The sequence below is a fragment of the Serratia bockelmannii genome (assembly GCF_051803255.1).
GTDB classification, from domain to species: domain Bacteria; phylum Pseudomonadota; class Gammaproteobacteria; order Enterobacterales; family Enterobacteriaceae; genus Serratia; species Serratia bockelmannii.
This window is the reverse complement of the sequence record NZ_CP196512.1, coordinates 286,487-344,157: the sequence shown is the minus strand read 5'-3', so window position 1 is coordinate 344,157 and position 57,671 is coordinate 286,487. Positions and strand designations below refer to the sequence as shown.

39 protein-coding genes, 6 tRNA genes, 5 rRNA genes, 1 other RNA gene and 1 riboswitch (1 of these 52 cut by a window edge) are annotated in these 57,671 nt (G+C 56.7%); of the genes, 17 read left to right on the top strand and 34 right to left on the bottom strand.

What is annotated here, in order from left to right; all coding sequences use genetic code 11:
- The first annotated feature begins 131 nt into the window (after positions 1–131).
- Both ACSJLU_RS01585 and ACSJLU_RS01580 read left to right on the top strand, forming a co-directional pair.
- The gene (locus ACSJLU_RS01585; protein WP_342094065.1) at positions 132–1,742 is read left to right on the top strand and encodes a condensation domain-containing protein; all 1,611 of its coding nucleotides are present in this window, start codon (positions 132–134) and stop codon (positions 1,740–1,742) included.
- A 33-nt stretch (positions 1,743–1,775) separates the two neighbouring features.
- Entirely contained in the window at positions 1,776–4,871 is a 3,096-nt protein-coding gene (locus ACSJLU_RS01580) for an amino acid adenylation domain-containing protein (protein ID WP_380828042.1), read from the top strand.
- Between the two features lie 42 nt (positions 4,872–4,913).
- On the opposite strand, the gene ACSJLU_RS01575 is transcribed toward ACSJLU_RS01580, so the two are convergent.
- Together ACSJLU_RS01575 and gltP are read right to left on the bottom strand one after the other, a co-directional pair.
- The gene (locus tag ACSJLU_RS01575; RefSeq protein WP_164066309.1) at positions 4,914–6,257 is read right to left on the bottom strand and encodes a condensation domain-containing protein; all 1,344 of its coding nucleotides are present in this window, start codon (positions 6,255–6,257) and stop codon (positions 4,914–4,916) included.
- Positions 6,258–6,531: 274 nt separating this feature from the next.
- Complete coding sequence (gene gltP, locus ACSJLU_RS01570) at positions 6,532–7,848, bottom strand: glutamate/aspartate:proton symporter GltP (RefSeq protein ID WP_043142347.1); 1,317 nt, start codon at positions 7,846–7,848, stop codon at positions 6,532–6,534.
- A 901-nt stretch (positions 7,849–8,749) separates the two neighbouring features.
- Here gltP and acs point away from each other — a divergent pair.
- The 3 genes from acs to actP all read left to right on the top strand — a co-directional run bounded on the left by acs (position 8,750) and on the right by actP (position 12,761).
- A complete protein-coding gene (acs, locus tag ACSJLU_RS01565; RefSeq protein ID WP_025304955.1) occupies positions 8,750–10,708 on the top strand; it encodes an acetate--CoA ligase in 1,959 nt (652 codons plus the stop codon).
- Between the two features lie 92 nt (positions 10,709–10,800).
- Positions 10,801–11,112 carry a DUF485 domain-containing protein gene (locus tag ACSJLU_RS01560; RefSeq protein WP_004930047.1) on the top strand — a complete coding sequence of 104 codons (312 nt, stop codon included), beginning with the start codon at positions 10,801–10,803 and terminating at the stop codon, positions 11,110–11,112.
- Positions 11,109–12,761: a cation/acetate symporter ActP gene (gene actP / locus ACSJLU_RS01555; RefSeq protein WP_025304954.1), complete on the top strand. Its 1,653-nt coding sequence runs from the start codon at positions 11,109–11,111 to the stop codon at positions 12,759–12,761. The genes ACSJLU_RS01560 and actP overlap by 4 nt, the downstream gene beginning before the upstream one ends.
- 178 nt (positions 12,762–12,939) lie before the next feature.
- Here actP and rrf (ACSJLU_RS01550) read toward each other — a convergent pair.
- From rrf (ACSJLU_RS01550) to ACSJLU_RS01530, 5 genes are all read right to left on the bottom strand, one after another.
- Positions 12,940–13,055 (bottom strand): 5S ribosomal RNA (gene rrf / locus ACSJLU_RS01550).
- Between the two features lie 99 nt (positions 13,056–13,154).
- A 23S ribosomal RNA gene (locus ACSJLU_RS01545) occupies positions 13,155–16,062 on the bottom strand.
- A 207-nt stretch (positions 16,063–16,269) separates the two neighbouring features.
- A tRNA-Ala gene (locus ACSJLU_RS01540) sits at positions 16,270–16,345 on the bottom strand.
- A 38-nt stretch (positions 16,346–16,383) separates the two neighbouring features.
- A tRNA-Ile gene (locus ACSJLU_RS01535) sits at positions 16,384–16,460 on the bottom strand.
- A gap of 74 nt (positions 16,461–16,534) precedes the next feature.
- Positions 16,535–18,076: ribosomal RNA gene (locus ACSJLU_RS01530) — 16S ribosomal RNA — on the bottom strand.
- The 16S, 23S and 5S rRNA genes sit together here with 2 tRNA genes alongside, the layout of an rRNA operon.
- A gap of 637 nt (positions 18,077–18,713) precedes the next feature.
- Here ACSJLU_RS01530 and purH point away from each other — a divergent pair.
- Together purH and purD are read left to right on the top strand one after the other, a co-directional pair.
- Positions 18,714–20,303, top strand: coding sequence for a bifunctional phosphoribosylaminoimidazolecarboxamide formyltransferase/IMP cyclohydrolase (gene purH, locus ACSJLU_RS01525; protein ID WP_089180508.1), 1,590 nt, complete (start codon positions 18,714–18,716; stop codon positions 20,301–20,303).
- A 48-nt stretch (positions 20,304–20,351) separates the two neighbouring features.
- Positions 20,352–21,635 (top strand): phosphoribosylamine--glycine ligase, encoded by a 1,284-nt coding sequence (purD, locus tag ACSJLU_RS01520; protein ID WP_015376331.1) that lies wholly within the window; start codon positions 20,352–20,354, stop codon positions 21,633–21,635.
- 49 nt (positions 21,636–21,684) lie between these two features.
- Here purD and ACSJLU_RS01515 read toward each other — a convergent pair whose 3' ends face one another.
- The 6 genes from ACSJLU_RS01515 to nudC form a co-directional block, all read right to left on the bottom strand.
- A complete protein-coding gene (locus ACSJLU_RS01515) occupies positions 21,685–22,356 on the bottom strand; it encodes a DUF1481 domain-containing protein (protein ID WP_080271274.1) in 672 nt (223 codons plus the stop codon).
- A 36-nt stretch (positions 22,357–22,392) separates the two neighbouring features.
- Positions 22,393–22,665, bottom strand: a complete 273-nt coding sequence (hupA, locus tag ACSJLU_RS01510; protein WP_004929874.1) for a nucleoid-associated protein HU-alpha — start codon at positions 22,663–22,665, stop codon at positions 22,393–22,395.
- A gap of 189 nt (positions 22,666–22,854) precedes the next feature.
- A complete protein-coding gene (locus ACSJLU_RS01505; RefSeq protein WP_025304951.1) occupies positions 22,855–23,445 on the bottom strand; it encodes a YjaG family protein in 591 nt (196 codons plus the stop codon).
- 48 nt (positions 23,446–23,493) lie between these two features.
- Complete coding sequence (nfi, locus tag ACSJLU_RS01500; RefSeq protein WP_167324726.1) at positions 23,494–24,180, bottom strand: deoxyribonuclease V; 687 nt, start codon at positions 24,178–24,180, stop codon at positions 23,494–23,496.
- 9 nt (positions 24,181–24,189) lie between these two features.
- A complete protein-coding gene (hemE, locus tag ACSJLU_RS01495; RefSeq protein ID WP_025304949.1) occupies positions 24,190–25,254 on the bottom strand; it encodes a uroporphyrinogen decarboxylase in 1,065 nt (354 codons plus the stop codon).
- A gap of 38 nt (positions 25,255–25,292) precedes the next feature.
- Positions 25,293–26,060, bottom strand: a complete 768-nt coding sequence (gene nudC / locus ACSJLU_RS01490; protein ID WP_025304948.1) for an NAD(+) diphosphatase — start codon at positions 26,058–26,060, stop codon at positions 25,293–25,295.
- Between the two features lie 101 nt (positions 26,061–26,161).
- On the opposite strand from nudC, the gene ACSJLU_RS01485 reads away from it, so the two are divergent.
- From ACSJLU_RS01485 to ACSJLU_RS01450, 8 genes are all read left to right on the top strand, one after another.
- On the top strand, positions 26,162–26,665 hold the full coding sequence (locus ACSJLU_RS01485) for an Rsd/AlgQ family anti-sigma factor (RefSeq protein ID WP_016929420.1): 504 nt from the start codon (positions 26,162–26,164) through the stop codon (positions 26,663–26,665).
- 39 nt (positions 26,666–26,704) lie between these two features.
- A riboswitch (TPP riboswitch) is annotated at positions 26,705–26,829 on the top strand.
- 114 nt (positions 26,830–26,943) lie between these two features.
- Positions 26,944–28,887 (top strand): phosphomethylpyrimidine synthase ThiC, encoded by a 1,944-nt coding sequence (thiC, locus tag ACSJLU_RS01480; protein ID WP_049206079.1) that lies wholly within the window; start codon positions 26,944–26,946, stop codon positions 28,885–28,887.
- Positions 28,880–29,530, top strand: coding sequence for a thiamine phosphate synthase (thiE, locus tag ACSJLU_RS01475; RefSeq protein WP_149570721.1), 651 nt, complete (start codon positions 28,880–28,882; stop codon positions 29,528–29,530). The genes thiC and thiE overlap by 8 nt, the downstream gene beginning before the upstream one ends.
- Positions 29,523–30,272 (top strand): HesA/MoeB/ThiF family protein, encoded by a 750-nt coding sequence (locus ACSJLU_RS01470; RefSeq protein ID WP_380828092.1) that lies wholly within the window; start codon positions 29,523–29,525, stop codon positions 30,270–30,272. The genes thiE and ACSJLU_RS01470 overlap by 8 nt, the downstream gene beginning before the upstream one ends.
- Positions 30,269–30,469, top strand: coding sequence for a sulfur carrier protein ThiS (gene thiS, locus ACSJLU_RS01465; protein ID WP_060448523.1), 201 nt, complete (start codon positions 30,269–30,271; stop codon positions 30,467–30,469). The genes ACSJLU_RS01470 and thiS overlap by 4 nt, the downstream gene beginning before the upstream one ends.
- 1 nt (position 30,470) lies before the next feature.
- A complete protein-coding gene (locus ACSJLU_RS01460) occupies positions 30,471–31,250 on the top strand; it encodes a thiazole synthase (RefSeq protein ID WP_033652706.1) in 780 nt (259 codons plus the stop codon).
- Positions 31,250–32,383: a 2-iminoacetate synthase ThiH gene (gene thiH, locus ACSJLU_RS01455; protein ID WP_060435310.1), complete on the top strand. Its 1,134-nt coding sequence runs from the start codon at positions 31,250–31,252 to the stop codon at positions 32,381–32,383. The genes ACSJLU_RS01460 and thiH overlap by 1 nt, the downstream gene beginning before the upstream one ends.
- An 823-nt stretch (positions 32,384–33,206) precedes the next feature.
- Positions 33,207–33,902: a response regulator gene (locus ACSJLU_RS01450; protein ID WP_235211391.1), complete on the top strand. Its 696-nt coding sequence runs from the start codon at positions 33,207–33,209 to the stop codon at positions 33,900–33,902.
- On the opposite strand, the gene ACSJLU_RS01445 is transcribed toward ACSJLU_RS01450, so the two are convergent.
- From ACSJLU_RS01445 to ACSJLU_RS01365, 17 genes are all read right to left on the bottom strand, one after another.
- Entirely contained in the window at positions 33,888–35,162 is a 1,275-nt protein-coding gene (locus ACSJLU_RS01445) for a sensor histidine kinase (RefSeq protein WP_089196417.1), read from the bottom strand. The genes ACSJLU_RS01450 and ACSJLU_RS01445 overlap by 15 nt on opposite strands.
- Position 35,163: 1 nt before the next feature.
- Positions 35,164–35,628 carry an oxidoreductase gene (locus ACSJLU_RS01440; protein WP_167325050.1) on the bottom strand — a complete coding sequence of 155 codons (465 nt, stop codon included), beginning with the start codon at positions 35,626–35,628 and terminating at the stop codon, positions 35,164–35,166.
- Positions 35,628–36,074, bottom strand: coding sequence for a GNAT family N-acetyltransferase (locus tag ACSJLU_RS01435; RefSeq protein ID WP_025304940.1), 447 nt, complete (start codon positions 36,072–36,074; stop codon positions 35,628–35,630). Before ACSJLU_RS01435 ends, ACSJLU_RS01440 begins: the two co-directional genes overlap by 1 nt.
- Before the next feature lie 168 nt (positions 36,075–36,242).
- Positions 36,243–40,466: a DNA-directed RNA polymerase subunit beta' gene (rpoC, locus tag ACSJLU_RS01430; protein ID WP_025304939.1), complete on the bottom strand. Its 4,224-nt coding sequence runs from the start codon at positions 40,464–40,466 to the stop codon at positions 36,243–36,245.
- Positions 40,467–40,584: 118 nt separating this feature from the next.
- Positions 40,585–44,613: a DNA-directed RNA polymerase subunit beta gene (gene rpoB, locus ACSJLU_RS01425; protein ID WP_025304938.1), complete on the bottom strand. Its 4,029-nt coding sequence runs from the start codon at positions 44,611–44,613 to the stop codon at positions 40,585–40,587.
- Between the two features lie 332 nt (positions 44,614–44,945).
- On the bottom strand, positions 44,946–45,311 hold the full coding sequence (gene rplL, locus ACSJLU_RS01420) for a 50S ribosomal protein L7/L12 (RefSeq protein ID WP_004929903.1): 366 nt from the start codon (positions 45,309–45,311) through the stop codon (positions 44,946–44,948).
- 63 nt (positions 45,312–45,374) lie between these two features.
- Positions 45,375–45,872 carry a 50S ribosomal protein L10 gene (gene rplJ, locus ACSJLU_RS01415; protein ID WP_004929905.1) on the bottom strand — a complete coding sequence of 166 codons (498 nt, stop codon included), beginning with the start codon at positions 45,870–45,872 and terminating at the stop codon, positions 45,375–45,377.
- A gap of 338 nt (positions 45,873–46,210) precedes the next feature.
- Entirely contained in the window at positions 46,211–46,915 is a 705-nt protein-coding gene (gene rplA, locus ACSJLU_RS01410; RefSeq protein WP_019456443.1) for a 50S ribosomal protein L1, read from the bottom strand.
- 3 nt (positions 46,916–46,918) lie between these two features.
- Positions 46,919–47,347 (bottom strand): 50S ribosomal protein L11, encoded by a 429-nt coding sequence (rplK, locus tag ACSJLU_RS01405; RefSeq protein ID WP_015376316.1) that lies wholly within the window; start codon positions 47,345–47,347, stop codon positions 46,919–46,921.
- A gap of 165 nt (positions 47,348–47,512) precedes the next feature.
- On the bottom strand, positions 47,513–48,058 hold the full coding sequence (gene nusG / locus ACSJLU_RS01400) for a transcription termination/antitermination protein NusG (RefSeq protein ID WP_004929914.1): 546 nt from the start codon (positions 48,056–48,058) through the stop codon (positions 47,513–47,515).
- 1 nt (position 48,059) lies between these two features.
- A complete protein-coding gene (gene secE / locus ACSJLU_RS01395; RefSeq protein ID WP_004929916.1) occupies positions 48,060–48,443 on the bottom strand; it encodes a preprotein translocase subunit SecE in 384 nt (127 codons plus the stop codon).
- A gap of 259 nt (positions 48,444–48,702) precedes the next feature.
- Positions 48,703–49,887, bottom strand: a complete 1,185-nt coding sequence (gene tuf / locus ACSJLU_RS01390) for an elongation factor Tu (RefSeq protein ID WP_015376315.1) — start codon at positions 49,885–49,887, stop codon at positions 48,703–48,705.
- 109 nt (positions 49,888–49,996) lie between these two features.
- Positions 49,997–50,072: transfer RNA gene (locus tag ACSJLU_RS01385), tRNA-Thr, on the bottom strand.
- A gap of 6 nt (positions 50,073–50,078) precedes the next feature.
- Positions 50,079–50,153, bottom strand: a tRNA-Gly gene (locus ACSJLU_RS01380).
- Between the two features lie 36 nt (positions 50,154–50,189).
- Positions 50,190–50,305, bottom strand: a non-coding RNA gene (locus ACSJLU_RS01375) — RtT sRNA.
- A 46-nt stretch (positions 50,306–50,351) separates the two neighbouring features.
- Positions 50,352–50,436: transfer RNA gene (locus tag ACSJLU_RS01370), tRNA-Tyr, on the bottom strand.
- A 25-nt stretch (positions 50,437–50,461) separates the two neighbouring features.
- Positions 50,462–50,537 (bottom strand) — tRNA-Thr (locus tag ACSJLU_RS01365).
- A 396-nt stretch (positions 50,538–50,933) separates the two neighbouring features.
- Here ACSJLU_RS01365 and ACSJLU_RS01360 point away from each other — a divergent pair.
- Both ACSJLU_RS01360 and coaA read left to right on the top strand, forming a co-directional pair.
- Positions 50,934–51,482, top strand: coding sequence for a GNAT family N-acetyltransferase (locus ACSJLU_RS01360; protein WP_025304937.1), 549 nt, complete (start codon positions 50,934–50,936; stop codon positions 51,480–51,482).
- Positions 51,483–51,701: 219 nt separating this feature from the next.
- Complete coding sequence (gene coaA, locus ACSJLU_RS01355; protein WP_025304936.1) at positions 51,702–52,652, top strand: type I pantothenate kinase; 951 nt, start codon at positions 51,702–51,704, stop codon at positions 52,650–52,652.
- A 48-nt stretch (positions 52,653–52,700) separates the two neighbouring features.
- Here the strand turns inward: coaA and birA are convergent, their stop codons facing one another.
- The 4 genes from birA to ACSJLU_RS01335 all read right to left on the bottom strand — a co-directional run.
- Positions 52,701–53,663 carry a bifunctional biotin--[acetyl-CoA-carboxylase] ligase/biotin operon repressor BirA gene (gene birA, locus ACSJLU_RS01350; RefSeq protein WP_025304935.1) on the bottom strand — a complete coding sequence of 321 codons (963 nt, stop codon included), beginning with the start codon at positions 53,661–53,663 and terminating at the stop codon, positions 52,701–52,703.
- The gene (gene murB, locus ACSJLU_RS01345; RefSeq protein ID WP_025304934.1) at positions 53,660–54,697 is read right to left on the bottom strand and encodes a UDP-N-acetylmuramate dehydrogenase; all 1,038 of its coding nucleotides are present in this window, start codon (positions 54,695–54,697) and stop codon (positions 53,660–53,662) included. Before murB ends, birA begins: the two co-directional genes overlap by 4 nt.
- Before the next feature lie 376 nt (positions 54,698–55,073).
- Positions 55,074–55,189, bottom strand: a 5S ribosomal RNA gene (rrf, locus tag ACSJLU_RS01340).
- Between the two features lie 99 nt (positions 55,190–55,288).
- Positions 55,289–57,671 (bottom strand): 23S ribosomal RNA (locus tag ACSJLU_RS01335) (it continues 525 nt past the right edge of the window).

The following is a 57,671-nucleotide window of genomic DNA, read 5'->3' as shown; positions in this document are numbered from 1 at the left end:
GCCCGGCGTCGCTAAAACGCCTTATAGATAGCACCCGATCGCCAAATGGATCAAATAATAATAATTTTCATTCCTATTAACATTTGTATATATTCTTGCAGTCTCGTTGGCTGAATCAAAATGGATACCCGATGAAAGCTTTGACCACGATGCAGGCCGCCTATTGGGTAGGCCGACAGTCCGCTCCTCCCCTCGGCGGCATGGCCGCCCACCTGTATGCGGAATTCGACGGCGGCGAGCTGGATACCGCTCGGCTGCGCCAGGCCGTCGAGGCGCTGTACCTGCACCATCCGCTGTTACGCCTGCGCATTACCGACGATGGCCGGCAGACGATCGCGCCTCCCGGCCCTCGGCACGCCTTGCATCTCGACGATTGGCAGCACGCCGATGAAGCAACGCTGGCAGCCGCGCTCGCCGCCAAACGCCAGGCAAAAAGCACCCAGCTGCTGCCGCTGGAACAGGGCGTGCCCTGCGATATCAGCCTGAGCCTGTTGCCGGAAGGGCGCAGCCGCCTGCATGTCGATCTCGACATGATCGCCGGCGATGCCATGAGCTTTCGCCTGTTGATGGAGGATCTGACGGCGTTTTATCACCAGTGCCCACCGGCCCCCTCCGATGACGCACCAGCGGCCTACTTTGATCACCTCGAACGACGCGACGCCGACGAGGCGCTACGCCAGCGGCGCGAACGCGGCCAGCGTTGGTGGCGTGAACGCCTGGCGCAGGTGCCCCCGGCGCCGCGCCTGCTGCGCACGCCGGACCGCTGCCGCAGCGATCGCCTGGCCGTACAGCTGAATGCAGAAGAAAGCCGCGCGCTGGAGAATGTCGCCAAGCGGCACCACACCTCCCTCTCTACGCTGTTTTTAGCGCTGTTCGCACTGGCCGTCGGCCAGGGTTGGAATATGACGCGCTTCCGGCTCAACGTGCCGCTGTTCCACCGCGAAAGCGAACGGGAGGACGCGCATCGTCTTATCGGCGATTTCTCTAACCTGGTGCTGCTCGGCGTGGAGCTGAACCCGACGGAAAACCTGAGCGCTTTCTGCCGGCGCCTGATGGCACAGCTGGCAGAGCTTATCGAACATGCGGATTACCCCGGCGTGAGCGTGATGCGCGATCTGTCGCGCCTGCACGGCAGCCTGCAGCCTTCTCCGGTGGTGTTTACCGCCGGTTTCGGCATCCACGGCAAGACGCTGTTTTCCGAACGGGTCACCGACACCTTCGGCCGTCTCGGCTGGGTCATCTCTCAAGGACCGCAGGTTGCGCTGGATGCGCAGGTCGCCCACGTCGACGACGGCATTCTGATTAACTGGGACGTGCGGCTGGACGCATTCCCCGAGCACGCGCTGCCGCGCCTGCTGGCCTGTTATCGTGCGCTGCTGCACCTGGCCGCACGGCAAACGGAGGCGTTCGATCGCCCGCTGGCACAGCTGTTGGCGCAATGCACACCCGACGCGCTGGCGCAGCAGGCACCGGTGCGCCAGGTGCTGCACCGGCTGCTGGCGCGGGTGGCTCCCGAGGCCAGCTTGCACGACCACGACGATATCCACCGCTTGGCCCTGCCGGATGCTGGGGTGAACGCGCTGCTGACGGTGCTCAACAAATATCTGGCGGCGGCGCTGACGGCGCAGGATCTGGCGGCGCATCCCTCTCCGGCGGCGCTGGCGGCATTGATCTGCCAACGCTCGCCCGAGGCAGGACGGAATGCGAAAACGCTGCTCGCCGCGCTGGCGCCGCAGCACTGAGATTTAATCGGTTAGCGACTATAGGGAAGTACCATGGAGACACCATTAACCGCACTGCAGCAGGCCTATCTTCTGGGCCGCAGCGATCGATGGCCGCTGGGCGGCGTGGCGATGCACGACTTTCGCGAATATCGCGCCCGGCAGCTGGACGTACCGCGCCTTGAAGCGCGCCTGACCGAGCTGGTTCAACACTACCCGGCACTGCGCACCTGCATCGATGTGCCGCGCGGCACGCAGCACGTACGCCCGGAAACCACGCTGCATCTGGATCGCCACGATCTGCGCGCCCTTGATGGCGAAGCGGCGCAGCGCCAGGTCGAACAGCTGCGCGCGCGTTACTCCCACCAGCGCCACGATCCGAGCCAGCCGCTGTGGCGCATCGCCGTGATCCAACTAGCCGAACGGCAGGATCCGACGGGATCGCCGTACGATACGCTGATCTTTACCAGCTTCGATGCCTTGATCCTCGACGGCCAGGGGATCTCCACCGTGATCGCGCGCCTGTTCGACGATCGCCCTCTGACGCCGACCACCGCCACGCTGCCGCCCCCCGCCGCATCGGCGGCGCAGCGCCAGACCGATGCGGCCTACTGGCGCGAAAAGCTGCAGGATGTCACCACCCCGTCGGCGTTGCCGTGGCGCGCCCCGCTCGCCAATCTCACCTCATCACGCTATCGCCGCGCCACCCTGACGTTGCCGCACGACACGGTCAAACAACTCGGCCGTCTGGGATCGCCGCATGCGCTGCTGCGCAACAGCCTGCTCTCGGCGCTGATCCTCGATACGCTGACCCACTGGACCACCGACGGCGAGCTGTGCGTCGGGGTGCCGGTGGCGTTCCCCGCCGCCGACGGCGCCCTGGGCAACGCCTCCAGCTTCGTGGCGGTGCACTATTCGCGCTACGGCGAAGACTTTATCAAGCGCGCGCAAGCCTTGCAGGACGACGTGCTCGGCGCGCTCGATCACCTGGCATTTTCTGGCGTCGATCTGGCGCGGCAATTGCTCGGCCAAAGCCAAGGCGGCCCGGCGCTGCCGGTGATCCTGACCAACTGCCTGGGCTGGGAGACGCTGCCGGCCGAGGCGCCGGTGCGCTTCCACGACGGCCTGACCCAAACGCCGCAGGTCGCCATCGATATCCGCCTGACGCTGGACAGCGAAAAAAACCTGCAGCTGTGCGTAGACTACGCCGAGCAGGCGCTGCAGGGCGAACAGGTAGAAGCGATGCTGGCCGCGTTGCAGCGACGCATCCTGCACAGTTGCCAACGGGCCGACCTGGCGATCGCGCCGCGCGACTTCATCGATCTGGCGCATTACCGCCACAACGACAGCGAAGCGAATTACGCGCCTTATCCTTATCTGGCGCAGCTGGCCGAGCGGCTGTTCGGCGCGCAAGACGGCGGCAATGCGCTGATCTGCGGCGAACAGACGCTGACCTATCGTGAGCTGGGCCAGCGGATCACCACGGCGATCGCCAACCTGCAGAGCCGCGGCGTGCAGCCGGGCAACGTGGTGGCACTGTATCTGCCGCGCAGCCCGGAACAGATCATCTTCAGCCTCGCCTGTGCCCTGCAGGGCGTGATCTGGGTGCCTATCGATATCAACTCGCCGCCGGAACGCACCGCCTACCTGCTGGAGAATTGCCGGCCGACGCTGGTAGTGCACGGCGGCGATCTCGAAACGCCGATCGGCGTGACGCCGGCGACCCTGCTGGCGCAGGCGGATCGCGCACCCGCGCTGCCGGATGAACGGACGCTGGTTGAACGCAGCGCCAGCCAGGCCGCGAGCTACTACCTGTATACCTCCGGCACCACCGGTAAGCCTAAATGCGTGGTGCTTAACAACCGCGCCACCGCCAACGTCGTGCACCAAACCCAACAGCGCTGGAGAGTCACCGCCGACGATGTCTTCATTTCCGTCACGCCGCCGCACCATGACATGTCGATGTTCGATCTGTTCGGTTCGCTGTGCGCCGGCGCCACGCTGGTGCTGCCGGCGCCACATCAGGAAAAGGATGCCATCAGCTGGAACCAACTGGTGGAAAAACATCGGGTCACCCTGTGGTGTTCGGTACCCGCCATTCTGGAGATGCTGCTCACCTGCAAAACGGCCGACAGCCTGCGCTCGCTGCGCCTGGTGGCGCAAGGCGGCGACTATATCAAGCCGGCGACGGTACAAACCCTGCGTACCCTGCACCAGGATCTCGCGCTGTTCTCACTCGGCGGGCCGACCGAAACCACCATCTGGAGCATCTGGCACCCGATCGCCCCACAGGAGAGCGGCACCGTGCCTTACGGCCGCCCGCTGCCGGCTAACCGCTACTTCATCTGCCATGACGACGGCAGCCACTGCCCGGCCGGCGTGGTCGGCCGCATTCACACCGCCGGGGTGAACCTGGCGTTAGGCTATCTGGAGCAGGGGGAGCTGAAGCAGCACGATTTCGTTACCCTCGAAGGACCGGACGGGCAACCGCTGCGCGCTTTCCGCACCGGCGATCAGGGCTATTACCGTGCGGACGGCAACATCATGTTCGCCACCCGGGTGAACGGCTATGTGAAAATCCGCGGCGTGCGCGTCTCGCTGCCGGAAATCGAAGACGTGCTGCGCCGCCATCCGGCGATCCTGGATATGGTAGTGGTGGATTATCCCAGCGGAGAGAACAACGAGGCAGCGCTCGGCGCCCTGTATCTGACCCGCGACGGCAAGCCGCTGCCGCTGTCCGAGATCCGCGCCTTCGCCACCGGCTATCTGCCCTGTACCCATATCCCCACGCGCTTTATCCATGCCGAGGCGCTGCCGCTGTCCGCCAACGGTAAAACCGATCGCCATCGCATCCGCGCCGACCTGAGCCACCAGCAAACCGCGCCGGCGTTGAACGCCTGCGCGGCCCCGCCGCCGAACGCACCGGTGGCGCGCAGCGCCGAGATCCTGACCATTTACTGGCAGGCGATTGGCGTAACGCCGCGCCCGGAATGGGGGGAAGAGACGGCGTTTATCGCCATGGGACTGAAGCTGCCGCATATCAAACAGGTGGCGGCACGCCTCAATGACGCTTTCGGCACCCGTCTGGTAAGCAGTGCGCTCTTGCCATGCAAGAACGCACGCGAAGTGGCGGCTTTGCTGGTCAGCTGAAACCATACCACTCGGGCGGGGACATCCCCCGCCCGCATTTTCTCAGGCGGGTAACGCCGTCAGGGCCGCCAGCGGTTGCTCCCAGGCTTCCTGCTGCAGCGCACGCAACAGAAATTCTTGCAGCGCCTCGCCATAGTCCAACGCATCCTCCGTCGGGAACTGTTCCAGATAAATATCGATATCCACCTGCAGATCGCGGGCGTCGGTGCGGCCGCGATACGTCAGGTTAAAACCGTCGCCCGAGCCGCCGGCCAATACGCTGCGGGTACCGCGACAGCCAGTAAAACGAGGCGCATCGAAGGGTTGCACGTTGATGAAGGGGGAAATAAAGAAGCGCGAGCCCGGATCCACACCGCGATCGGCGGCCAATTGGCGCAGACGGTAGCCGGCGTGGCTGCGCAGCTCCCGCAGCTGTTGCGTCAGCGTGGTGAGAAAGCTCCCCAGCGTCTCCGCTTGCGGCGGTGACACCAGCAGCGGCAGAGTGTTGACCGCCAGCGAAGGCACGTTAGTGGCTGCCTGCCCACGGCGATTCATCGCCGGCATCCACATCGGCAGCGTATCGCCTTGCCGGGCACAGCGCGGCATCACCTGAAACAGCCAGGCCGCCGACAGCGCCACCAGCAAGTCGGGCCAATTGATGCCGCTACGCTCCGCCAACTGCGCAAGAGAGTGCGACACCGCCGCTGGCAGCCGGTGGTGGGTGCTCAGACGCCGTACGCCATAGGCCTCACCGCCCTTGCGCACCGTCGGCAGCACCTGCGACGGCGGCAGATAGGTCTGCCAAAAGCGCCGATCGCGCTCGCATCGCTCAGAATCAGCGTAGGCCAGCTCGGCCTGTTGAAAGACGTCGAAGGCGCCCAGAGGCATACCTGCGCTGCCCTCACCCAGATAGTGCGCATATAACGCGGCGCAGCGGTGTTCGATCAGGGCCATGCCGAAGCCATCAACCAGAATATGGTGCGCACGCACGTACCAGAGGTAGCGCTCCGGCCCCAGCTTGAGCAGCCAGGCTGCGGCTAACGGTTCGCTGTGCAGCGCCCGGCGCTGCGCGATATCTTCGCGCATCAGGTTTTGCGCCGCCTGCCAGGGATCGTCGTGCGTTTGCAGATCGATGCGTTGCAATGGCGGTGTGCGCTGTGGATCGTAACGTAACAGCGGGGGAGAGTCGCCATGCCGCTCACCAAAGCGCAAGGCAAACGCCTGCGTCTCGGCGAGAGTGGTGGCGATCGCCCGGCAGAGCGTCGCTTCCTCTACCGCGCCGCACAGTTCGGTGCAATGTGCGACGGTGGACAGAGTCTGCCCAGGGTGCAAGGTGTGTTCTTCCCAGAAATCAAGCTGCGCTGGCGCCAGCGGCAACCATTCAGAGGCCAAAGCGGTGTCCGACATGTTACCTACCTTTGATAAGCCCGAATAAAGACGCCGAACGGGCGTAACCCCACTGTTCAACGGCTTTTGCGTGTCTCCATACATCATCAAATGAAAATGATAATAACATCTATTATCATTTCTATTAATTTGGTAACACTTTAGATTTTGTTAAGCGGGGATGCAAGTCGCGCTGTAGAGCAGAGAAAAGAAAGTGGCGGGTTGGAGGGCCATAAAAACAAAACGCCCCGGCACAACTGCCTGGGGCGTTTTTAACGTCGGCGATACTCGGTGATTAGGCCTGGTTGGCCGGCTTCACCTTCTGTGCCAGGAACTCCGTTTCGTAGGCCAGCGCCTTCTTGCGATCGAACTGGTGCTCCCACTTGGCGATCACCAGTACCGCCAGTGCGTTGCCCACCACGTTCAGCGCGGTACGCGCCATATCCAGGATACGGTCCACGCCGGCGATGAACGCCAGGCCTTCCAGCGGGATGCCGACGCTGCCCAACGTCGCCAGCAGCACCACGAACGAGACCCCCGGCACGCCGGCGATCCCTTTCGAGGTCACCATCAGCGTCAGCACCAGCACGATCTCCTGCCCCAACGACAGTTCGATGCCGTACAGCTGGGCGATAAAGATAGCGGCGATGCTCTGGTACAGCGTCGAACCATCCAGGTTAAAGGAGTAGCCGGTCGGCACCACGAAGCTAGTGATCGACTTGGGCGCGCCGTAAGCCTCCATCTTTTCGATGATGCGCGGCAGCACCGTTTCCGAGCTGGCGGTGGAATAAGCCAGGATCAGTTCGTCTTTCAGGATGCGGATCAGCGTCCAGATGCGCAGGTTGCACAGCCGGGCGACCGCCCCCAGCACCACCAGGGCGAAGAACGCGATGGCGAAGTATACCAGCAGCACCAGCTTGGCCAGCGGCAGCAGCGAAGCGAAACCGAAGTTGGCTACCGTGACCGAAATCAGACCGAATACCCCGATCGGCGCATAGCGCATGATCATGTGGGTGACTTTGAACATGCTCTCGGACACCGCCTTGAACACCTTCAGCAACGGTTCTTTGGTCTCTTTCGGCAACGACGACAGCCCCAGACCGAACAGCACCGAGAAGAAGATAATCGGCAGCATGTCGCCCTTGGCCATCGACGAGAAGACGTTCGATGGGATCAGCGACAGAATGGTCGCCACCAGACTGTGCGAACCGCTTTGCACCTGTTCGGTGGTTTTCTCATACTGCGAAATGTCCACCGTGGTCAACGTCGACATGTCGATGCCGTGGCCGGGTTGGAATACGTTGGCCAGCGTCAACCCCACCACGATGGCGATGGTGGTGATCACTTCGAAGTAAATAATGGTTTTCAATCCGATGCGGCCCAGCTTTTTCGCATCGCCTACGCCGGCAATACCGACGATCAGCGTGGAAATAACAATCGGCACCACAATCATCTTGATCAGACGAATAAAGATATCACCCGCCGGGCTGAGAATATTGCTGACCAGCCACTCACGAGATTCTGTCTGGTTGTGCAATACCGCGCCAACAATAATACCCAGTACCAACGCGATCAGGATTTGCCAAGCCAGGCTAATTTTTACACTTTTCATACCCAAAAAGTCCTCAAAGACTCTTTGCGCCGTACAAAGTCGCAACACGGCGAAAAGAATACTTAATCATTTATTACAGGCTTATGTTAATTCAGTGGAAGCGTTCACCTGCCCTGGGTGCGACGCAGTATAAATCTGTATCATCCGGGCGGCATGCTCTGCAAGCCTTGATTTGTCAGGGTTGAGCGCTGAATCGAATCACAAAAATTTCGCGTAACTATTTCAAATGGCATAATTGCTTGTTATTAAAAACATAATTTTTCAGATAATGAAGCACATAACCGCGCCGGTGACGTTTTTTTGAACGCGATTAAAATGCGTTATTTTTCGTCCATTCTGCATATTTAGTCCGCACCGAATGTTTATATTTTGTTACTCAAAAGTCAAATAAATGGGAATTGGCCGAGTGACATTTTCACCCATAAATGCAGCGCCATTTTATATTTAGATTAAAAATCGAACGATACCGCAGGATGAATGCCATAGGGTATTTCCCGAGTTTTCATCAGGTATGAAGCATTCATAGAACGTTATTTCACGATGTGCCGTCCATCGTTATATCGCGTTAATACCAACTTCGAATATTAATAGCGAAAAATAATCAAAAAAGATTTATAGCGCGAAATAATGCTGGTCTCTCCCATCCTTATTAAGCGCGAGGCAAATACCCTCGCCTTTTTTTATTCTTTTTTGTTCTTTAGGTAAGTGTTTTTGGTTAAAAACGTGGGTTTATGAGGATTTAAGCGCCAAATAGATAGATATGTCCTGCAAATGCGACAGAACGATTACAAATCAATATCTTTGTTGCGTGATCTGCCGCGCAAAAAAGAAACAAAGAATCGTAGCAAACTATACTTAACCTTCAGTTGACATATCATTAACAACTTCAAGGAGAAAAGCTATGAGCCAACTGCATAAACACGCTATTCCTTCTGCAATTGCAGAACGCGCCCTGATTAATCCGGCACAATACCAACAGTATTATCAACAGTCGGTTCAAGACCCAGAGGCTTTCTGGGGTGAGCATGGCAAAATCCTGGACTGGATCAAACCCTATACCAAAGTCAAAAACACCTCGTTCGATCCGGGCCACGTCAGCATCCGTTGGTTTGAAGACGGCACGTTGAACCTGGCGGCCAACTGTCTGGATCGTCATTTGGCCGAGCGCGGCGACCAGACCGCCATTATCTGGGAAGGCGACGACCCGACCCAATCCAAAAAGGTGACTTACAAACAGCTGCACCATGACGTCTGCCAGTTCGCCAACGTGCTGAAAAAGCTCGGCGTGAAAAAAGGTGACGTGGTGGCTATCTATATGCCGATGGTGCCGGAAGCGGCGGTCGCGATGCTGGCCTGCGCGCGTATCGGCGCCGTACATTCGGTGATCTTCGGCGGCTTCTCACCGGAAGCGGTCGCCGGACGCATTATCGACTCCAACGCCAGGCTGGTGATCACCGCCGATGAAGGCCTGCGCGCCGGCCGTGCCGTGCCGCTGAAAAAGAACGTCGACGATGCGCTGAAAAATCCCGGCGTAGTCAGCGTGGCCAACGTCGTGGTGTTCCAACGCACCGGGAAACCGGGCTACTGGCAGGAAGGGCGCGATCTGTGGTGGCATGAGCTGACCCAGGGCGTCTCCGCCGACTGCCCGCCGGCAGAAGTGAACGCCGAAGATCCGCTGTTTATCCTGTATACCTCCGGTTCGACCGGCAAGCCGAAAGGCGTGCTGCACACCACCGGCGGCTACCTGGTCTACGCCGCGATGACCTTTAAGTATGTGTTCGACTACCACGACGGCGACATCTATTGGTGCACCGCCGACGTGGGCTGGGTCACCGGCCACAGCTATCTGCTGTACGGCCCGCTGGCCTGCGGCGCCACCACGCTGATGTTCGAAGGCGTGCCTAACTATCCGGGCGTTAATCGCCTGTCGCAAGTGATCGACAAGCACCAGGTCAACATTCTGTATACCGCACCGACCGCCATTCGCGCCCTGATGGCCGAAGGCGACAAGGCGATCGAGGGCACACGACGCGATTCGCTGCGTATCATGGGCTCGGTCGGCGAGCCGATCAACCCGGAAGCCTGGGAGTGGTACTACAACAAGATAGGCAATGCAAAGTGCCCGATCGTCGACACCTGGTGGCAAACCGAAACCGGCGGCTTCATGATTACCCCGCTGCCTGGCGCCACCGAGCTGAAAGCCGGGTCTGCTACGCGGCCTTTCTTCGGCGTACAGCCGGCATTGGTCGATAACGTCGGCACACCGCAGGAAGGCGCCTGCGAAGGCAACCTGGTGATCGTCGATTCCTGGCCGGGCCAGGCGCGTACCCTGTTCGGCGATCATGACCGCTTCGAGCAAACCTACTTCTCGACTTTCAAAGGCATGTACTTCAGCGGTGACGGCGCACGCCGCGACGAAGACGGTTACTACTGGATCACCGGCCGCGTCGATGACGTGCTGAACGTCTCCGGCCACCGTCTGGGCACCGCCGAGATTGAGTCCGCGCTGGTATCGCACCCGAAAATCGCCGAAGCGGCAGTGGTCGGCATTCCTCATAACATCAAAGGCCAGGCGATCTACGCCTACATCACGCTGAACCACGGCGAAGAACCGACGCCGGAGCTCTATACCGAAGTGCGCAACTGGGTGCGCAAAGAGATAGGGCCGATCGCCACGCCGGACGTACTGCACTGGACAGATTCGCTGCCCAAAACGCGCTCCGGCAAGATCATGCGGCGTATCCTGCGCAAAATTGCCGCCGGCGACACCAGCAACCTGGGGGATACCTCTACGCTGGCGGATCCGGCCGTCGTCGACAAGCTGTTGGAAGAAAAACAATCAATGAAAGTGCCGTCATAATTTATGCCGCTTCAGGCCGCTCAATCCGGATCACGCACCGTTGAGCGGCCCTGGCGCGGCGTACTCTCTCAATACCGACTGGAGACACTCTGATGAATGACACCATTTATCAAGGGATTGAAGAAAACCCGCGCTTTAAAGAGCTGGTGAGAAAACGCGGCCGGTTCGCCTGGCTGCTTTCACTGATTACGCTGGCGCTGTACGTCGGCTTTATTCTGTTGATCGCCTTCGATCCGCAATGGCTCGGCACGCCGATCGCCGCCGGATCGACCATCACCCGCGGGATCCCGGTCGGCGTCGGGCTGATCGTGATCTCTTTCGTCTTGACCGGGATCTACGTGTTTCGCGCCAACGGCGAATTCGATCGCCTCACCGCAGAGATTCTGCGCGAGGTGAAACAATGAAGCGCTTATTGTCCGCCGCCGCGCTGCTGTTGCTGCCCGGTCTGGCCTGCGCCGACGCCATTGGCGGCGAGGTGCATCGCCAGCCGCTGAACATCCAGGCGATCGTGATGTTTATCCTGTTTGTCGGCGCCACCCTGTACATCACCTACTGGGCTTCCAAACGCACCCGTTCCCGTCAGGATTACTACACCGCGGGCGGGCGCATCACCGGTCTGCAAAACGGGCTGGCGATCGCCGGTGACTTCATGTCCGCCGCCTCGTTCCTCGGTATCTCCGCCCTGGTCTACACCTCGGGCTATGACGGACTGATTTACTCCATCGGCTTCCTCATCGGCTGGCCGATCATTCTGTTCCTGATCGCGGAGCGCTTGCGCAACCTCGGCCGTTATACCTTTGCCGATGTCGCCTCTTACCGTCTGCAGCAGAAACCGATCCGCACCCTCTCGGCCTGCGGCTCGTTGGTGGTGGTGGCGCTGTATCTGATCGCGCAGATGGTCGGCGCCGGCAAGCTGATCCAGCTGCTGTTCGGGCTCAACTACCATGTGGCGGTGATCCTGGTCGGCATCCTGATGGTGCTGTACGTGCTGTTCGGCGGCATGCTGGCCACCACCTGGGTGCAGATCATCAAGGCGGTGCTGCTGCTGGCCGGCGCCAGTTTTATGGCGCTGATGGTGATGAAGTCGGTTAACTTCGACTTCAATACCCTGTTCGCCGAAGCGGTGAAGGTGCATCCGAAAGGCATCGCCATCATGAGCCCCGGTGGTCTGGTGTCCGATCCGATTTCCGCGTTGTCGCTCGGTCTCGCGCTGATGTTCGGCACCGCCGGTCTGCCGCACATCCTGATGCGTTTCTTCACCGTCAGTGACGCCAAGGAAGCGCGCAAGAGCGTGTTCTACGCCACCGGCTTTATCGGTTACTTCTATATTCTGACCTTTATCATCGGCTTCGGCGCCATCTTGCTGGTCAGCGCCAATCCGGCGTTCAAAGACGCCACCGGCGCGCTGCTGGGCGGCACCAATATGGCGGCGGTGCACCTGGCCAATGCCGTTGGCGGCAACTTCTTCCTCGGCTTTATCTCGGCGGTAGCCTTTGCCACCATTCTGGCGGTCGTCGCGGGCCTGACGCTGGCCGGCGCCTCAGCGGTTTCCCACGATCTGTACGCCAGCGTGATGAAAAACGGCAAGGCGACCGAGCGTGACGAGCTGAAGGTCTCCAAGATCACCGTCGTGGTATTGGGCCTGGTTGCTATTGCCCTGGGGATTTTGTTCGAGAAGCAGAATATCGCCTTTATGGTCGGGCTGGCGTTCTCTATCGCTGCCAGCTGTAACTTCCCTATCATCATCCTGTCGATGTACTGGTCGCGTTTGACGACCCGCGGCGCGATGATTGGCGGCTGGCTGGGTCTGTTAACGGCGGTGATTCTGATGATCCTCGGCCCGACGATCTGGGTGCAGATCCTCGGCCATGAAAAACCGATTTACCCGTATGAATACCCGGCGCTGTTCTCGATGATCGTGGCCTTTGTCGGCACCTGGCTGTTCTCGATCACCGACAGCTCGCTGGCCGGGCAGCAGGAGCGGGAACGCTTCCGGGCTCAGTTTGTCCGTTCGCAAACCGGGCTGGGTATCTCTCAGGGCAGCTCGCATTAATCGAATAATAAGTGAAAAAAAGCAAACACACCCTAATCAAAGGCCCTTCGGGGCCTTTTCTCTGGCTGTCTGTCGGAGATAAGCTGGGGAGAGCAGCGCAGCGTAGCTGCGCTTTTTTACGTTTTACGCACAGCAAAAAGCCCTGAACGTCAGTTCAGGGCTTTCGGCTTTATTTGATGCCTGGCAGTGTCCTACTCTCGCATGGGGAGACCCCACACTACCATCGGCGCTACGGCGTTTCACTTCTGAGTTCGGCATGGGGTCAGGTGGGACCACCGCGCTATTGCCGCCAGGCAAATTCTGTTTCATTCCAACCGCCTCACTCCCGTGAAGCCATCAGAACCAATCTCGGAACTTCGCTGAAAATCTCTCTAAAAACACCTTCGGTGTTGTAAGGTTAAGCCTCACGGATCATTAGTACTGGTTAGCTCAATGCATCGCTGCACTTACACACCCAGCCTATCAACGTCTTAGTCTTAAACGTTCCTTCAGGGGCCTTAAAGGCCCAGGGAAGACTCATCTTGAGGCAAGTTTCGCGCTTAGATGCTTTCAGCGCTTATCTTTTCCGCACTTAGCTACCGGGCAATGCCATTGGCATGACAACCCGAACACCAGTGGTGCGTTCACTCCGGTCCTCTCGTACTAGGAGCAACCCCTCTCAATCTTCCAACGCCCACGGCAGATAGGGACCGAACTGTCTCACGACGTTCTAAACCCAGCTCGCGTACCACTTTAAATGGCGAACAGCCATACCCTTGGGACCTACTTCAGCCCCAGGATGTGATGAGCCGACATCGAGGTGCCAAACACCGCCGTCGATATGAACTCTTGGGCGGTATCAGCCTGTTATCCCCGGAGTACCTTTTATCCGTTGAGCGATGGCCCTTCCATTCAGAACCACCGGATCACTAAGACCTACTTTCGTACCTGCTCGAGCCGTCACTCTCGCAGTCAAGCTAGCTTATGCCTTTGCACTAACCTCACGATGTCCGACCGTGATTAGCTAACCTTCGTGCTCCTCCGTTACTCTTTGGGAGGAGACCGCCCCAGTCAAACTACCCACCAGACACTGTCCTCACCCCAGATTATGGGGCCGAGTTAGAACATCAAACATTAAAGGGTGGTATTTCAAGGATGGCTCCACGCAGACTGGCGTCCACGCTTCAAAGCCTCCCACCTATCCTACACATCAAGGCTCAATGTTCAGTGTCAAGCTATAGTAAAGGTTCACGGGGTCTTTCCGTCTTGCCGCGGGTACACTGCATCTTCACAGCGAGTTCAATTTCACTGAGTCTCGGGTGGAGACAGCCTGGCCATCATTACGCCATTCGTGCAGGTCGGAACTTACCCGACAAGGAATTTCGCTACCTTAGGACCGTTATAGTTACGGCCGCCGTTTACTGGGGCTTCGATCAAGAGCTTCGCCTTGCGGCTGACCCCATCAATTAACCTTCCAGCACCGGGCAGGCGTCACACCGTATACGTCCACTTTCGTGTTTGCACAGTGCTGTGTTTTTATTAAACAGTTGCAGCCAGCTGGTATCTTCGACTGGCTTCAGCTCCATCCGCGAGGGACTTCACCTACATGCCAGCGTGCCTTCTCCCGAAGTTACGGCACCATTTTGCCTAGTTCCTTCACCCGAGTTCTCTCAAGCGCCTTGGTATTCTCTACCTGACCACCTGTGTCGGTTTGGGGTACGATTTAATGTTACCTGATGCTTAGAGGATTTTCCTGGAAGCAGGGCATCAACTACTTCTGCACCGTAGTGCATCGTCATCACGCCTCAGGGTTAATATGCAACCGGATTTACCAGGTCACACCCCCTACACGCTTAAACCGGGACAACCGTCGCCCGGCTAGCCTAGCCTTCTCCGTCCCCCCTTCGCAGTAACACCAAGTACAGGAATATTAACCTGTTTCCCATCGACTACGCTTTTCAGCCTCGCCTTAGGGGTCGACTCACCCTGCCCCGATTAACGTTGGACAGGAACCCTTGGTCTTCCGGCGAGCGGGCTTTTCACCCGCTTTATCGTTACTTATGTCAGCATTCGCACTTCTGATACCTCCAGCAACCCTCACAGGCCACCTTCAACGGCTTACAGAACGCTCCCCTACCCAACAACGCCTAAGCGTCGCTGCCGCAGCTTCGGTGCATGGTTTAGCCCCGTTACATCTTCCGCGCAGGCCGACTCGACCAGTGAGCTATTACGCTTTCTTTAAATGATGGCTGCTTCTAAGCCAACATCCTGGCTGTCTATGCCTTCCCACATCGTTTCCCACTTAACCATGACTTTGGGACCTTAGCTGGCGGTCTGGGTTGTTTCCCTCTTCACGACGGACGTTAGCACCCGCCGTGTGTCTCCCGTGATAACATTCTTCGGTATTCGGAGTTTGCATCGGTTTGGTAAGCCGGGATGGCCCCCTAGCCGAAACAGTGCTCTACCCCCGAAGATGAGTTCACGAGGCGCTACCTAAATAGCTTTCGGGGAGAACCAGCTATCTCCCGGTTTGATTGGCCTTTCACCCCCAGCCACAAGTCATCCGCTAATTTTTCAACATTAGTCGGTTCGGTCCTCCAGTTAGTGTTACCCAACCTTCAACCTGCCCATGGCTAGATCACCGGGTTTCGGGTCTATACCTTGCAACTAATCGCCCAGTTAAGACTCGGTTTCCCTACGGCTCCCCTATACGGTTAACCTTGCTACAAAATATAAGTCGCTGACCCATTATACAAAAGGTACGCAGTCACACCACGAAGGTGCTCCCACTGCTTGTACGTACACGGTTTCAGGTTCTATTTCACTCCCCTCGCCGGGGTTCTTTTCGCCTTTCCCTCACGGTACTGGTTCACTATCGGTCAGTCAGGAGTATTTAGCCTTGGAGGATGGTCCCCCCATATTCAGACAGGATGTCACGTGTCCCGCCCTACTCATCGAACTCACGACCTGTGCATTTTAGTGTACGGGGCTATCACCCTTTGCTGCGCGACTTTCCAGACGCTTCCACTAACACACAAGCCGATTCAGGTTCTGGGCTCCTCCCCGTTCGCTCGCCGCTACTGGGGGAATCTCGGTTGATTTCTTTTCCTCGGGGTACTTAGATGTTTCAGTTCCCCCGGTTCGCCTCATGCCACTATGTATTCATGACATGATAGTGTGTCGAAACACACTGGGTTTCCCCATTCGGGTATCGCCGGTTATAACGGTTCATATCACCTTACCGACGCTTTTCGCAGATTAGCACGCCCTTCATCGCCTCTGACTGCCTAGGCATCCACCGTGTACGCTTAGTCACTTAACCTCACAACCCGAAGATGTTTCCATCGTTCGTGCTGCAAACATTTGAGAGACTCTATGACAGGTTACTCTTCATCCCAATACGTCTACGGAGGGATAAATTTCAGCCGTCATGTTTCAATTTTCAGCTTGTTCCAGATTGTTAAAGAGCAAAATACTTCGCAGCATACTGTCGCCAATATACTCTGAAGTATTGAAATACCGGACTATATGGTGGAGCTAAGCGGGATCGAACCGCTGACCTCCTGCGTGCAAGGCAGGCGCTCTCCCAGCTGAGCTATAGCCCCATACAGTCACGTGCAGTACCTTTTCCACTTCGAAGAAGTGGTAGGCCTGAGTGGACTTGAACCACCGACCTCACCCTTATCAGGGGTGCGCTCTAACCACCTGAGCTACAAGCCTATAAAGGTATTTCTGCTCGTTACTTTCTATCAGACAATCTGTGTGAGCACGCCACTCGAACTAATATCTTTAGGTAAGGAGGTGATCCAACCGCAGGTTCCCCTACGGTTACCTTGTTACGACTTCACCCCAGTCATGAATCACAAAGTGGTAAGCGCCCTCCCGAAGGTTAAGCTACCTACTTCTTTTGCAACCCACTCCCATGGTGTGACGGGCGGTGTGTACAAGGCCCGGGAACGTATTCACCGTAGCATTCTGATCTACGATTACTAGCGATTCCGACTTCATGGAGTCGAGTTGCAGACTCCAATCCGGACTACGACATACTTTATGAGGTCCGCTTGCTCTCGCGAGGTCGCTTCTCTTTGTATATGCCATTGTAGCACGTGTGTAGCCCTACTCGTAAGGGCCATGATGACTTGACGTCATCCCCACCTTCCTCCAGTTTATCACTGGCAGTCTCCTTTGAGTTCCCGGCCGAACCGCTGGCAACAAAGGATAAGGGTTGCGCTCGTTGCGGGACTTAACCCAACATTTCACAACACGAGCTGACGACAGCCATGCAGCACCTGTCTCAGAGTTCCCGAAGGCACCAATCCATCTCTGGAAAGTTCTCTGGATGTCAAGAGTAGGTAAGGTTCTTCGCGTTGCATCGAATTAAACCACATGCTCCACCGCTTGTGCGGGCCCCCGTCAATTCATTTGAGTTTTAACCTTGCGGCCGTACTCCCCAGGCGGTCGATTTAACGCGTTAGCTCCGGAAGCCACGCCTCAAGGGCACAACCTCCAAATCGACATCGTTTACAGCGTGGACTACCAGGGTATCTAATCCTGTTTGCTCCCCACGCTTTCGCACCTGAGCGTCAGTCTTCGTCCAGGGGGCCGCCTTCGCCACCGGTATTCCTCCAGATCTCTACGCATTTCACCGCTACACCTGGAATTCTACCCCCCTCTACGAGACTCTAGCTTGCCAGTTTCAAATGCAGTTCCCAGGTTGAGCCCGGGGATTTCACATCTGACTTAACAAACCGCCTGCGTGCGCTTTACGCCCAGTAATTCCGATTAACGCTTGCACCCTCCGTATTACCGCGGCTGCTGGCACGGAGTTAGCCGGTGCTTCTTCTGCGAGTAACGTCAATTGATGAACGTATTAAGTTCACCACCTTCCTCCTCGCTGAAAGTGCTTTACAACCCGAAGGCCTTCTTCACACACGCGGCATGGCTGCATCAGGCTTGCGCCCATTGTGCAATATTCCCCACTGCTGCCTCCCGTAGGAGTCTGGACCGTGTCTCAGTTCCAGTGTGGCTGGTCATCCTCTCAGACCAGCTAGGGATCGTCGCCTAGGTGAGCCATTACCCCACCTACTAGCTAATCCCATCTGGGCACATCTGATGGCAAGAGGCCCGAAGGTCCCCCTCTTTGGTCTTGCGACGTTATGCGGTATTAGCTACCGTTTCCAGTAGTTATCCCCCTCCATCAGGCAGTTTCCCAGACATTACTCACCCGTCCGCCGCTCGTCACCCAGAGAGCAAGCTCTCCTGTGCTACCGCTCGACTTGCATGTGTTAAGCCTGCCGCCAGCGTTCAATCTGAGCCATGATCAAACTCTTCAATTAAAAGCTTGATTTGCTTCCACTCGAGAAGCGATGCTCAAAGATTTACTGCATGAATTTTACTTCAGTTAGTCACTCTTCAAGACTTGATATTTTTTTGCATCCGAAGATGCTGGATATCGTCTTGTGGAGTGCCCACACAGATTGTCTGATAAATTGTTAAAGAGCAGTGAGTTAGGTGCTTTCGCTTGCTAACTCGAGGTGGCGTATATTACGCTTTCCTCTTTCAGAGTCAACCCTAATTTTCAGGATTTTTTCTCTGCGACCCCCGGATACTCTGTGAAGTTGTTCACATGTTCCGTGTCGATGGAGGCGCATTATAGGGAGTTCCTCGCAGGCCGCAACAGGTATTTTCAGCAAAAACGATCGTTCGCTGCATTCCACAGCAAAACCCCGCCTTATACCCACTTGCGCACAGTGTTATCCACAGATGCGATTTGCACGGAAAATTTACGAGCGCCACGCAAACGTTTTCGCTACAATTCCCCGCGACGAAACGATCCCCCTTTTTATGGGGGCGCTACCTGAATATGTGCCTGACCCTCCCTTTATAAGGCAAAAAACCCTTCCTTATAGAGAGAACGAGGTGGACATTCACGTAACGCTCTTTAATTGCGACTCAAAGCCAAGGGATAAAACCATGCAACAACCTCGTCCAATCCGCCGGGCCCTGCTCAGCGTGTCTGACAAAGCCGGTATCGTTGAATTCGCCGAAGCGCTTTCCCAGCGCGGCGTTGAACTGCTCTCCACCGGCGGCACCGCCCGCCTGCTGGCAGACGCCGGTCTGCCCGTTACCGAAGTTTCCGACTACACCGGCTTCCCGGAGATGATGGACGGACGAGTTAAGACCCTGCACCCGAAAGTTCACGGCGGTATCCTCGGCCGCCGCGGCCAGGACGACGCGGTCATGAATCAGCATGACATCCAGCCTATCGACATGGTGGTCGTCAATCTGTACCCGTTCGCCCAAACCGTGGCGCGCCCAGATTGCTCGCTGGAAGACGCGGTCGAAAATATCGATATCGGCGGCCCGACCATGGTGCGCTCCGCCGCCAAGAACCATAAAGACGTCGCCATCGTCGTGAAGAGCAGCGACTACGCCGCCATCATTACCGAGATGGACAACAACGACGGCTCGCTGCGCTATGCCACCCGCTTCGATCTCGCCATCAAAGCCTTCGAACACACCGCCGCCTACGACAGCATGATCGCCAACTACTTCGGCGCGCTGGTGCCGGCGTACCACGGCGAGACCGAACAGCCGTCCGGCCACTTCCCGCGAACCCTGAACCTCAACTACATCAAGAAGCAGGATATGCGTTACGGTGAGAACAGCCACCAGCAGGCCGCCTTCTATATAGAAGAAGAGGTAAAGGAAGCGTCCGTCGCGACCGCCGAGCAGCTGCAGGGCAAAGCGCTGTCCTATAACAACATCGCCGATACCGACGCCGCGCTGGAATGCGTGAAAGAGTTCGCCGAACCGGCCTGCGTGATCGTCAAGCACGCCAACCCTTGCGGCGTGGCGATCGGCGACGACATCCTGGCCGCCTACGAGCGCGCTTACCAAACCGACCCGACTTCCGCCTTCGGCGGCATCATCGCCTTTAACCGCGAGCTGGACGCCGCCACCGCGCAGGCGATCATCAGCCGCCAGTTCGTGGAAGTGATCATCGCGCCAAACGTCACCCAGGAAGCGCGCTCCCTGCTGGCCGCCAAACAGAACGTGCGCGTGCTGGCCTGCGGCCAGTGGCAGCAACGCGTGGCGGGGCTGGACTTCAAGCGCGTCAACGGCGGGCTGCTGGTGCAGGATCGCGATCTCGGCATGGTGACCGCCGCCGATCTGCGCGTGGTATCCGAGCGCCAGCCGACCGAGCAGGAACTGCGTGACGCGCTGTTCTGCTGGAAAGTGGCCAAGTTCGTGAAATCCAACGCCATCGTTTATGCACGTGACAATATGACCATCGGCATAGGCGCCGGCCAGATGAGCCGCGTTTATTCCGCCAAGATCGCCGGCATCAAAGCGAGCGACGAAGGGCTGGAAGTGAAAGGATCCGCCATGGCCTCCGACGCCTTCTTCCCATTCCGCGACGGCATCGATGCCGCAGCGGCAGTCGGCATCACCTGCGTGATCCAGCCGGGCGGCTCAATCCGCGACGACGAAGTGATCGCCGCCGCCAATGAACACGGCATCGCGATGATCTTCACCGACATGCGTCACTTCCGCCATTAATTCCTTTTGCCGCGTGCGCTCCGGCGCACGCCATTCGTGGAGCCCCTGATGAACATTTTGATTATCGGCAACGGCGGGCGCGAGCACGCGCTGGCCTGGAAAGCCGCCCAGTCTCCGCTGGCGGACAAAGTCTACGTTGCGCCGGGCAACGCCGGCACCGCGCTGGAAGCCAATCTGGAGAACGTGGCGATCGCCGCCACCGACATCCCTGCCCTGGTCGCGTTCGCCCAGAGCCATGACATCGGTCTGACCATCGTCGGGCCGGAAGCGCCGCTGGTGATCGGCGTAGTCGACGCCTTCCAGGCCGCCGGTCTGAAAATCTTCGGCCCGTCGCAGGCCGCCGCGCAGCTCGAAGGCTCTAAAGCCTTCACCAAGGATTTCCTGGCGCGCCACCGCATCCCGACCGCCGAATATGAAAACTTTACCGAGGTGGAGCCGGCACTCGCCTATGTGCGCCGCAAAGGCGCACCGATCGTCATCAAAGCCGATGGCCTGGCCGCCGGTAAAGGCGTGATCGTCGCGATGACGCTGCAGGAGGCGGAAGAAGCCGTGCGTGACATGCTGGCCGGCAACGCCTTCGGCGACGCCGGTCATCGCATCGTAGTGGAAGAGTTCCTCGACGGCGAAGAAGCCAGCTTCATCGTGATGGTCGATGGCGAGAACGTGGTGCCGATGGCCACCAGCCAGGACCACAAACGCGTCGGCGACGGCGACACCGGCCCGAACACCGGCGGTATGGGCGCCTACTCTCCGGCGCCAGTTGTAACCGACGAAATCCACCAGCGCGCCATGGACCAGGTGATCTGGCCGACGGTGCGCGGCATGGCGGCGGAAGGCAATACCTACGTCGGCTTCCTGTATGCCGGCCTGATGATCTCCGCCGACGGCCAGCCGAAGGTGATCGAATTCAACTGCCGTTTTGGCGATCCGGAAACTCAGCCGATCATGCTGCGCCTGCGCTCCGATCTGGTGGAGCTGTGCCTGGCGGGTGCCGAAGGCCGCCTGAACGAGAAAAGTTCTGACTGGGACGAACGCCCTGCGCTCGGCGTGGTGCTGGCGGCCGGCGGTTATCCGGGTGATTATCGCAACGGCGAGGTGATCCAGGGGTTACCGCAGCAGGAAAGCGCCGACGGTAAGGTCTTCCACGCCGGTACGCGCCTGCAGGGCGATGACGTCGTCACCAGCGGCGGCCGCGTGCTGTGCGTGACGGCACTGGGCGACACCGTGGCGCAGGCGCAGCAACGCGCCTATCAGCTGGCGGAAGGCATTCAGTGGCCGGGCAGCTTCTGCCGCAAAGATATCGGTTATCGCGCGATTGCGCGCGGCAAGTGATTTGACCTGATAAGGTCATGACAAGAGGCTCCGCGGTGCGGGGCCTTTTTTATAGCTGGTCTTCTTTCGGTTCCCAGCTGCAGAAGTCGTCGTTCGCCACCAGCAGCAGTTCACTGCCTTCCGGCGCTTCCAACCAGGCGACGCTCACCGGCCGGCTGCTGCTGCGGGCGCGTTTTTCGATCCAGCCGATGGCGGTGGCATCCAACCCGGGTTTTAAGCGCTGGCCGTCGCAGGTTTGCACCTCGCCCTGCATCCAACGCCCCTGCAATAATTTGACCTTGCCGGCGCGCAGCGCATTGCTGACCTCGAGGATACGTCGCGCCTGGTATTGGTACAGTGCTATCTCATCGCTGGTCAGCGGTTCGCGGCGTGTCGCCAGCTGGCGCTGCATAAAGCTCACCGTGCCGTCGTCGGCAAAGCGCAGTTGAATGGAGTCTCGATCGCCGTCGGCGTCGTTGCGTTTGATTTGGCGCAGCACGTCGCCCTGATAGGTGTACAACGTAGTGATGGTGCCTGGCCCCCGGTAGGGACTATAGACACTGACCAGCACCTGCGGACGATGTTGCTCATCGTCTTTACGCCACAGGCGTATCACGCCCTGATCGGCCACAAAGCCGCTGGCGGTAAAGCTGGGAATATCGGAATGGAAACTGCAGGCGCTCAGACCGAGGGCGATGCCGGCGGCCATGAGCACCCGACGAGTAAACAAAAGGGGCGCCATCGCCCCTCTGTTTAATCTTTTCACCGAGGCGCGGTCTTATTTAACAGCGTCTTTCAGTGCTTTGCCAGAAACGAACGCAGGCACGTTGGCTGCTGCGATTTTGATTTCTTTGCCAGTCTGTGGGTTGCGGCCAGTGCGCTCGCTACGATGGTTTACTTTGAAAGTACCGAAGCCAACCAATTGTACTGCATCACCTTCTTTCAGAGACTCAGTAATAGCAGCCAGGGTGGATTCCAGAGCCAGTTTAGCTTGTGCTTTGGAAAGGTCAGCCTTGTCCGCGATTACATCAATCAGTTGAGTCTTGTTCATAAGTTATCCTTACAGTGTGTTTATCGTTTGCAAAGCATCGAGTGCGACGGATATGCCGATTGACAGCACTCTCCTGCATACACGCACCGATAGCCACTTTTTTTACGCCCCCCAAATGTAGACCAGACAGGGTGCGGATGTGAAGCCTTAAGGCATGACAAATCAGGCGTTAAATCACGTTTTGCTGCCTTATTGCGCTAAATTTATCCCGATGTTGCTGACACCGGCCTCTCGCAGGTCGGATCGCAGCCCCTTGATCAGGTCTATATCGCGCTCTTCACAGGCGTCCAACAGGCGGAAAATTTCCCATTGAATGTCCCATTCTTCCTCTACCGCAGGCAAACTGCCCAACTCTTCGTCGGTCATTTCCTTACCGGCTTGAGTCATTTCCAACATCGCCACGGTGCGAATCGATGTTTCGCTGATGGCGATGGCGTGCTCCAGCGTCTCCCCGCCGAGCCGCGAATGGATCAGTTCCCCTAATGCGATACAGGCATCTATTGCCGGGTAAACGCCGTAAAGATCGTAATCTTCCGCCGACGGAATCGCCTCTTCCAACTTCTCGAGCTGGCTGTCGAAGTTGACCTTGGCGTCCTTCACCACCAGCGTTTCCCACACCAAATCCAGAATGCGGCGATAAACCGCCGGATCGCCGAACTCGGTCTGTTTGCAGAACATCTGGTAATTCGGGTACATACGCTCGCACAAACTGGCCATAAAGGTCAAATGTTGCCAAGCCTCGTGCCGTTCCAGACGTAAATGAATCGGGTTACGTAGCATGCTTTACTCTCTTACGCGTTATCTGCGGCGCAGTGTACCCGAAATCGCTCATGGCGACACCTCCGGATGCTGCTGCAACCAACGCTGAAACGCCGGGCGCCGCGATGCGATGGCATCAGCCCAACGGGTCGGCTCCGGCAAACGGTAGCCCGCCATACAGCGCTGCACCCACGCCAGCGCGCTGTCGGCGCCCACGCGGTGACCGGTAGAGATGAACAGCGGGTTGCAGCGCGCCTTGCTGCGCCATACCCAGCCCAGCTGTTCACCCTTATCTTCCAACAGTGCCAGCGCGCCGACGGCGGCGTCCAGCGGCGCAAATTTGCCGCACAGGCGCTTCTTGGCCACGCCGATGGTCGGTACATCGACCAGCAGGCCGAAATGGCTGGCGACGCCGAGACGCCGCGGATGCGAAATGCCATGTCCATCGACGAAGATCAACCCCGGCTTTTGCCGCAGCTGAGCCCAGGCGGCCAGCAGCGCCGGGTATTCGCGAAATGACAGGAAACCCGGGATATAAGGCATGACGGTGGCGATACGCGCCACCTGATACTCCACCAGCTCCAGCGACGGATAGCGCAGGATGGCGATGGCGGCGCGCGTCACCGCTCCCTCCTGCTCGAAGCCCACGTCGGCGCCGGCGATGAAGGCCGGCGGTTCGGCCGGCAGATCGTCGTAGCGAATGACTTCAGCCGCGCGCCGCAGCTGTTCGGCGCGCAGGGCCTGCATATCGGTCACATCGAATCCTTAACGGTGGTATTTCGCCGACTGCGCGTGCACCGCCTCGACGAAGGCGCCGGCGTGCTCAGGCGGCACATCCTGATGGATGCCGTGGCCCAGGTTGAACACATGGCCGTTGCCGTGGCCGAAACCGGCCAGAATGGTCTCCACTTCTTCCGCGATGCGCGCCGGGGAAGCATAAAGCATCGACGGATCCATGTTGCCCTGCAGCGCCACTTTATCGCCCACGCGCCGACGCGCGTCGGCGATGTCGGTGGTCCAATCCAGCCCCAGTGCATCGCAGCCGGTGGCAGCCATCGCCTCCAGCCACTGCCCGCCGCCTTTGGTAAACAGCGTCACCGGCACGCGGCGGCCGTCATTCTCACGCAGCAGGCCATCGACGATCTTGTGCATGTAGTGCAACGAGAACTCGCGGTAATCGCGCCCGGTCAACACGCCGCCCCAGGTGTCGAACACCATCACCGACTGCGCGCCGGCCTTGATCTGGGCGTTGAGGTACAGGATCACGCTGTCCGCCAGCTTGTCCAGCAACAGGTGCAGCGTGGCCGGTTCGGCATACATCATCTTCTTCAGCTTGGTGAAGGCCTTGCTGCTGCCGCCCTCAACCATATAGGTAGCCAATGTCCATGGGCTGCCGGAGAAGCCGATCAGCGGCACTTCGCCCTTCAGCTCGCGGCGGATGGTACGCACCGCGTTCATCACATAGCCCAACTCCACTTCTGGATCGAACACCGGCAGTTTGTCGACGTCAGCACGGCAGGTGATGGGTGAGCTGAAACGCGGGCCTTCGCCGGCTTCAAAGTACAGGCCAAGCCCCATGGCGTCGGGAATGGTGAGAATGTCGGAGAACAGAATGGCGGCGTCCAGCGCATAGCGGCGCAGCGGCTGCAGCGTAACCTCACAGGCCAGCTCCGCGTTCTTGCACAGCGACATGAAATCACCGGCCTGGGCGCGGGTCGCCTTGTACTCCGGTAAATAACGACCGGCCTGGCGCATCATCCATACGGGGGTCACATCCACCGGCTGGCGCAACAGCGCGCGCAGGTAGCGATCGTTCTTCAACTCAGTCATTTATGGGGCTCCCTTAATAATCTGCCGGCCATTGTACATTATTCTGCCCGGCACAGCGCCACGGTGTCCTCAATCAACCGGCGCGCCACGGTGCCGGGCGGCGGTAACAGTGGCAGTTGGTCGTAGCGATACCAGCCGGCGTTGAGCAGCTCCTTGGGGTCGTGTCGAAGGTCACCCTGATGGTAATCGGCCATAAAGGCCATCATCAGCGAGTGCGGGAACGGCCAGGGTTGTGAGGTGACGTAACGCAGGTTCTTGATTTCGATATTGCTCTCTTCCATCACTTCGCGCGCTACCGCCTGTTCCAGCGTTTCGCCCACCTCGACGAAGCCGGCCAGCACCGTGTGGATGCCGCCGCGATGGCGCACGTGTTGCGCCAGCAGGATCTGATCGTCGCGCCGAATGGCGACGATCACGCAGGGCGCAATCTGCGGGTAGTACCGCTCTTTGCAGTGGCCGCACAGGCAGGCGCTTTCGGAGCGGCTGAGGTGCATCTCATGGCCGCAGTAGCCGCAATAGCGATGAGAGCGGTAGAAATCCGCCAACTGAACGCCGCGCCCGGCAAGCTGGAACAGACCGCGATCCTGATCCAACAGCTGACGCACCGATCCCATCTCCCGCGGCATCGCCTGGCGCACCAGCCAAACCGGCGCGCCCTCCCATTCACCGATGGTGCGCGCCATGTGGCCCTGCAGCCCGAGGGCGGCGGCCGTCCCCGACGGCAATTCACCGTTCGGTAACCAAAGTTTGCTTTCATGGCTGACAATCCACCAGCCGTTTTCATTGCCCGTTAATGCAAGTTCCATATCGTTGTTGCACAACCTCAGCTTCACTGGCACTCTACAAATCGGCTTTGTTACATTTTAATAACTTACCGGTTACTTTTGTTACTTACACGGAGTCAAACATGCTCAACCGTTTGGAAAGGCTGACTCAGCGCGTTGGCGGTAGTAATGAATTAGTTGATCAATGGCTTCAGGCCCGCAAACAGTTGCTGGTCGCCTACTGCACGCTGGTAGGCCTCAAACCGAATAAAGAAAAGCATACGCCGCTGAATGAAAAAGCGCTGGAGAACTTTTGCCACAACCTGGTGGATTACCTCTCCGCAGGGCATTTTCATATCTATGACAGAATTATCAAACAAGTGGAAGGCGCAGCCAGTCCGAAAATGTCGCTGGCGGTGAACATCTATCCCAAGCTGTGGGCCAATACTGAACAGATCATGGCGTTCCACGATCGCTATACCGAAGTGGATATCGATCAGGAGGTTTGTCTGGAATTCCACCAGGCCTTGTCGGATATCGGCGAAACGCTGGCGGCGCGCTTTGCGCTGGAAGATAAGCTGATCCAGTTGGAAGCAGAAGCCGCGCAGCAACCGCTGCCGGACCAGACGCTGGATCCGGCGCGTTAAAATTTTATAGTTTTTTTTCTTATCCCTCCTATACTGGGGGGCATCTTGTCGGAGTGCCTAGCGCCTGATTTGTTCATCGAATCAGCCAGGCTGAGACCGTTAATTCGGGATCCGCGGAACCTGATCGGGTTAATACCCGCGAAGGGAACAAGAGTAATCTATCGCCACAGGCACGGCCTCCCCCTTGCGGGCGCCCTGCCTTATCGGCCACCATCATTACTCCCTCCGAGCTCCAGACAAGCAACTTTCCCAACCCAACACACTGGTAGGAACTTGCTATGTCTAACATTAATCCACCGCGCGCCCGTAAAGCGCAACGCGAAGCCGCCCAGCAGTTTATCGACACGCTGCAAGGCATGGCTTTCCCAAACTCACGCCGCATCTACCTGCAGGGCTCGCGCCGCGATATCCAGGTGCCGATGCGCGAAATTGAGCTCAGTCCGACCCTGGTCGGCGGCAGCAAAGATAGCCCGCAGTATGAACAGAACGAGGCGATCCCGGTATATGACACCGCGGGCCCCTACGGCGATCCGCAGGCCGAGCTCGATGTGCACGCCGGCCTGGCCAAGCTGCGCGCCGGCTGGATCGACGCGCGCGGCGATACTGCGACCCTGAACGGCGCCAGTTCCGGCTTCACCCAACAGCGGCTGGCGGACGAGGGGCTGGATCACCTGCGCTTCGAACATCTGCCGCTGCCGCGCAAGGCGTTGCCGGGCAAGTGCGTGACCCAGCTGCACTATGCCCGCGCCGGCATCGTCACCCCGGAGATGGAGTTCATCGCCATCCGTGAAAACATGGGGCGCGAACGCATTCGCGGCGAGGTGCTGCGCCACCAGCATCCGGGCCAGGGCTGGGGCGCCAACCTGCCGGACAACATCACGCCGGAGTTCGTGCGCCAGGAAGTGGCCGCCGGCCGCGCCATCATTCCTGCCAACATCAATCACCCGGAGGCGGAGCCGATGATCATCGGCCGCAATTTCCTGGTGAAGGTGAACGCCAATATCGGCAACTCGGCGGTCACGTCGTCGATCGAAGAAGAGGTGGAGAAGCTGGTGTGGGCCACCCGCTGGGGCGCAGACACCGTGATGGATCTCTCCACCGGCCGCTATATTCACGAAACCCGCGAGTGGATCCTGCGCAACAGCCCGGTTCCCATCGGCACCGTGCCTATCTACCAGGCGCTGGAGAAGGTCAACGGCGTGGCGGAAAACCTCACCTGGGCGATGTTCCGCGATACGCTGCTGGAACAGGCGGAACAAGGGGTCGATTACTTCACCATCCACGCCGGCGTGCTGCTGCGCTATGTGCCGATGACCGCCAAACGCCTGACCGGCATCGTGTCGCGCGGTGGCTCGATCATGGCCAAATGGTGCCTGTCGCACCATCAGGAAAACTTCCTCTATCAGCACTTCCGTGAAATCTGCGAGATCTGCGCCGCCTACGACGTTTCGCTGTCGCTCGGCGACGGCCTGCGCCCCGGCTCGATTCAGGACGCCAACGACGAAGCCCAGTTCGCCGAGCTGCATACGCTGGGCGAGCTGACCAAAATCGCCTGGGAATACGACGTGCAGGTGATGATCGAAGGCCCGGGCCATGTGCCGATGCAGATGATCCGCCGCAATATGACCGAAGAGCTGGAACACTGCCACGAAGCGCCGTTCTACACCCTCGGCCCGCTGACCACCGATATCGCCCCGGGCTATGACCATTTCACCTCCGGCATCGGCGCGGCGATGATCGGCTGGTTCGGCTGCGCCATGCTGTGTTACGTCACGCCGAAAGAGCACCTCGGCCTGCCGAACAAAGAAGACGTCAAACAGGGCCTGATCACCTACAAGATCGCCGCCCACGCCGCCGATCTGGCCAAGGGCCATCCGGGCGCGCAGATCCGCGATAACGCCATGTCCAAGGCGCGTTTCGAATTTCGCTGGGAAGATCAGTTCAATCTGGCGCTCGATCCGGCCACCGCGCGCGCCTATCACGACGAAACCCTGCCGCAGGAATCCGGCAAGGTCGCCCACTTCTGCTCAATGTGCGGGCCGAAATTCTGCTCGATGAAGATTTCGCAGGAGGTGCGCGACTACGCCGCCGCCCAGGAGGCCGCCAAGCCGATCGAAGTGCAGCTGACCGGCATGGAGAAAATGTCCGCCGAATTCCGTGCCCGCGGCAGCGAGCTGTATCACAGCGCCGGCACCCTGCAAGAGGAGACAAACAATGACTGATATCACGACCCCCTTCCCGGCAACGCCCCACAAGCTGGGACTCTACCCGGTCGTCAACAGCGTGGAATGGATCGCTCGCCTGCTGGAAGCCGGCGTTACCACGATCCAGCTGCGCATCAAGGATTTGCCTGACGAGCAGGTCGAAGAGGATATCGCCGCCGCCATCGCGCTGGGCCAGCGTTATCAGGCACGGCTGTTCATCAACGACTACTGGCGGCTGGCGATCAAGCATGGCGCCTACGGCGTGCATCTGGGCCAGGAAGATCTCGATACCACCGATCTGGCTGCCATTCACCGCGCCGGGTTGCGGCTCGGCGTGTCCACCCATGACGACGCCGAACTGGCGCGCGCGCTGGCGGTGAAACCGTCCTACATCGCGCTGGGGCACATCTTCCCCACCCAAACCAAAGACATGCCTTCGGCGCCGCAGGGGCTGACGGAGTTGAAACGCCACATCGCCGGCCTGGCGGATTACCCGACGGTGGCGATCGGCGGGATCAGTATCGATCGCGTACCGGCAGTGCTGGCGTGCGGCGTCGGCAGCGTGGCGGTGGTCAGCGCCATCACCCAGGCGCCGGATTGGCGCGCGGCGACGGCCGAGCTGCTGCGGCTGATCGAAGGCGAGGGGTCGAGCGATGCTTAACGATCAGGAATTCCTGCGCTACAGCCGCCAGCTGCTGCTGGAGGACGTCGGCCCGGAAGGCCAGGAGAAACTCAAGCGCGCCACGGTGTTGATCGTCGGTTTGGGCGGGCTCGGTTCCCCGGCTTCGTTGTACCTGGCCGCCGCCGGCGTCGGCACGCTGCTGCTGGCCGACGACGACCAGCTGCACGTTACCAACCTGCAGCGGCAAATCCTCTACCGCAGCGCCGATACCGCCACCGGTAAGGCGGCGCTGGCGCAACGCCACCTGCAGGCGCTGAACCCGTTGGTGGAATCCATCCCGCTGGCGCAACGGCTACAGGGGCAAGCGCTGCGCGACGCGGTCGCCCGCGCCGATCTGGTGCTGGACTGCTGCGACAATATGGCGACCCGTCATGAGGTCAATGCCGCCTGCATCGCCGCCGCCAAGCCGCTGCTCAGCGGCAGCGCGGTCGGTTTCAGCGGCCAGCTGCTGGTGCTCGAGCCGCCCTATGCGCACGGCTGCTACGCCTGCCTGTATCCGGAGCAGGAAGAACCGCAGCGCAACTGCCGCACTGCCGGGGTACTCGGCCCGGTGGTCGGCGTAATCGGCACCCTGCAAGCGCTGGAGGCCATCAAGATGCTGGCCGGCATGCCTTCCTCCCTCAGCGGGAAACTGCGGCTGTTCGACGGTAAGCAGCAGAGCTGGAGCACGCTGCAACTGAGCCAGGCCCGCGCCTGCCCGGTATGCGGAGGCGCAGCATGAAAATCCGGCTGAACGACCAACCGCTTGAGCTGGCGCAGCCGCTCAGCGTCGCCGCCCTGCTGACCCAGTTGGAACGCCACCAGCCGGGCACCGCGCTGGCGATCAACCAAACCATCATCCCACGCGCCGACTGGGCCGACCATCAGGTGCATGACGGTGACGACATTTTGCTGTTTCAAGCGATCGCCGGAGGCTGACATGCTGAAAATCGCCGATACCACTTTTACCTCGCGCCTGTTCACCGGCACCGGCAAGTTCGCCACCCCGGCGTTGATGCTGGAGGCACTGGCGGCCTCCGGCTCACAGCTGGTGACCATGGCCATGAAGCGCGTCGATCTGCGCGGCGGCAACGACGCCATTTTGGCGCCGCTGCAGCAGTTGGGCGTCAGGCTGTTGCCCAACACCTCCGGCGCCAAAACCGCCGCCGAGGCGGTGTTCGCCGCCCGGCTGGCGCGTGAAGCGCTCGGCACCCACTGGGTGAAGCTGGAGATCCATCCCGATGTGAAATACCTGCTGCCTGATCCGATAGAAACGCTGAAAGCGGCGGAAACGCTGGTGAAAGACGGTTTTGTGGTGCTGCCCTACTGCGGCGCCGATCCGGTGCTGTGCAAACGGCTGGAAGAGGTGGGCTGTGCGGCGGTGATGCCGCTCGGTGCGCCTATCGGCTCCAACCGCGGTCTGCGCACCCGTGACTTCCTCGAAATCATCATCGAGCAAGCCAAGGTGCCGGTGGTGGTAGACGCCGGCATCGGCGCGCCAAGCCACGCGCTGGAGGCGATGGAGCTGGGTGCCGACGCGGTGCTGGTGAATACCGCCATTGCCGTGGCGCGCGATCCGGTGCAGATGGCACGGGCGTTTCGCCTGGCGCTGGAGGCCGGCGAGCTGGCACGCAGCGCCGGATTAGGCTCCAGCCAGCGCGGCGCGGTCGCGTCCAGCCCGCTGACCGCTTTTCTCAGCCAGCCAGAGGAGGCGCAATGATGGCCGACGATTTCAGTAGCCGCTGGCAACAGCTGGACTGGGACGACATTACGCTGCGCATCAACGGCAAAACTACGCGCGACGTGGAGCACGCGTTGAACGCCGACAAGCTGACGCGCGACGACTTTATGGCGCTGATCTCCCCCGCGGCCGCGCCGTATCTGGAACCGCTGGCGCAGCGCGCACAGCAGCTGACCCGCCAGCGGTTCGGTAACGTCGTCGGCTTCTATGTGCCGCTGTATCTCTCTAACCTGTGCGCCAACGACTGCACCTACTGCGGCTTTTCGATGAGCAACCGCATCAAGCGCAAAACGCTGGATGCGGCGGAGATCGCACGCGAGTGCGAAGCCATCAAGGCGCTGGGGTTCGAACATCTGTTGCTGGTCACCGGCGAACATCAGACCAAGGTTGGCATGGACTATTTCCGCCAGCACATCCCGGCGATCCGCCGGCACTTCAGCTCGCTGATGATGGAAGTGCAGCCGCTGGCGCAGGAGGAATACGCCGAACTGAAAACGCTGGGCCTGGACGGCGTGCTGGTGTACCAGGAAACCTACCATCCGGCCACCTATCTGCAGCACCACCTGCGCGGCCAGAAGCAGGATTTCCATTGGCGCCTGGCCACGCCGGATCGCCTGGGGCGCGCCGGGATCGACAAGATCGGCCTCGGCGCATTGATCGGTCTGTCCAACAGTTGGCGCACCGACTGCTACCTGCTGGCGGAACATCTGTTCTACCTGCAGCAAACCTACTGGCAGAGCCGCTACTCGATCTCGTTCCCGCGTCTGCGCCCCTGCGCCGGTGGCATTGAACCGGCGTCGATCATGAGCGAGCCTCAACTGGTGCAGCTGATCTGCGCCTTCCGGCTGTTCGCGCCAGACGTTGAGCTGTCGCTGTCTACCCGGGAGTCGCCTTACTTCCGCGATCATATGATCCCGGTGGCGATCAACAGCGTCAGCGCCGGATCCAAGACGCAGCCCGGCGGCTATGCCGATGACGTACCGCCGGAGCTGGAACAGTTCGAACCGCACGACGACCGCACGCCGCAGCAGGTCGCCGAGGCCATCAGCCACGCCGGGCTGCAGCCGGTGTGGAAAGACTGGGACGGTTATCTGGGACGCGGCGCGCAATAAACAGCAACGTTTGCCGCCGTGTGAAGAAAACGCTGGAGCGGCCGCGCAATGCCGAACGGCAGCGCTGGCGCCGGCAAACGCGCCGACTATAGTGGCCTTGCCGACCGCCAAACCCGGCGTCGGCCGGGGCCGTCACCCTCTCGATGGCCCCGCCTTATCCCATCCCGGATCGCGCCGGAGATCCTCTTGCGCGACTCCGGCCCTCGTCCGCGGCAACGCGCATATGCCGTATCGCGGCCTGTAAGGGCGTACGGATAGGTTGTCTTGTCGGTTAATGGGCTGTCAGAAAGATGCGATATCTGCGTTCGGTATTCACTTAGGAGTGATATTCATAGGGCGCTATTGCGGCAGAACAGTGAGGAACGAGGAAAAAAGAAGATACAGCGACGAAGAGAGGTTCGAATGGTCATCCCCGATGCAGCCAATAGCCCTGGTGTTGACCGCAGATTTTTTTGCCGCCTGCTCCCTGCTTACGGACAAGAGCAGGCGGTTTATTTTGTGAGACTGGCACCCCCCCAGGACGCGAATCACACAGTATGTGCGCTAATTAACCACATAAACGATTAAATGTGAATGTCTTTTGAGTGTTTTTTTATTTAGTATCGAGTGTGTTTTGAGTTTGCCAAAGGAAATCAAGCTGATATCACCGCAACCACCGGGGCATCATCTATAATCCAGCACGGGTTCTCGCGCAGGTTTTTCAGCGCTCGCGGTCAACATCAAAAAAGCCAAGGTTGTCATGAAGAAAACGCCAAATTATATCGATGCAATCAGCGCGTTGCTCACTCTGAAAGGAGTTGGCGACAGAAAACATGCCTCCACGATGGCCAACATACTGAACCTTCAGTACAACAGCGCCAAACAAAAACTGGATGGCAAAAGGGGCATCACCCTCGATGAAATCAAAAAGGTTTTTCAGTATTTCAACGAACCGTTTGCCGGCCAAAGGACGCATAACGGCGTCTTTATCATGAACAGCATTCACAAGCGCTGCAACATTGAGGTCGACGAGCGCCCGGCCACGCAAGCAGACAGCGACGAAACCTACGCCTACAAAAAAGACGATCTTTTCATCATCAACACCAACCGGGAACATGCCGCCGATGCCCCACTGTACAAAGTCAACAAGATAGACTTTCTGCCGGCTCCGCGTATCGCGATCCTGGACAATGACAGTGATATTCTCGAATTGTTGAAGAAGATCGCCTGCCGCTACGGCATCGAGACCGAGACCTTTCAAACGGCGGACGCCATGCTGGCCGCACTGGAGCACCAGTCTTTTGAGGCGTTTATTTTGGACTGGCTGTTGGACTTCGGCGAGACTTCCGAACGCGTCGTGAAGAAAATAAAGGACACCCTCGATCCGCATGCCCGCATCATCATTTTGACCGGCCAGCTGAATCACTACGAGAAAAACATCGGCGATATGATTCTGCACTATGACGTGCATCTGGTGGAAAAACCGACCAAACCGCTGATTATCTCTTCGCTGCTGCTGTCGAACTTATTCTTTAATTAGTTTGACCGGGATGCGGATCAAAAACGACGAGCCAACCCCTTCGACGGATTTGACCTTGATGGCGCCTTTCATCGTCGTGACGTAATTTTTGATAATGGTCAGCCCCAGCCCCAATCCCTGTCGCGTTTCCCTTTCCACCCCCTGATTGAACGCCTTATATAATCGTTCCAGATTATCGACGTTAAACCCGATGCCGGTGTCTTTTACCCATAAATACAGATTGCCGTGGTACACCTTCACATTGAGGATAATCGCACCGTGGTGAGTAAATTTGTCCGCGTTGCTGAGCAGATTGGCCAATATTCGGTAGAGCTTATATTTGTCGGAGCAAATCAAACCAACATAGGATGAACGACGCACCACGATGCGATTACCGCGCCCGGCGCTGATACTGGTCATGGCATCGTCCACCACCTCATTCAGACGGAAGGTGGATATATTCACTTTCACCCCCCCCATCTCTAGCCGCGAATAATCCATCACCTCGCGCGTTTGTTCGGTGATCTTATTGCCGTGATAGGAGATCAGGCGAGCTTCTTTTTTCAACTCTTCCTGCGCTAGCTCGTGCTCCATGATATCCGCAGCAATGACGATGGCCTGAGTCGAGCCGGCGATCTCGTGGTAGATGGAAGAGATAAAGATGTTCTTATTCTTGATGATCTCTTTTAACGAGAAGGCATTTCTCAGCACCAGGAACATCATCAGGAACACCAACATCAGCGAAAAGAGGGCAAACATCTCGGCTTTACTCGAGTTGTCCTGGATGATGCCTTTCACTTCGGTAAAGTTTTTAATCTGTATCCGATAAATAATTTCCTGGATATCGACCAGCGTGCCCTCGATATCATCCATATAAGAGAGAATATCCGCCTTGTTTTTCTGCCCCACCAGCAAGCCGGCGGAGAGATCGTCCAACGTGCGGTACTGCTGCTTCAGCAGCGCAACATTCTTGATGAACTCGTCGTCGTAATAAAAAGAGTCGCTGAAGGTCGAACGGCTCTCCAGGATCTGAATCTTCGAGTAAAAGATTTTCTTCTTGATCAGGAAAGCGTCGTAGTCGTTATTTTCACTGAGCAGCAGCGCGGTTTTGGTCCTTTCAAACGCCAGAAAGAGGATCTCGGCCACCGAGTAGTTGTCCAGATTGGGCTCGATCTGCTTATAGCGCTCTTTTACGCCACCGAAGTTAATAGCAATCAACAAAATCAATAAAGAGAAGATGGCAACCAACGCGATAAGAGTACCGATCAGTTTTTTGCTCATCTTATTTCATCTCCAACCGTTTAACTTGCCAGACGGTTTTCGCATTCACATCCAGGTTATTCAGCTCAGCGTAGCCATCGCGCGGATAAATAATGGCGAATGGCCCCAGCTCCCCCACGTCGATCGGCTTACCGCCGCGCAGATAGGCGACAATCACGCGGTATTTAAGCATCTCGTCAATCGGCATCGAGTAGGAGTAATCGTCCCAGGCGAAAGCGCGCACCGACTGGCCTTTCAGATGATAGGCTTTCACCAGCTCGGCAAACTCAACGCCGGTAAACGTATCTTCCGGGGTGAAATTGGTCGAGGTTTTAATCGTGTGCGGCGGCATCGCCTCCAGCATCTGCCGGGTGATTTTGATCTTCTCGCCGTCGAGCGGTTTCAGATAAAAATAGTCAACGGCCGCATACAGCGGCGCGCTAAACAGCGAAAGCAGCAGTAACGTCATCAATCCTTTGATTTTCATCATTCACCCTCTTTGCGTTTCACCAATTCAGCCTGGCCAAATTCATCCTGCCCGACCACGACCCAGCCGTGACGTTGATAAAAGCCTTCGGCCTTGGAGCCGAGATCGGTGGTTAAGTGGATCGCTTCGGCGCCGTGCTCAAACATCCAGTGAGTGACCCGTGCCAGTAAGGCAGAGCCGATCCCCTTAGACTGGTATTCCGGCTTCACGAACAGGCCGCCGATCAGCGGTTCAGGGATGAATAACCCGAAGCCAACGCCGGCATAGTCGTCGCCATACTTGCAGATCCAACCGCCGCCCTGGTTGATGTCCTCCAGCGCCTGTTTGCGCTGCAGATACTGGACCTGATGCGGATGCAGCAGGTTTTCTTCAACGGAAAAGCGGATCTCATACAGGTATGGCAGGTGTTGCGCCGTCAATTTTTCGAAGGTAATGAGGCTGTCCATGTTTCGCACTGTCCTTAATTGTCAGATAAAAAGCGCCGGTCAATTTCTGCTGGAACCATAGTAGCAAAGTTTGTCTTAACCCGGCACGAGGCGAAAAAAAACCGCCCCCGAAGGGGCGGTTTATCTGGCGATGGGCCCGGCGTACCGGGCCCGCGGCGCGGATGACGATTACTCGTCGTCGCTGCCGCCCAGGCCTGCGTTGAGCAGCTCGGCCAGGTTAGCCGTCGCTTCTTCCGCGCTGACTTGCGGAACAACCGGCGCTTCACCCTGAGCACGGCGACGCATACGATCCTGATGATAAGCGTAACCGGTACCGGCTGGGATCAGACGGCCCACGATAACGTTCTCTTTCAGGCCACGCAGTTCATCACGCTTGCCGGCTACGGCAGCTTCGGTCAGAACGCGCGTCGTTTCCTGGAACGATGCAGCGGAGATGAAGGACTCGGTCGCCAAGGAAGCCTTGGTGATACCCAGCAGATCGCGCGAGAAGGTTGCCGCGATTTTACCTTCAGCTTCCAGCTGACGGTTGGCAATCTTGACGCGAGACACTTCAGCCTGCTCGCCTTCCAGGAACTCGGAGCCACCAGCGCTAACGATGGTGCCTTTACGCAGCATCTGACGAACGATAACTTCGATGTGCTTATCGTTAATCTTAACGCCTTGCAGACGGTAAACTTCCTGCACTTCGTTGGTGATGTAGCGGGTAACCGCATGCACGCCACGCAGACGCAGAATGTCGTGCGGAGACTCTGGGCCGTCGGAAACGACGTCACCACGTTCCACCACTTCGCCTTCGAACACGTTGAGCTGACGCCATTTCGGGATCATCTCTTCGTAAGCGTCGCTGCCGTCCAGCGGAGAGATCACCAGGCGACGTTTGCCTTTGGTCTCTTTACCGAACGAGATAATCCCGCTGATTTCAGCCAGGATTGCCGGCTCTTTCGGACGACGTGCTTCGAACAGGTCGGCAACGCGCGGCAGACCACCGGTAATATCCTTGGTACCGCCGGATTCCTGAGGAATACGCGCCAGGGTATCACCCGCACCGATCTGAATGCCGTCTTCCAGCTGAACGATCGCTTTGCCCGGCAGGAAGTATTGAGCAGGCATATCAGTACCTGGGATCAATACGTCTTCGCCCTGAGCGTCAACGATTTTCAGTGCCGGACGCAGGTCTTTACCGCTACCGGTACGCTCTGCGCTGTCCAGTACGACCAGAGAAGACAAACCGGTCAGTTCGTCGGTCTGGCGAGTAATGGTCTGGCCGTCAACCATATCCGCGAAGCGAATGAAGCCGCTGACTTCACTGATGACCGGCATGGTGTGCGGATCCCAGTTAGCAACGGTTTCGCCGCCGTTAACTTCTTCACCGTCGCCTTTGCCCATCACGGCACCGTAAGGCACCTTGTAGCTTTCTTTGGTACGGCCGAATTCGTCGATCAGTTTCAGTTCGGTGTTACGCGAGGTGATCACCAGCTTGCCCGCGGCGTTCATAACGAACTTCACGTTGCTCAGCTTGAGGCTACCCTTGTTTTTCACCTGGATGCTGGATTCAGCAGCCGCACGAGATGCCGCACCACCGATGTGGAACGTACGCATCGTCAGCTGTGTACCCGGCTCACCGATGGACTGTGCCGCGATAACGCCGATGGCTTCACCTTTGTTGATGATGTGGCCACGTGCCAGGTCGCGACCGTAGCAGTTTGCACACACACCAAAGTCGGTTTCACAGCTCACTACGGAACGGACTTTAACGCTGTCGACAGAATTCTCTTCCAACAGGTCACACGCCTTCTCGTTCAGCAGGGTGTTGCGTGGCACCAGAATGTCCGCCGTACCCGGCTTGAGGACGTCTTCTGCCGTCACACGGCCCAGAACGCGTTCACGCAGCGGCTCTTTCACGTCGCCACCTTCGATAACCGGAGTCATCAGGATGCCGTCGTGGGTGCCACAGTCGTCTTCGGTCACAACCAGATCCTGCGCCACGTCAACCAGACGACGGGTCAGATAACCGGAGTTCGCGGTTTTCAGTGCGGTATCCGCCAGACCTTTACGAGCACCGTGGGTGGAGATGAAGTACTGGAGTACGTTCAGACCTTCACGGAAGTTCGCGGTGATTGGCGTTTCGATGATGGAGCCGTCCGGCTTCGCCATCAGGCCACGCATACCGGCCAGCTGACGAATCTGAGCGGCGGAACCACGCGCACCGGAGTCGGCCATCATAAAGATGCTGTTGAAGGAAACTTGCTGTTCCACTTCGCCGTCACGGTTAACCACGTCTTCTACCGACAGGTTTTCCATCATCGCTTTCGCAACGCGTTCGTTCGCTGCAGCCCAGATATCGATCACTTTGTTGTAGCGTTCGCCGGCGGTAACCAGACCAGACTGGAACTGCTCCTGGATCTCGGCAACTTCGGTTTCCGCTTCTTCGATGATCTCCGCTTTCTTGGCCGGGATAACCATGTCGTCGATACCTACGGAAGCGCCTGAACGGGCTGCGTAAGCAAAACCGGTGTACATGATCTGGTCAGCAAAGATAACGGTCGGCTTCAGGCCCAGGATGCGGTAACAGGTGTTCAGCATCTTGGAGATCGCTTTCTTGCCCAAAGGCTGGTTAACGATCGAGTACGGCAGACCTTTCGGTACGATCATCCACAGGATGGCGCGGCCGATGGTGGTGTCGATGATGCTGGTCTGAGAAGTCCATTCGCCTTCGGCGTTTTTGACGTCTTCGGTGATACGCACTTTAACGCGCGCATGCAGAGACGCCAGGCCGGCGCGGTAAACACGCTCAGCTTCTTTGGAACCGTTCAGCACCATGCCTTCGCCCTTGGCGTTAACACAGTCGCGGGTCATGTAGTACAGACCCAGTACAACGTCCTGAGAAGGAACGATGATTGGCTCGCCGTTCGCTGGGGACAGGATGTTGTTGGTAGACATCATCAGCGCACGCGCTTCCAGCTGGGCTTCCAGCGTCAGCGGTACGTGAACAGCCATCTGGTCACCATCGAAGTCGGCGTTATAGGCCGCACAAACCAGCGGGTGCAGCTGGATCGCTTTACCTTCGATCAGAACCGGTTCAAACGCCTGGATACCCAAACGGTGCAGGGTTGGTGCACGGTTCAGCAGTACCGGGTGTTCGCGGATCACTTCGTCCAGGATATCCCAAACGACGGCTTCTTCACGCTCAACCATTTTCTTGGCGGCTTTGATGGTGGTGGCCAGGCCACGCAGCTCCAACTTGCCGTAGATGAACGGTTTGAACAGCTCCAGCGCCATCTTTTTAGGCAGACCGCACTGATGCAGACGCAGGTATGGACCTACGGTGATTACGGAACGGCCGGAGTAGTCAACGCGTTTACCGAGCAGGTTCTGACGGAAACGACCCTGCTTACCTTTGATCATGTCGGCCAAAGATTTCAGAGGACGTTTGTTGGAACCGGTGATGGCACGACCGCGACGGCCGTTATCCAGCAGGGCGTCTACCGCTTCTTGCAGCATACGCTTTTCGTTGCGCACGATGATGTCAGGCGCAGCCAGATCCAGCAGGCGTTTCAGACGGTTGTTACGGTTGATCACGCGGCGATACAGATCGTTCAGATCCGAGGTCGCGAAACGACCGCCATCCAGCGGAACCAGCGGGCGCAGATCCGGCGGCAGTACCGGCAGCACGGTCAGGATCATCCACTCCGGCTTGTTACCGGACTGTACGAACGCTTCCAGCAGCTTGATACGCTTGGTCAACTTCTTGCGCTTGGTTTCGGAGTTGGTTTCGTTCAGCTCTTCACGCAGCTGCTCGCACTCGGCTTCCAGATCCATGTTTTTCAACAGGGCCTGAATAGCTTCCGCACCCATCTTGGCGTCGAATTCGTCACCGAACTCTTCCAGCGCGTCCAGATACTGCTCTTCGGTCAGGATCTGACGACGCTCGAGGTTGGTCATACCGCCTTCGACCACCACATAGGATTCGAAGTACAGTACGCGTTCGATGTCACGCAGCGGCATATCCAGCAGCAAACCGATGCGGGATGGCAGCGATTTCAGGAACCAGATGTGCGCGGTCGGCGAAGCCAGCTCGATGTGGCCCATGCGCTCACGACGCACTTTGGTCTGGGTCACTTCAACGCCGCACTTCTCACAGATCACGCCGCGGTGTTTCAAGCGCTTGTACTTACCGCACAGGCACTCGTAATCTTTTACCGGCCCGAAGATACGGGCGCAGAAAAGGCCGTCACGTTCTGGTTTGAACGTACGGTAGTTAATGGTTTCCGGCTTCTTAACTTCACCGAACGACCACGAACGGATCATGTCTGGCGAGGCCAGAGCAATCTTGATCGCATCAAACTCTTCGGTCTTAGTTTGCGCTTTCAGAAACTTCAATAAGTCTTTCACGGATTGGCTCCTGTCGGAGTTAAACCTGTTGGGTACCCACAACCGCAGTAGGTACCCGTGTGACCTGAACAACCACCCTCAGGCTCCCTTAGGCGGGGAGCCTGAGCCGGAATGACGATTACTCGTCTTCCAGTTCGATGTTGATGCCGAGCGAGCGGATTTCTTTCAACAGTACGTTGAAGGATTCCGGCATGCCTGGCTCCATCCGGTGGTCGCCATCCACGATGTTTTTGTACATCTTGGTACGGCCGTTAACGTCATCCGACTTAACGGTGAGCATTTCCTGCAGGGTATAAGCCGCGCCGTATGCTTCCAGTGCCCACACTTCCATCTCACCGAAGCGTTGACCACCGAACTGCGCTTTACCACCCAGAGGTTGCTGAGTAACCAAGCTGTAAGAACCGGTTGAACGGGCGTGCATTTTATCGTCAACCAGGTGGTTCAGTTTCAGCATGTACATATAGCCAACAGTAACCTGGCGCTCGAATTGCTCACCGGTACGGCCATCGAACAGCGTGATCTGACCGGAGGTCGGGATACCACCCATTTCCAGCAGCTTCTTGATTTCAGTCTCTTTCGCACCGTCAAACACCGGCGTTGCGATCGGCATACCTTTTTTCAGGTTCTCTGCCAGACGCAGCACTTCGTCGTCGCTGAAGGTGTTCAGGTCAACTTTCTGGCAAACGTCGTCGCCCAGATCGTAGGCCTTCTGGATGAACTCACGCAGCTTGGCCACTTCCTGCTGCTGCTTCAGCATCTGGTTGATTTTCTCACCGATGCCTTTCGCAGCCATACCCAGGTGGGTTTCCAGGATCTGACCGATGTTCATACGTGATGGTACGCCCAGCGGGTTCAGTACGATGTCTACCGGCGTGCCGTTTTCATCGTAAGGCATATCTTCGATCGGGTTGATCTTGGAGATAACACCCTTGTTACCGTGGCGGCCCGCCATCTTGTCACCCGGTTGGATCTGACGTTTAACGGCCAGATAAACCTTGACGATTTTCAGCACGCCCGGCGCCAGATCGTCGCCCTGAGTGATCTTACGACGCTTGGCTTCCAGCTTCTTCTCGAAGTCGGATTTCAGTTCGTCGTACTGCTCGGCCAGCTGTTCCAGCTGGTTTTGCTTCTCTTCGTCGGTCAGGCCCAGTTCCAGCCAGCGATCGCGCGGCAGCTTGCTCAGCTTGTCGGCTTCGATGCCACCGGCAACCAGCACCGCGTGGATACGTGCAAACAGGCCGGCTTCCAGGATCTGCAGTTCTTCCGTCAGGTCTTTCTTCGCCTGCTTCAGCTGCATCTCTTCGATTTCCAACGCGCGCTTGTCTTTTTCCACGCCATCACGGGTGAAGACCTGCACGTCGATAACCGTACCGGAAACGCCGTTCGGCACACGCAGAGAAGAGTCTTTAACGTCAGACGCTTTCTCACCGAAGATCGCACGCAGCAGTTTCTCTTCCGGCGTCAGCTGGGTTTCGCCTTTAGGCGTTACCTTACCGACCAGGATGTCACCGCCGGTCACTTCAGCACCGATATACACGATACCGGATTCATCCAGCTTGGAGAGCGCAGCTTCACCCACGTTAGGAATGTCGGCGGTGATCTCTTCAGGCCCCAGCTTGGTGTCGCGAGACACGCACGCCAGTTCCTGGATGTGGATGGTGGTGAAGCGATCTTCCTGCACCACGCGCTCGGAGACCAAGATGGAGTCTTCGAAGTTGTAGCCGTTCCAAGGCATGAACGCTACGCGCATGTTCTGGCCCAGTGCCAGTTCGCCCAGGTCTGTCGATGGGCCATCCGCCAGCACGTCACCGCGCTCGATTGGCTCACCCAGACTCACACACGGCATCTGGTTGATGCAGGTGTTCTGGTTAGAACGGGTGTACTTGGTCAGGTTGTAAATATCGATACCTGCTTCGCCCGGGTACATCTCGTCTTCGTTAACTTTGATAACGATACGGGAAGCATCCACGTACTGGATCACACCGCCGCGTTTGGCAACGGCGGTTACGCCGGAGTCAACCGCTACAGCACGTTCCATACCGGTACCGACCAGCGGCTTGTCAGCGCGCAGGGTTGGTACGGCCTGACGTTGCATGTTCGCACCCATCAATGCACGGTTGGCGTCATCGTGTTCCAGGAATGGAATCAGTGAAGCACCAACGGAAACGACCTGCTGGGTGGATACGTCCATGTAGTCAACCTGGTCGCGGCTGAACAGGCTTGATTCGCCTTTGCTGCGGCAGGTGACCAGGTCTTCTACGAAGCGGCCTTCTTCATCCAGGTTGGAGTTCGCCTGGGCGATAACGAAGTTGCCTTCTTCAATAGCAGACAGGTAGTTGATTTCATCGGTCACCACGCCGTCACGCACGCGGCGGTACGGGGTTTCCAGGAAGCCATACTCGTTAGTCTGTGCGTACACGGACAGGGAGTTGATCAGACCGATGTTTGGACCTTCCGGCGTTTCGATTGGGCACACGCGGCCGTAGTGGGTCGGGTGTACGTCTCGAACTTCAAAGCCGGCGCGCTCACGGGTCAGACCGCCCGGGCCCAGTGCGGAGATACGACGCTTGTGCGTGATCTCGGACAGCGGGTTGTTCTGGTCCATGAACTGGGACAGCTGGCTGGAACCGAAGAACTCTTTCACCGCCGCCGAAATCGGCTTGGCGTTGATCATGTCCTGAGGCATCAGGGTATCCAGATCGCCCAGAGACAGACGCTCTTTCACCGCACGCTCAACACGCACCAGACCTACGCGGAACTGGTTCTCGGCCATTTCGCCGACGGAGCGGATACGACGGTTGCCCAAGTGGTCGATGTCGTCCACTTCGCCCTTGCCGTTACGGATATCGATGAGCTTCTTCATCACTTCGATGATGTCGTCTTTGCTCAGGATGCCCGAACCTTCGATCTCGTCGCGCAGCAGAGAACGGTTGAACTTCATGCGACCCACCGCGGACAGATCGTAGCGGTCTTCGGAGAAGAACAGGTTCTCGAACAGGCTTTCGGCAGCTTCGCGCGTTGGCGGCTCACCAGGGCGCATCATGCGGTAGATTTCTACCAGCGAGCTCAGACGATCGTTGGTCGGATCGACACGCAGCGTTTCAGAGATGTACGCGCCGTGATCCAGATCGTTGGTGAACAGCGTTTCGATGCGCTTGTGGCCAGACTGGCTCAGTTTAGCCAGCAGATCCAGCGACAGCTCCATGTTGGCTGCGCAGATCAGTTCGCCGGTATTGGTATCGATATAGTCTTTCGCGACCACTTTGCCCGCGATGTACTCTACCGGTACTTCAATGCTCTGAATGTCGTCTTTTTCCAGCTGACGGATATGACGAGCGGTGATGCGACGGCCTTTCTCTACGTAGATCTTGCCGTTGGCTTCGATATCGAACGAAGCGGTCTCACCACGCAGGCGCTCTGGCACCAGCTCCATCTGCAGCTTGTTGTCGCGGATTTCGAAGACGATCTTGTCAAAGAACAGGTCGAGGATCTGTTCAGTGGTGTAGTTCAGCGCGCGCAGAATGATGGTCGCAGGCAGTTTGCGGCGACGGTCAATACGCACGAACAGGTTGTCTTTCGGATCGAACTCGAAGTCCAACCATGAACCGCGGTAAGGGATGATGCGTGCGTTGTACAGCACTTTACCCGAAGAGTGGGTTTTACCCTTATCGCTGTCGAAGAATACGCCAGGACTACGGTGCAACTGAGATACGATAACCCTCTCAGTACCGTTGATCACAAAGGTGCCGTTTTCGGTCATGAGCGGAATTTCGCCCATGTAGACTTCTTGTTCCTTGATGTCTTTGACCGTACCTTCAGGCGCTTCGCGCTCATAGATAACCAGGCGCAGTTTTACGCGCAGCGGTGCAGAGAACGTCACACCACGGATCTGGCACTCTTTGACGTCGAAGACCGGCTCACCAAGACGGTAGCTAACGTATTGCAGCTCCGAATTGCCACTGTAGCTCTGGATAGGGAAAACAGAACGGAATGCGGCTTCAAGGCCGTACTGCCCTTCTGGATCTTGCTCGATAAACTTCTGGAACGAGTCAAGCTGGATAGAAAGGAGATATGGTATGTCCAGCACTTGTGGACGTTTACCAAAATCCTTACGAATACGTTTTTTCTCGGTATAGGAGTAAACCATAGGGTTCCTCAGCTCGCTGATCAGTGACCCAATCTGTCCGTCCGATTAGGGACAGTTCATGCAACACCGTTTTGTCGACCGGAAAGCGGGAACACTTTCCGCAATGTCTCTTGCTATCACGCTTAAACCATTTCATCGCGTCTTCCCCCAGAACTCCTGGTAGTGCAAAGACCGCGGTATATTAAGTCGTCAACAGAAACAAACATTGGGAGGCGAAACCAGCAGCCAAACAGTGTGAAACGCTACTGGCGCCCTACAGCGCAAAAAGGCTGGTGACTAAAAAGTCACCAGCCATCAGCCTAAAAGACTAGGCTGCAACCGGAAAGGTTGGCTTATTTAACTTCAACTTCTGCGCCAGCTTCTTCCAGAGATTTTTTCAGAGCTTCTGCGTCATCTTTGCTCACGCCTTCTTTCAGAGCGGCTGGAGCAGATTCAACCAGGTCTTTAGCTTCTTTCAGACCCAGGCCGGTAGCGCCACGTACTGCTTTGATAACAGCAACTTTGTTAGCGCCTGCAGCTTTCAGGATAACGTCGAATTCAGTTTTCTCTTCAGCAGCTTCAGCTGGGCCAGCAGCTACAGCTACAGCAGCAGCAGCAGAAACGCCGAATTTTTCTTCCATAGCGGAAACCAGTTCAACAACGTCCATTACGGACATAGCGGCAACTGCTTCCAGGATTTGGTCTTTAGTGATAGACATAACAATTGTTCCTAAAATTCAGAAATAGTTTAAATACGTTAGCAAAGGCTAAGAAAGAGTGGCTTACGCCGCTTCTTTCTGATCGCGTACTGCAGCCAGAGTGCGAACCAGTTTGCCGGCAGCGGCTTCTTTCATGGTTGCCATCAGGCGTGCGATCGCTTCTTCGTAAGTTGGCAGCGTCGCCAGGCGGTCGATTTGCGCCGCTGGGATCAGCTCACCTTCAAAGGCCGCAGCTTTAACCTCGAATTTTGCATTCGCTTTCGCGAACTCTTTGAACAGACGAGCAGCAGCGCCCGGGTGTTCGTGAGAGAATGCAATCAAGGTTGGACCGACAAACGTGTCTTTCAGGCATTCGAATGGAGTGCCTTCAACTACGCGACGCATCAGGGTGTTGCGAACAACACGCATGTAAACGCCAGCTTCACGACCTGCTTTACGCAGTTCAGTCATTTTATCTACGGTAACGCCGCGGGAATCCGCAACAACCGCAGACAGCGCGCCTTTGGCTACTTCGCTGACTTCAGCAACAATCGCTTGTTTGTCTTGAAGATTTAATGCCATTAGCTTTTTGCTCCTGGATTAGCCGGGGAAAATCCCCCGGAACTCACTTCACTCGGCGCTTTGTAAAACGCCACGCCGAGCGGCTTAACACGGTGAGCAGAATCCAGCAAAGACATTCTTTTATAAAAAAGAAAAATTTTCTTAGGCTCTGTCACCGTCTACGCAGGAAGGATTAAGTATCTTGCGATACACCTGCGGTCTTGGACGGAGGCCTGGATAGGCCAGGCTCCAACCGAAAAATCTTTGTTTTGCCTACGGCATAGCCAGTAGCAAAACCTTGGGGCATAAGATTCTAGACAAATCTCGGCCCCAAGTCAAAGCGATAATCGCAAGTGCGATTAGTTCGCTGCAGCAGACAGACCGCTCTGATCGATAGCAACGCCAGCACCCATGGTGGTGGAGAGGCTAACTTTCTTGATGTACATGCCTTTCGCCTGAGAAGGTTTTGCTTTTTTCAGCGCAACCAGCAGGGCTTCCAGGTTTTCTTTCAGCTTGTCTGCGTCGAAATCAACCTTACCGATAGTGGTATGGATGATGCCGTTTTTGTCGTTACGGTAGCGAACCTGACCAGCTTTAGCGTTTTTCACTGCTTCAGCAACGTTCGGAGTAACGGTACCCACTTTCGGGTTTGGCATCAGGCCGCGTGGACCCAGGATCTGGCCCAGTTGACCTACAACGCGCATTGCATCCGGGGAAGCAATAACAACGTCGAAGTTCATTTCGCCTTTCTTGATCTGGTCAGCCAGATCGTCCATACCTACCAGCTCTGCGCCGGCAGCTTTCGCTGCTTCAGCGTTAGCGCCTTGGGCAAATACGGCAACGCGAACGGAACGACCGGTGCCGTGTGGCAGAACGGTAGCGCCACGAACGTTTTGGTCAGATTTACGAGCGTCGATGCCGAGGTTAACGGCAACGTCAACGCTTTCTACGAATTTAGCGGTGGCCAGCTCTTTCAGCAGAGCAACAGCTTCGGTGATGTCATACTGTTTAGTAGCATCAACTTTGTCACGGATCACGCGCATGCGCTTGGTCAGCTTAGCCATCTCTTAATCCTCCACTACCAGGCCCATGGAACGAGCGGTACCTTCGATGGAGCGAGTCATCGCTTCAACGTCAGAACCAGTCATGTCCGCAGCTTTGGTTTCTGCGATTTCACGTACCTGAGCACGGGTCACTTTACCTACTTTGTCTTTGTTCGGCTTACCGGAACCAGACTTGATACCAGCCGCTTTTTTCAGCAGAACTGCTGCTGGCGGGGTTTTGGTAACGAAAGTGAAGGAGCGATCAGAATAAACGGTGATAACAACCGGAATCGGCAGACCTTTTTCAACGCTGTCAGTCTTAGCGTTGAATGCCTTACAGAATTCCATGATGTTAACGCCCTGCTGACCCAGAGCTGGACCCACTGGTGGGCTCGGGTTCGCCATACCAGCTGCAACTTGCAGCTTGACGTAGGCTTGTACTTTCTTAGCCATTTAAATTTCCTCGGTTTGGGTAGTATCGCCTCGCAAAAGGCTCCCCGTGTTTCACCTCGCCAGACAGGCATCAGGCAAGGCATCTAAAAACAAAAGGCGCGAAATTGTAGTTCAATTTCGCGCCTTTGACAAGCGGCAACGGACCGCTTATTGCTGATTATTCGATCAGCCTTTTTCAACCTGGCTGAAGTCCAGTTCCACCGGCGTTGCACGGCCGAAGATGGAAACGGAAACTTTCAGGCGGCTCTTTTCGTAATCGACTTCTTCGACCACGCCGTTGAAATCGGCAAACGGGCCATCGTTGACGCGCACCAGCTCGCCCGGCTCGAACAGCGTCTTCGGACGCGGTTTGTCACCAACCTGCTGCAGGCGGTTCATGATCGCATCAACTTCTTTATCGCTGATAGGCGCAGGACGGTCAGACGTGCCGCCGATGAACCCCATGACACGCGGTACGCTGCGCACCAGGTGCCAGCTGGCGTCATTCATCACCATCTGCACCAGCACGTAGCCAGGGAAGAATTTACGCTCGCTCTTGCGACGCTGGCCACCACGGATTTCAACCACTTCTTCCGTAGGCACCATCACTTCGCCGAACAGCTCTTCCATATCGTGCAGTTTGATGTGTTCACGCAGCGATTGCGCTACGCGACCTTCAAAACCGGAAAACGCCTGAACGACGTACCAACGTTTTTTTGGAGCTTCAGACATTTTAGAACCTCAGGCCAGTAATAAACGACACCAGACGGACCAGAATACCATCCAGTCCCCACAGAATCAGTGACATCACGGCGGTTACCGCGGCAACGATCAACGTGGTGTGTAGCGTTTCCTGACGAGTTGGCCAAATCACTTTACGTACTTCGGTACGCGCTTCGCGGGCAAACGCAACGGTGGCTTTGCCTTTGGTGGTCATCAGAGCCACTGCACCTGCAACGGCGATGATCAGCACAACTGCCAGCGCGCGCAATGGCAGGCTTAAATCACGGTAGTAATAGTTACCGACAATAGCCACAACCAACAGAACGGCGACGATCAGCCACTTTGCCGCTTCCAGGCCGCGTCCGCTCCCTTGAGCCTCGGTATTCGCACTCATAAACCAACCTGTCACAATGATGATTCAGAACAAACAACTTTGCCTCGCATTGCGAGGCAAACCAAACCGATCGGATACCGCAATAGCAATATCCCGGTGTTTTACGCCATGACGTATTCAGTCAATACGGTTTAAGAGCCCATCTCACCAATGATTATGACTGCAAAATCGCTGATGAGATAGGTTCTAGTTCACAGCGTAGAAAAAGGGCATCAAATGATGCCCTTTTACCGCGTGTCGCGTCAAACTTTATCAGCGATTAAGCGATAACTTTAGCAACAACGCCTGCGCCAACGGTACGGCCGCCTTCACGGATTGCGAAACGCAGACCGTCGTCCATCGCAATTGGGTGAATCAGGGTGACAACCATGTTCACGTTGTCGCCTGGCATTACCATCTCTACGCCTTCTGGCAGTTCGATGGTACCGGTCACGTCAGTGGTACGGAAGTAGAACTGTGGACGGTAGCCTTTGAAGAATGGCGTGTGACGACCACCTTCATCTTTGCTCAGGATGTACACTTCAGATTCGAACTGGGTGTGTGGCTTGATGGAGCCTGGTTTAGCCAGTACCTGACCACGTTCGATTTCTTCACGTTTGATACCACGCAGCAGAACACCTACGTTCTCACCAGCACGGCCTTCGTCCAGCAGTTTGCGGAACATTTCAACGCCAGTACAGGTAGACTTAACGGTGTCTTTGATACCAACGATTTCAACTTCTTCGCCAACTTTGATGATACCGCGCTCAACACGACCGGTAACAACGGTACCACGACCGGAGATGGAGAATACGTCTTCGATTGGCAGCAGGAACGGCTTGTCGATAGCACGCTCTGGCTCTGGGATGTAGCTGTCCAGGGCTTCGGCCAGTTCGATGATTTTCGCTTCCCACTCAGCTTCGCCTTCCAGCGCTTTCAGCGCGGAACCGCGGATCACTGGCAGGTCATCGCCTGGGAAGTCGTACGCGGACAGCAGTTCGCGAACTTCCATTTCTACCAGTTCCAGCAGCTCTTCATCATCAACCATGTCGCATTTGTTCATGAATACGATGATGAAAGGAACGCCAACCTGACGACCCAGCAGGATGTGCTCACGAGTCTGAGGCATTGGGCCGTCAGTCGCAGCTACTACCAGGATCGCGCCGTCCATCTGAGCAGCACCGGTGATCATGTTTTTCACGTAGTCGGCGTGCCCTGGGCAGTCAACGTGCGCGTAGTGACGAGTCGGGGTGTCATACTCAACGTGAGAGGTGTTGATGGTGATACCACGAGCTTTTTCTTCTGGCGCGTTATCGATCTGGTCGAAAGCACGTGCAGAACCGCCGTAGGTTTTAGCCAGAACGGTGGTGATCGCTGCAGTCAGGGTAGTTTTACCGTGGTCAACGTGGCCGATAGTACCGACGTTAACGTGCGGTTTTGTACGTTCAAACTTTTCTTTAGACATCGATTGTCCCTCTAAGACACGGATAAATCGGTGGTATCACCACATCAACCAAGCATTTGCTCGTTGAATCCAGAACAGAAAGAAAATCAGGGGGCGAGAAATTAAGAAGTGGTGCTGATAGGCAGATTCGAACTGCCGACCTCACCCTTACCAAGGGTGCGCTCTACCAACTGAGCTATATCAGCACATCTTGGAGCGGGCAGTGGGAATCGAACCCACATCATCAGCTTGGAAGGCTGAGGTAATAGCCATTATACGATGCCCGCATCCTGGAACTCGGCTACCTGATTTTTCTGTAGAATTTTGGGATGGAGCAGGACTATTCATCACTCGCTTCGCATCCTTCGGGCCGGCTGCGCCTTGCGCTGCACAGCTCGAACCTTGCCGAAGGCTTTCGCCCTCTCCTCCCGCCATCAACCGCTGCGGTATTTATCGCATCTCAGTTAATCGCCGAAGGCAAGATTTGGTGGTGGGGGAAGGATTCGAACCTTCGAAGTCTGTGACGGCAGATTTACAGTCTGCTCCCTTTGGCCGCTCGGGAACCCCACCAGATTTTAACTACTTGTGACTTGAATGGTGCCGGCTACCGGAATCGAACTGGTGACCTACTGATTACAAGTCAGTTGCTCTACCTACTGAGCTAAGCCGGCATCAAGTGCAGCGCATTCTAGGTAGAGCGGACGGCCTATGCAACAAAAAAATTGCTTTACGCGCACTTTCGCTCACAAATCAGTCAATTTTGCATGCTGTCATGCAATTCGCAGCCTGCGGCGTGCAAACATTCATCACTTGCGGCAATCATTCTCTACAATTTTATCCACTTTTTGCAAGCATTGAGAGCCCCTTTCTCCGTGTCGGGCTTCTCAAAACACGTAACCTGCGTCGGTAAACCGTGAGCGGGATCGATGCACCAAAAAGAGGATCGCTGCCCAGGTTCGTGGCGTGAACTACACTTATTGCTCGCTCTTTCGCCGTGGCTATGCCTTTCGTCGTTCTGGCGCAGTTATTGCTTATCTTCATTACCCCCATCTCTGGAGGAATGACCGATGAAAATAGTGCCTATCAACGCCGCTACGCTCCCGATTTATCGCGATGAATTGGCTCGCCTGTTGACCGATGCGGTCACCCACGGTGCTTCAGTGGGCTACGACACCTTAATCCCGCATGAAGACGCCGAGAGTTACTTCCACAGCCTGCGTCCCGCCTTGGCCAAAAGCGAGCTGCTATTGTGGATTGCCCGCGACGAACGCGGCGTCGTTGGCACCGTGCAACTCGAGCTCTGCCAGAAACCGAATGGCCGTAATCGTGCGGAGGTGGTGAAGCTATTGGTGCATAGCCGCGCTCGCCGCAACGGCGTAGGTCTGGCGCTGATGAAGACGTTGGAGCAGGCGGCACTGCAACAGCAGCGCGGGCTATTGTACCTGGATACGCAGGCTGGCTCAGCGGCTGAAGCGCTTTATCGCAGCCTGGGTTATCGCTGTTTGGGCGAGCTACCGGATTATGCAGCGGGCCCCGATGGGCATTATCATCCGACCGTCATTTATTACAAACGTCTATTCACCGTAAACCAACCTTCGCGCGCCATTGCCTGCTAGCCTTCAGGCGGTATCCGGCCCCGATGATACCGCCTTGCAACCCCGCCTTATCAACTGCGCGCCGCTTCGCACAATTGACATAAACTGCTGCCTATCGACAACTTTTGCGAAAAAAGTCTACGCCAAAAACGAAGCTGTCTATAATATGCAGCTTGTTTATTCTCTGGAGTTGGCGTCCGGCGCCTTTCCCAACCTGCGTTAACAGGCAGAATTTGGCTTATGATAAAAAGAGATCAATCTTTAGCAACGCCTTACCTACAGTTCGATCGTACCCAATGGGCTGCGTTGCGAGATTCGGTGCCGCTGACGTTATCGGAAGAAGAGATCGTTAAGCTGAAAGGGATTAACGAAGATCTCTCGTTGGAAGAAGTTGCGCAGATTTATCTGCCGCTGTCACGACTATTGAACTTCTATATCAGTTCCAACCTGCGCCGACAGGCGGTGCTCGAGCAATTCCTCGGCACCGACGGGCAAAAAATTCCCTATGTCATCGGCATCGCCGGCAGCGTAGCCGTAGGTAAGAGCACGACCGCACGTCTGTTGCAGGCGTTGCTGAGCCGCTGGCCGGAACACCGCAGCGTTGAGTTGATCACGACCGACGGCTTCTTGCATCCTAATAAGGTGCTGAACGAACGCGGCCTGATGAAGAAAAAAGGCTTCCCGCAGTCTTACGATATGCATAGCCTGGTGAAATTCGTGTCAGAAGTGAAATCCGGCGCCAAACGCGTTACCGCTCCGGTTTATTCTCATTTAATCTATGACGTTGTACCTGAGGGTAATAAAGTCATCGAGCAACCGGATATTCTGATCCTGGAAGGGCTTAACGTATTGCAAAGCGGTATGGATTACCCGCACGATCCTCATCGCGTATTCGTTTCCGATTTTGTCGACTTCTCCATATATGTCGATGCCCCGGAGACGCTATTGCAAAGCTGGTATATCAATCGTTTCCTGAAATTCCGTCAGGGCGCATTTTCCAATCCCGATTCTTATTTCCATAACTATTCAAAATTGCCGGAACCGGAAGCGATTAATATCGCTACACAATTGTGGAATGAAATTAACGGCTTGAATTTGCAGCAGAATATACTACCTACCCGCGAACGCGCCAGCCTGATCATGACCAAAAGCGCCAACCATGCCGTTGAAAGCGTGCGCTTAAGAAAGTAAGACTACCGATCGCTCAAGGGGACGGTAACGTCCCCTTGGTTGCGCTCGCTATTCTGCACTGCGCAGCGATATCTCTCCGCCGATAAAGGGTTTGATCTCCCCATCTTGTTCCAGCAGCAGTGCCCCCTGCGAATCGATGCCTCGTGCGATGCCTACAATCTGCCGCTCACCAATCAGCAGTTTGACCGGTCTGTCGATAAAATTATCCAACGTGCGCCAACGACCAATGAATGGCCCCAGCCCATCTATCTCGAATTGTTTTAACGACTGCCGCAATTCATTGAGCAAAGTAGCAGTCAGCTCATTACGATCGATGTTAATGCCGGCTTCTTGCAGGTTGATCCAACCTTGGTTGATCCCCCCGGCATTGGTATCCCGCATCGCCAAATTAATGCCAGCACCGATGACCAACTGAGCCGCATCGCCAGTTTTTCCTGTCAACTCGACCAGGATCCCTGCCAATTTGCGATCGTTCAGGTAGAGGTCGTTGGGCCATTTTACTCGCACGTCTTTAGCACCAAGGCGCTGCAAGACCTCCGCCATCACCATGCCGATCACCAGGCTCAGCCCCATCGCCGCAGCTGGCCCCTGTTCCAATCGCCAAAACATCGACAGGTATAAATTGGCGCCAAACGGCGAAATCCACTGGCGCCCACGACGACCACGGCCAGCCAGTTGATACTCAGCGATGCAGGCGTCGCCAGATTGTAGTGTTTCGATACGATCCAGCAAATATTGATTGGTAGAGTCGACTACCGGCAACACGGTAACGCGTTTGTCGTCCAACCCTTTTAGAATGCGTTCCGCCTCCAATAGCGGCATGGGGGCAGGCAAGCTGTACCCTTTGCCAGGCACGGTAAAGACATCCAGCCCCCACTCGCGAATGGTTTGAATATGCTTATTGATCGCAGCACGGCTCATGCCGAGTGACTCACCGAGGTGTTCCCCGGAATGGAATTCGCCGTCGGCCAACAACGCGATCAGTTTTAACGGAACCTTGGTATCTTTCATGACAGCACCGCCACGGCATTCAGCTCACCGGTCGCGCCAATAAAGCGCACCTCAGGCTCCAACCACACACCGAATTTATCGGCCACCGTCTTGCGTACGTGGCGCGCCAGCGCCACCACATCCTGGCTGTGGGCATTGTCGATGTTCACCAGCACCAGCGCCTGCTGGCGGTGTACCGCAGCACCACCGATGCGATATCCTTTCAGCTCGCATTGGTCGATAAGCCAGCCGGCGGCCAGCTTCACCTGACCATCCTGCTGCGGATAATGCGGCATGCCAGGATATTTGGCGACGAGTTCTGCGGCTTTCTCTGCGTTCACCAAAGGATTCTTGAAGAAGCTGCCGGCATTGCCGGTTTCGCGCGGATCGGGCAGCTTGCTGCGACGCATAGCACATACGGATTCAAATACCTGAAGCGGCGTCACCGTGGTGGGCTCCAGCTTGGCCAGATCGCCGTAACTCAATTTGGGTTGCCACTGTTTGTTGAGACGCAGACCCAGCCCGACAATGACATGCCCAGTTTGGAAACGGTGCTTGAAAATGCTTTCCCGGTAGCCAAAACCACACTCGGCAGCCGGGATGCGATCGATAGCGCCGGTAGAGAAGTCCAGCAAATCGACATACTCGCAGACGTCTTTCAATTCGACGCCGTAGGCGCCGATGTTCTGAATAGGGGCGGAACCGGCCAATCCAGGGATCAACGCCAGGTTTTCCAGGCCGCAGATCCCAGCCTGCAGCGTATATTGCACCAGGTCATGCCAATTTTCACCGGAGCTGACGTGGAGATACCAGGCATCGTTATCTTCTCGAACATCGATACCCTTCAACTGATTGACCATTACCGTGCCCGAGAAATCCTCCAGGAACAGCACGTTGCTACCTTCACCGAGAATCAGCAGCGGCTCCTGACGCTTGCGCGTTTGTTGCCACACCTTGAGCATCAGCTCAATTCTATCGGCCATGATCAGGTGCGCTGCGTTGACCGGGAGCGCAAACGTATTGTGGTTTTTTAAAGACGCGCTTTCAGTAGACATAACGTTCAGTACCTATACGGAAATAATCTTTCGCCTAGTCTACTCGATTCGAGGCGTCTGGCTAATATTTGTTTTAATTAACGTGAAATTTATCGAATAATACACTAAAGAATTAAGATTTATCTTTGATATAGCCAGATATTTCTTATCAACACATTAATAAATAGGCATTTTTATTATTTAAATAATAATCTGAAGCTATCAATTATATATTAATCTGGCTATTTCTCTGGCAAAAAACATTATTATTCCTTATAAGAATAAGCTACATATGCCAAAAAGGTATTTTTCAAAGTAATAGATACAGCCAGTATATTTATTTTACGCATAGCAAAAAGCCCTGAACGTCAGTTCAGGGCTTTCGGCTTTATTTGATGCCTGGCAGTGTCCTACTCTCGCATGGGGAGACCCCACACTACCATCGGCGCTACGGCGTTTCACTTCTGAGTTCGGCATGGGGTCAGGTGGGACCACCGCGCTATTGCCGCCAGGCAAATTCTGTTTCATTCCAACCGCCTCACTCCCGTGAAGCCATCAGAACCAATCTCGGAACTTCGCTGAAAATCTCTCTAAAAACACCTTCGGTGTTGTAAGGTTAAGCCTCACGGATCATTAGTACTGGTTAGCTCAATGCATCGCTGCACTTACACACCCAGCCTATCAACGTCTTAGTCTTAAACGTTCCTTCAGGGGCCTTAAAGGCCCAGGGAAGACTCATCTTGAGGCAAGTTTCGCGCTTAGATGCTTTCAGCGCTTATCTTTTCCGCACTTAGCTACCGGGCAATGCCATTGGCATGACAACCCGAACACCAGTGGTGCGTTCACTCCGGTCCTCTCGTACTAGGAGCAACCCCTCTCAATCTTCCAACGCCCACGGCAGATAGGGACCGAACTGTCTCACGACGTTCTAAACCCAGCTCGCGTACCACTTTAAATGGCGAACAGCCATACCCTTGGGACCTACTTCAGCCCCAGGATGTGATGAGCCGACATCGAGGTGCCAAACACCGCCGTCGATATGAACTCTTGGGCGGTATCAGCCTGTTATCCCCGGAGTACCTTTTATCCGTTGAGCGATGGCCCTTCCATTCAGAACCACCGGATCACTAAGACCTACTTTCGTACCTGCTCGAGCCGTCACTCTCGCAGTCAAGCTAGCTTATGCCTTTGCACTAACCTCACGATGTCCGACCGTGATTAGCTAACCTTCGTGCTCCTCCGTTACTCTTTGGGAGGAGACCGCCCCAGTCAAACTACCCACCAGACACTGTCCTCACCCCAGATTATGGGGCCGAGTTAGAACATCAAACATTAAAGGGTGGTATTTCAAGGATGGCTCCACGCAGACTGGCGTCCACGCTTCAAAGCCTCCCACCTATCCTACACATCAAGGCTCAATGTTCAGTGTCAAGCTATAGTAAAGGTTCACGGGGTCTTTCCGTCTTGCCGCGGGTACACTGCATCTTCACAGCGAGTTCAATTTCACTGAGTCTCGGGTGGAGACAGCCTGGCCATCATTACGCCATTCGTGCAGGTCGGAACTTACCCGACAAGGAATTTCGCTACCTTAGGACCGTTATAGTTACGGCCGCCGTTTACTGGGGCTTCGATCAAGAGCTTCGCCTTGCGGCTGACCCCATCAATTAACCTTCCAGCACCGGGCAGGCGTCACACCGTATACGTCCACTTTCGTGTTTGCACAGTGCTGTGTTTTTATTAAACAGTTGCAGCCAGCTGGTATCTTCGACTGGCTTCAGCTCCATCCGCGAGGGACTTCACCTACATGCCAGCGTGCCTTCTCCCGAAGTTACGGCACCATTTTGCCTAGTTCCTTCACCCGAGTTCTCTCAAGCGCCTTGGTATTCTCTACCTGACCACCTGTGTCGGTTTGGGGTACGATTTAATGTTACCTGATGCTTAGAGGATTTTCCTGGAAGCAGGGCATCAACTACTTCTGCACCGTAGTGCATCGTCATCACGCCTCAGGGTTAATATGCAACCGGATTTACCAGGTCACACCCCCTACACGCTTAAACCGGGACAACCGTCGCCCGGCTAGCCTAGCCTTCTCCGTCCCCCCTTCGCAGTAACACCAAGTACAGGAATATTAACCTGTTTCCCATCGACTACGCTTTTCAGCCTCGCCTTAGGGGTCGACTCACCCTGCCCCGATTAACGTTGGACAGGAACCCTTGGTCTTCCGGCGAGCGGGCTTTTCACCCGCTTTATCGTTACTTATGTCAGCATTCGCACTTCTGATACCTCCAGCAACCCTCACAGGCCACCTTCAACGGCTTACAGAACGCTCCCCTACCCAACAACGCCTAAGCGTCGCTGCCGCAGCTTCGGTGCATGGTTTAGCCCCGTTACATCTTCCGCGCAGGCCGACTCGACCAGTGAGCTATTACGCTTTCTTTAAATGATGGCTGCTTCTAAGCCAACATCCTGGCTGTCTATGCCTTCCCACATCGTTTCCCACTTAACCATGACTTTGGGACCTTAGCTGGCGGTCTGGGTTGTTTCCCTCTTCACGACGGACGTTAGCACCCGCCGTGTGTCTCCCGTGATAACATTCTTCGGTATTCGGAGTTTGCATCGGTTTGGTAAGCCGGGATGGCCCCCTAGCCGAAACAGTGCTCTACCCCCGAAGATGAGTTCACGAGGCGCTACCTAAATAGCTTTCGGGGAGAACCAGCTATCTCCCGGTTTGATTGGCCTTTCACCCCCAGCCACAAGTCATCCGCTAATTTTTCAACATTAGTCGGTTCGGTCCTCCAGTTAGTGTTACCCAACCTTCAACCTGCCCATGGCTAGATCACCGGGTTTCGGGTCTATACCTTGCAACTAATCGCCCAGTTAAGACTCGGTTTCCCTACGGCTCCCCTATACGGTTAACCTTGCTACAAAATATAAGTCGCTGACCCATTATACAAAAGGTACGCAGTCACACCACGAAGGTGCTCCCACTGCTTGT

Excerpts from the sequence above, each read along its gene's own strand:
- ACSJLU_RS01585 (WP_342094065.1), top strand. The coding sequence starts at position 132 with ATGAAAGCTTTGACCACGATGCAGGCCGCCTATTGGGTAGGCCGACAG.
- ACSJLU_RS01580 (WP_380828042.1), top strand. The coding sequence starts at position 1,776 with ATGGAGACACCATTAACCGCACTGCAGCAGGCCTATCTTCTGGGCCGC.
- ACSJLU_RS01575 (WP_164066309.1), bottom strand. The coding sequence starts at position 6,257 with ATGTCGGACACCGCTTTGGCCTCTGAATGGTTGCCGCTGGCGCCAGCG.
- gltP (WP_043142347.1), bottom strand. The coding sequence starts at position 7,848 with ATGAAAAGTGTAAAAATTAGCCTGGCTTGGCAAATCCTGATCGCGTTG.
- acs (WP_025304955.1), top strand. The coding sequence starts at position 8,750 with ATGAGCCAACTGCATAAACACGCTATTCCTTCTGCAATTGCAGAACGC.
- ACSJLU_RS01560 (WP_004930047.1), top strand. The coding sequence starts at position 10,801 with ATGAATGACACCATTTATCAAGGGATTGAAGAAAACCCGCGCTTTAAA.
- actP (WP_025304954.1), top strand. The coding sequence starts at position 11,109 with ATGAAGCGCTTATTGTCCGCCGCCGCGCTGCTGTTGCTGCCCGGTCTG.
- purH (WP_089180508.1), top strand. The coding sequence starts at position 18,714 with ATGCAACAACCTCGTCCAATCCGCCGGGCCCTGCTCAGCGTGTCTGAC.
- purD (WP_015376331.1), top strand. The coding sequence starts at position 20,352 with ATGAACATTTTGATTATCGGCAACGGCGGGCGCGAGCACGCGCTGGCC.
- ACSJLU_RS01515 (WP_080271274.1), bottom strand. The coding sequence starts at position 22,356 with ATGGCGCCCCTTTTGTTTACTCGTCGGGTGCTCATGGCCGCCGGCATC.
- hupA (WP_004929874.1), bottom strand. The coding sequence starts at position 22,665 with ATGAACAAGACTCAACTGATTGATGTAATCGCGGACAAGGCTGACCTT.
- ACSJLU_RS01505 (WP_025304951.1), bottom strand. The coding sequence starts at position 23,445 with ATGCTACGTAACCCGATTCATTTACGTCTGGAACGGCACGAGGCTTGG.
- hemE (WP_025304949.1), bottom strand. The coding sequence starts at position 25,254 with ATGACTGAGTTGAAGAACGATCGCTACCTGCGCGCGCTGTTGCGCCAG.
- nudC (WP_025304948.1), bottom strand. The coding sequence starts at position 26,060 with ATGGAACTTGCATTAACGGGCAATGAAAACGGCTGGTGGATTGTCAGC.
- ACSJLU_RS01485 (WP_016929420.1), top strand. The coding sequence starts at position 26,162 with ATGCTCAACCGTTTGGAAAGGCTGACTCAGCGCGTTGGCGGTAGTAAT.
- thiC (WP_049206079.1), top strand. The coding sequence starts at position 26,944 with ATGTCTAACATTAATCCACCGCGCGCCCGTAAAGCGCAACGCGAAGCC.
- thiE (WP_149570721.1), top strand. The coding sequence starts at position 28,880 with ATGACTGATATCACGACCCCCTTCCCGGCAACGCCCCACAAGCTGGGA.
- ACSJLU_RS01470 (WP_380828092.1), top strand. The coding sequence starts at position 29,523 with ATGCTTAACGATCAGGAATTCCTGCGCTACAGCCGCCAGCTGCTGCTG.
- thiS (WP_060448523.1), top strand. The coding sequence starts at position 30,269 with ATGAAAATCCGGCTGAACGACCAACCGCTTGAGCTGGCGCAGCCGCTC.
- ACSJLU_RS01460 (WP_033652706.1), top strand. The coding sequence starts at position 30,471 with ATGCTGAAAATCGCCGATACCACTTTTACCTCGCGCCTGTTCACCGGC.
- thiH (WP_060435310.1), top strand. The coding sequence starts at position 31,250 with ATGGCCGACGATTTCAGTAGCCGCTGGCAACAGCTGGACTGGGACGAC.
- ACSJLU_RS01450 (WP_235211391.1), top strand. The coding sequence starts at position 33,207 with ATGGCCAACATACTGAACCTTCAGTACAACAGCGCCAAACAAAAACTG.
- ACSJLU_RS01445 (WP_089196417.1), bottom strand. The coding sequence starts at position 35,162 with ATGAGCAAAAAACTGATCGGTACTCTTATCGCGTTGGTTGCCATCTTC.
- ACSJLU_RS01440 (WP_167325050.1), bottom strand. The coding sequence starts at position 35,628 with ATGAAAATCAAAGGATTGATGACGTTACTGCTGCTTTCGCTGTTTAGC.
- ACSJLU_RS01435 (WP_025304940.1), bottom strand. The coding sequence starts at position 36,074 with ATGGACAGCCTCATTACCTTCGAAAAATTGACGGCGCAACACCTGCCA.
- rpoB (WP_025304938.1), bottom strand. The coding sequence starts at position 44,613 with ATGGTTTACTCCTATACCGAGAAAAAACGTATTCGTAAGGATTTTGGT.
- rplL (WP_004929903.1), bottom strand. The coding sequence starts at position 45,311 with ATGTCTATCACTAAAGACCAAATCCTGGAAGCAGTTGCCGCTATGTCC.
- rplJ (WP_004929905.1), bottom strand. The coding sequence starts at position 45,872 with ATGGCATTAAATCTTCAAGACAAACAAGCGATTGTTGCTGAAGTCAGC.
- rplA (WP_019456443.1), bottom strand. The coding sequence starts at position 46,915 with ATGGCTAAGCTGACCAAGCGCATGCGCGTGATCCGTGACAAAGTTGAT.
- rplK (WP_015376316.1), bottom strand. The coding sequence starts at position 47,347 with ATGGCTAAGAAAGTACAAGCCTACGTCAAGCTGCAAGTTGCAGCTGGT.
- nusG (WP_004929914.1), bottom strand. The coding sequence starts at position 48,058 with ATGTCTGAAGCTCCAAAAAAACGTTGGTACGTCGTTCAGGCGTTTTCC.
- secE (WP_004929916.1), bottom strand. The coding sequence starts at position 48,443 with ATGAGTGCGAATACCGAGGCTCAAGGGAGCGGACGCGGCCTGGAAGCG.
- tuf (WP_015376315.1), bottom strand. The coding sequence starts at position 49,887 with ATGTCTAAAGAAAAGTTTGAACGTACAAAACCGCACGTTAACGTCGGT.
- ACSJLU_RS01360 (WP_025304937.1), top strand. The coding sequence starts at position 50,934 with ATGAAAATAGTGCCTATCAACGCCGCTACGCTCCCGATTTATCGCGAT.
- coaA (WP_025304936.1), top strand. The coding sequence starts at position 51,702 with ATGATAAAAAGAGATCAATCTTTAGCAACGCCTTACCTACAGTTCGAT.
- birA (WP_025304935.1), bottom strand. The coding sequence starts at position 53,663 with ATGAAAGATACCAAGGTTCCGTTAAAACTGATCGCGTTGTTGGCCGAC.
- murB (WP_025304934.1), bottom strand. The coding sequence starts at position 54,697 with ATGTCTACTGAAAGCGCGTCTTTAAAAAACCACAATACGTTTGCGCTC.